This is a genomic window from Sphingopyxis sp., assembly GCF_051861155.1.
Classification (GTDB): domain Bacteria; phylum Pseudomonadota; class Alphaproteobacteria; order Sphingomonadales; family Sphingomonadaceae; genus Sphingopyxis.
Genome location: NZ_JBHYDE010000009.1, coordinates 1 through 57,113, shown reverse-complemented (window position 1 = coordinate 57,113; position 57,113 = coordinate 1). Strand labels below are relative to the sequence as shown.

The 57,113-nt window shown below is 64.0% G+C and carries 49 protein-coding genes (1 of these 49 running past the window's edge); 31 read left to right on the top strand and 18 right to left on the bottom strand.

The genetic code is table 11. The features are described from left to right. From ACTIFP_RS15525 to ACTIFP_RS15490, 8 genes are all read left to right on the top strand, one after another. A protein-coding gene (locus tag ACTIFP_RS15525) for an RNA polymerase sigma factor (RefSeq protein ID WP_439569616.1) crosses the window boundary here: on the top strand, window positions 1-496 show its 3' portion. Its footprint begins 89 nt before the window's first position; 496 of the gene's 585 nt are visible here — the last part of the coding sequence; the start codon falls outside the window, past its left edge; it ends in the stop codon at window positions 494-496. Window positions 497-605: 109 nt separating this feature from the next. After that, a complete protein-coding gene (locus tag ACTIFP_RS15520) occupies window positions 606-2,450 on the top strand; it encodes a copper resistance system multicopper oxidase (protein WP_439569615.1) in 1,845 nt (614 codons plus the stop codon). Next, on the top strand, window positions 2,447-3,724 hold the full coding sequence (locus ACTIFP_RS15515) for a copper resistance protein B (RefSeq protein ID WP_439569614.1): 1,278 nt from the start codon (window positions 2,447-2,449) through the stop codon (window positions 3,722-3,724). The genes ACTIFP_RS15520 and ACTIFP_RS15515 overlap by 4 nt, the downstream gene beginning before the upstream one ends. A 91-nt stretch (window positions 3,725-3,815) precedes the next feature. Continuing rightward, complete coding sequence (locus tag ACTIFP_RS15510) at window positions 3,816-4,205, top strand: DUF305 domain-containing protein (protein WP_439569706.1); 390 nt, start codon at window positions 3,816-3,818, stop codon at window positions 4,203-4,205. After that, on the top strand, window positions 4,136-4,729 hold the full coding sequence (locus ACTIFP_RS15505; RefSeq protein ID WP_439569613.1) for a DUF411 domain-containing protein: 594 nt from the start codon (window positions 4,136-4,138) through the stop codon (window positions 4,727-4,729). The genes ACTIFP_RS15510 and ACTIFP_RS15505 overlap by 70 nt, the downstream gene beginning before the upstream one ends. Before the next feature lie 705 nt (window positions 4,730-5,434). Further along, on the top strand, window positions 5,435-8,137 hold the full coding sequence (locus ACTIFP_RS15500; protein ID WP_439569612.1) for a TonB-dependent receptor domain-containing protein: 2,703 nt from the start codon (window positions 5,435-5,437) through the stop codon (window positions 8,135-8,137). A gap of 10 nt (window positions 8,138-8,147) precedes the next feature. Then, entirely contained in the window at window positions 8,148-8,852 is a 705-nt protein-coding gene (locus tag ACTIFP_RS15495) for a PepSY domain-containing protein (RefSeq protein ID WP_439569705.1), read from the top strand. Then, the gene (locus ACTIFP_RS15490; RefSeq protein WP_439569611.1) at window positions 8,849-9,583 is read left to right on the top strand and encodes a PepSY domain-containing protein; all 735 of its coding nucleotides are present in this window, start codon (window positions 8,849-8,851) and stop codon (window positions 9,581-9,583) included. Before ACTIFP_RS15495 ends, ACTIFP_RS15490 begins: the two co-directional genes overlap by 4 nt. Window positions 9,584-9,594: 11 nt before the next feature. On the opposite strand, the gene hutC is transcribed toward ACTIFP_RS15490, so the two are convergent. Beyond that, window positions 9,595-10,395 carry a histidine utilization repressor gene (hutC, locus tag ACTIFP_RS15485; protein WP_439569610.1) on the bottom strand — a complete coding sequence of 267 codons (801 nt, stop codon included), beginning with the start codon at window positions 10,393-10,395 and terminating at the stop codon, window positions 9,595-9,597. Between the two features lie 280 nt (window positions 10,396-10,675). Between hutC and ACTIFP_RS15480 the strand changes: the two genes are divergently transcribed. Further along, window positions 10,676-11,161 carry an arsinothricin resistance N-acetyltransferase ArsN1 family B gene (locus ACTIFP_RS15480; RefSeq protein ID WP_439569609.1) on the top strand — a complete coding sequence of 162 codons (486 nt, stop codon included), beginning with the start codon at window positions 10,676-10,678 and terminating at the stop codon, window positions 11,159-11,161. Between the two features lie 14 nt (window positions 11,162-11,175). Here the strand turns inward: ACTIFP_RS15480 and arsH are convergent, their stop codons facing one another. The 4 genes from arsH to ACTIFP_RS15460 are packed head-to-tail and all read right to left on the bottom strand — an operon-like array spanning window position 11,176 to window position 13,807. Continuing rightward, window positions 11,176-11,955 carry an arsenical resistance protein ArsH gene (gene arsH, locus ACTIFP_RS15475; RefSeq protein WP_439569608.1) on the bottom strand — a complete coding sequence of 260 codons (780 nt, stop codon included), beginning with the start codon at window positions 11,953-11,955 and terminating at the stop codon, window positions 11,176-11,178. A gap of 5 nt (window positions 11,956-11,960) precedes the next feature. Continuing rightward, the gene (gene arsB, locus ACTIFP_RS15470) at window positions 11,961-13,025 is read right to left on the bottom strand and encodes an ACR3 family arsenite efflux transporter (protein ID WP_439569607.1); all 1,065 of its coding nucleotides are present in this window, start codon (window positions 13,023-13,025) and stop codon (window positions 11,961-11,963) included. A 9-nt stretch (window positions 13,026-13,034) separates the two neighbouring features. After that, window positions 13,035-13,463, bottom strand: a complete 429-nt coding sequence (arsC, locus tag ACTIFP_RS15465) for an arsenate reductase (glutaredoxin) (RefSeq protein WP_439569606.1) — start codon at window positions 13,461-13,463, stop codon at window positions 13,035-13,037. A 14-nt stretch (window positions 13,464-13,477) separates the two neighbouring features. Next, window positions 13,478-13,807 (bottom strand): ArsR/SmtB family transcription factor, encoded by a 330-nt coding sequence (locus ACTIFP_RS15460; RefSeq protein WP_439569605.1) that lies wholly within the window; start codon window positions 13,805-13,807, stop codon window positions 13,478-13,480. Between the two features lie 102 nt (window positions 13,808-13,909). Here ACTIFP_RS15460 and ACTIFP_RS15455 point away from each other — a divergent pair, with 102 nt between their 5' ends. After that, complete coding sequence (locus ACTIFP_RS15455) at window positions 13,910-14,335, top strand: DUF5990 family protein (RefSeq protein ID WP_439569704.1); 426 nt, start codon at window positions 13,910-13,912, stop codon at window positions 14,333-14,335. Window positions 14,336-14,360: 25 nt separating this feature from the next. Here the strand turns inward: ACTIFP_RS15455 and ACTIFP_RS15450 are convergent, their stop codons facing one another. Next, window positions 14,361-15,629, bottom strand: a complete 1,269-nt coding sequence (locus ACTIFP_RS15450; RefSeq protein WP_439569604.1) for a tyrosine-type recombinase/integrase — start codon at window positions 15,627-15,629, stop codon at window positions 14,361-14,363. Window positions 15,630-16,209: 580 nt separating this feature from the next. On the opposite strand from ACTIFP_RS15450, the gene ACTIFP_RS15445 reads away from it, so the two are divergent. After that, window positions 16,210-16,497: a sialate O-acetylesterase gene (locus tag ACTIFP_RS15445; protein ID WP_439569603.1), complete on the top strand. Its 288-nt coding sequence runs from the start codon at window positions 16,210-16,212 to the stop codon at window positions 16,495-16,497. A gap of 62 nt (window positions 16,498-16,559) precedes the next feature. Then, complete coding sequence (locus tag ACTIFP_RS15440; RefSeq protein ID WP_439569602.1) at window positions 16,560-17,084, top strand: hypothetical protein; 525 nt, start codon at window positions 16,560-16,562, stop codon at window positions 17,082-17,084. 36 nt (window positions 17,085-17,120) lie between these two features. Here ACTIFP_RS15440 and ACTIFP_RS15435 read toward each other — a convergent pair whose 3' ends face one another. Then, a complete protein-coding gene (locus ACTIFP_RS15435) occupies window positions 17,121-18,230 on the bottom strand; it encodes a hypothetical protein (RefSeq protein WP_439569601.1) in 1,110 nt (369 codons plus the stop codon). A 173-nt stretch (window positions 18,231-18,403) separates the two neighbouring features. Between ACTIFP_RS15435 and ACTIFP_RS15430 the strand changes: the two genes are divergently transcribed. The 6 genes from ACTIFP_RS15430 to ACTIFP_RS15405 all read left to right on the top strand — a co-directional run bounded on the left by ACTIFP_RS15430 (window position 18,404) and on the right by ACTIFP_RS15405 (window position 29,001). Next, entirely contained in the window at window positions 18,404-19,966 is a 1,563-nt protein-coding gene (locus ACTIFP_RS15430) for a sulfatase family protein (protein ID WP_439569600.1), read from the top strand. 93 nt (window positions 19,967-20,059) lie between these two features. Then, window positions 20,060-21,658 (top strand): sulfatase, encoded by a 1,599-nt coding sequence (locus ACTIFP_RS15425; RefSeq protein WP_439569599.1) that lies wholly within the window; start codon window positions 20,060-20,062, stop codon window positions 21,656-21,658. Between the two features lie 87 nt (window positions 21,659-21,745). Beyond that, complete coding sequence (locus ACTIFP_RS15420) at window positions 21,746-22,933, top strand: 1,4-beta-xylanase (protein WP_439569598.1); 1,188 nt, start codon at window positions 21,746-21,748, stop codon at window positions 22,931-22,933. Beyond that, window positions 22,933-24,051: a hypothetical protein gene (locus ACTIFP_RS15415; protein WP_439569597.1), complete on the top strand. Its 1,119-nt coding sequence runs from the start codon at window positions 22,933-22,935 to the stop codon at window positions 24,049-24,051. Before ACTIFP_RS15420 ends, ACTIFP_RS15415 begins: the two co-directional genes overlap by 1 nt. Window positions 24,052-24,056: 5 nt before the next feature. Next, complete coding sequence (locus tag ACTIFP_RS15410; protein ID WP_439569596.1) at window positions 24,057-25,961, top strand: family 43 glycosylhydrolase; 1,905 nt, start codon at window positions 24,057-24,059, stop codon at window positions 25,959-25,961. A gap of 103 nt (window positions 25,962-26,064) precedes the next feature. Then, the gene (locus ACTIFP_RS15405; protein ID WP_439569595.1) at window positions 26,065-29,001 is read left to right on the top strand and encodes a TonB-dependent receptor; all 2,937 of its coding nucleotides are present in this window, start codon (window positions 26,065-26,067) and stop codon (window positions 28,999-29,001) included. Between the two features lie 93 nt (window positions 29,002-29,094). Here ACTIFP_RS15405 and ACTIFP_RS15400 read toward each other — a convergent pair whose 3' ends face one another. Next, on the bottom strand, window positions 29,095-30,012 hold the full coding sequence (locus tag ACTIFP_RS15400; protein WP_439569594.1) for a Gfo/Idh/MocA family protein: 918 nt from the start codon (window positions 30,010-30,012) through the stop codon (window positions 29,095-29,097). A 113-nt stretch (window positions 30,013-30,125) separates the two neighbouring features. Here ACTIFP_RS15400 and ACTIFP_RS15395 point away from each other — a divergent pair, with 113 nt between their 5' ends. Genes ACTIFP_RS15395 through ACTIFP_RS15385 form a run of 3 tightly spaced genes read left to right on the top strand, consistent with a single transcriptional unit; the run spans window position 30,126 to window position 33,953 of the window. Next, entirely contained in the window at window positions 30,126-31,937 is a 1,812-nt protein-coding gene (locus ACTIFP_RS15395; RefSeq protein WP_439569593.1) for an IlvD/Edd family dehydratase, read from the top strand. After that, a complete protein-coding gene (locus ACTIFP_RS15390) occupies window positions 31,937-32,791 on the top strand; it encodes an SMP-30/gluconolactonase/LRE family protein (RefSeq protein ID WP_439569592.1) in 855 nt (284 codons plus the stop codon). The genes ACTIFP_RS15395 and ACTIFP_RS15390 overlap by 1 nt, the downstream gene beginning before the upstream one ends. A gap of 13 nt (window positions 32,792-32,804) precedes the next feature. Beyond that, window positions 32,805-33,953, top strand: a complete 1,149-nt coding sequence (locus ACTIFP_RS15385; protein WP_439569591.1) for an aldose epimerase family protein — start codon at window positions 32,805-32,807, stop codon at window positions 33,951-33,953. A 19-nt stretch (window positions 33,954-33,972) separates the two neighbouring features. On the opposite strand, the gene ACTIFP_RS15380 is transcribed toward ACTIFP_RS15385, so the two are convergent. Next, entirely contained in the window at window positions 33,973-34,707 is a 735-nt protein-coding gene (locus ACTIFP_RS15380; protein WP_439569590.1) for a FadR/GntR family transcriptional regulator, read from the bottom strand. Between the two features lie 133 nt (window positions 34,708-34,840). Between ACTIFP_RS15380 and ACTIFP_RS15375 the strand changes: the two genes are divergently transcribed. The 5 genes from ACTIFP_RS15375 (at window position 34,841) to ACTIFP_RS15355 (ending at window position 40,888) form a co-directional block, all read left to right on the top strand. Continuing rightward, window positions 34,841-36,436 carry a sodium/sugar symporter gene (locus ACTIFP_RS15375; RefSeq protein ID WP_439569589.1) on the top strand — a complete coding sequence of 532 codons (1,596 nt, stop codon included), beginning with the start codon at window positions 34,841-34,843 and terminating at the stop codon, window positions 36,434-36,436. After that, entirely contained in the window at window positions 36,427-37,305 is an 879-nt protein-coding gene (locus ACTIFP_RS15370; protein ID WP_439569588.1) for a 2-dehydro-3-deoxygalactonokinase, read from the top strand. The genes ACTIFP_RS15375 and ACTIFP_RS15370 overlap by 10 nt, the downstream gene beginning before the upstream one ends. Continuing rightward, complete coding sequence (locus tag ACTIFP_RS15365; RefSeq protein WP_439569587.1) at window positions 37,302-37,931, top strand: 2-dehydro-3-deoxy-6-phosphogalactonate aldolase; 630 nt, start codon at window positions 37,302-37,304, stop codon at window positions 37,929-37,931. Before ACTIFP_RS15370 ends, ACTIFP_RS15365 begins: the two co-directional genes overlap by 4 nt. A 35-nt stretch (window positions 37,932-37,966) precedes the next feature. After that, on the top strand, window positions 37,967-38,881 hold the full coding sequence (locus ACTIFP_RS15360) for a formylglycine-generating enzyme family protein (RefSeq protein ID WP_439569586.1): 915 nt from the start codon (window positions 37,967-37,969) through the stop codon (window positions 38,879-38,881). A gap of 306 nt (window positions 38,882-39,187) precedes the next feature. After that, window positions 39,188-40,888, top strand: a complete 1,701-nt coding sequence (locus tag ACTIFP_RS15355; protein ID WP_439569585.1) for an arylsulfatase — start codon at window positions 39,188-39,190, stop codon at window positions 40,886-40,888. On the opposite strand, the gene ACTIFP_RS15350 is transcribed toward ACTIFP_RS15355, so the two are convergent. Continuing rightward, window positions 40,797-41,342, bottom strand: a complete 546-nt coding sequence (locus tag ACTIFP_RS15350) for an Arm DNA-binding domain-containing protein (RefSeq protein WP_439569584.1) — start codon at window positions 41,340-41,342, stop codon at window positions 40,797-40,799. The two genes, ACTIFP_RS15355 and ACTIFP_RS15350, sit on opposite strands and share 92 nt — an antisense overlap. A 144-nt stretch (window positions 41,343-41,486) precedes the next feature. On the opposite strand from ACTIFP_RS15350, the gene ACTIFP_RS15345 reads away from it, so the two are divergent. Next, on the top strand, window positions 41,487-42,128 hold the full coding sequence (locus ACTIFP_RS15345) for a glutathione S-transferase family protein (protein ID WP_439569583.1): 642 nt from the start codon (window positions 41,487-41,489) through the stop codon (window positions 42,126-42,128). 29 nt (window positions 42,129-42,157) lie between these two features. Here the strand turns inward: ACTIFP_RS15345 and ACTIFP_RS15340 are convergent, their stop codons facing one another. Next, entirely contained in the window at window positions 42,158-43,093 is a 936-nt protein-coding gene (locus ACTIFP_RS15340; RefSeq protein WP_439569582.1) for a helix-turn-helix domain-containing protein, read from the bottom strand. Window positions 43,094-43,215: 122 nt separating this feature from the next. On the opposite strand from ACTIFP_RS15340, the gene ACTIFP_RS15335 reads away from it, so the two are divergent. The 3 genes from ACTIFP_RS15335 to ACTIFP_RS15325 all read left to right on the top strand — a co-directional run bounded on the left by ACTIFP_RS15335 (window position 43,216) and on the right by ACTIFP_RS15325 (window position 45,590). After that, the gene (locus tag ACTIFP_RS15335) at window positions 43,216-44,298 is read left to right on the top strand and encodes a sensor histidine kinase (protein WP_439569581.1); all 1,083 of its coding nucleotides are present in this window, start codon (window positions 43,216-43,218) and stop codon (window positions 44,296-44,298) included. Between the two features lie 7 nt (window positions 44,299-44,305). Then, on the top strand, window positions 44,306-45,013 hold the full coding sequence (locus tag ACTIFP_RS15330; RefSeq protein WP_439569580.1) for a LytR/AlgR family response regulator transcription factor: 708 nt from the start codon (window positions 44,306-44,308) through the stop codon (window positions 45,011-45,013). A 124-nt stretch (window positions 45,014-45,137) separates the two neighbouring features. Then, window positions 45,138-45,590 (top strand): anthrone oxygenase family protein, encoded by a 453-nt coding sequence (locus ACTIFP_RS15325; protein ID WP_439569579.1) that lies wholly within the window; start codon window positions 45,138-45,140, stop codon window positions 45,588-45,590. A 34-nt stretch (window positions 45,591-45,624) separates the two neighbouring features. Here the strand turns inward: ACTIFP_RS15325 and ACTIFP_RS15320 are convergent, their stop codons facing one another. Together ACTIFP_RS15320 and ada are read right to left on the bottom strand one after the other, a co-directional pair. Beyond that, window positions 45,625-47,598 carry a TonB-dependent receptor domain-containing protein gene (locus ACTIFP_RS15320; RefSeq protein ID WP_439569578.1) on the bottom strand — a complete coding sequence of 658 codons (1,974 nt, stop codon included), beginning with the start codon at window positions 47,596-47,598 and terminating at the stop codon, window positions 45,625-45,627. 125 nt (window positions 47,599-47,723) lie between these two features. Continuing rightward, window positions 47,724-48,794, bottom strand: coding sequence for a bifunctional DNA-binding transcriptional regulator/O6-methylguanine-DNA methyltransferase Ada (gene ada / locus ACTIFP_RS15315; RefSeq protein WP_439569577.1), 1,071 nt, complete (start codon window positions 48,792-48,794; stop codon window positions 47,724-47,726). A gap of 306 nt (window positions 48,795-49,100) precedes the next feature. On the opposite strand from ada, the gene ACTIFP_RS15310 reads away from it, so the two are divergent. Beyond that, on the top strand, window positions 49,101-49,517 hold the full coding sequence (locus ACTIFP_RS15310) for a DoxX family protein (RefSeq protein ID WP_439569576.1): 417 nt from the start codon (window positions 49,101-49,103) through the stop codon (window positions 49,515-49,517). An 8-nt stretch (window positions 49,518-49,525) separates the two neighbouring features. Here ACTIFP_RS15310 and cobA read toward each other — a convergent pair whose 3' ends face one another. From cobA to ACTIFP_RS15285, 5 genes are all read right to left on the bottom strand, one after another. After that, window positions 49,526-50,311, bottom strand: a complete 786-nt coding sequence (gene cobA / locus ACTIFP_RS15305; protein WP_439569575.1) for a uroporphyrinogen-III C-methyltransferase — start codon at window positions 50,309-50,311, stop codon at window positions 49,526-49,528. Next, entirely contained in the window at window positions 50,301-52,895 is a 2,595-nt protein-coding gene (locus ACTIFP_RS15300) for a molybdopterin-dependent oxidoreductase (protein ID WP_439569574.1), read from the bottom strand. Before ACTIFP_RS15300 ends, cobA begins: the two co-directional genes overlap by 11 nt. A 148-nt stretch (window positions 52,896-53,043) precedes the next feature. Next, a complete protein-coding gene (gene nirD, locus ACTIFP_RS15295) occupies window positions 53,044-53,385 on the bottom strand; it encodes a nitrite reductase small subunit NirD (RefSeq protein ID WP_439569573.1) in 342 nt (113 codons plus the stop codon). After that, complete coding sequence (gene nirB / locus ACTIFP_RS15290; protein ID WP_439569572.1) at window positions 53,382-55,859, bottom strand: nitrite reductase large subunit NirB; 2,478 nt, start codon at window positions 55,857-55,859, stop codon at window positions 53,382-53,384. The genes nirD and nirB overlap by 4 nt, the downstream gene beginning before the upstream one ends. Continuing rightward, entirely contained in the window at window positions 55,859-57,073 is a 1,215-nt protein-coding gene (locus ACTIFP_RS15285) for an alginate export family protein (RefSeq protein ID WP_439569571.1), read from the bottom strand. Before ACTIFP_RS15285 ends, nirB begins: the two co-directional genes overlap by 1 nt. Between the last annotated feature and the right edge of the window lie 40 nt (window positions 57,074-57,113).

The window sequence follows — 57,113 nt, the reverse complement described above, 5'->3', positions numbered from 1 at the left end:
CCGTCACAAGACGGCGGTTTATCGGCTCATCGTCAAGCATATAGGCGACGCCGACGAAGCGATGGACCTGACGCAGGAAACCTTCGTTGCCGGTTTCGCTGCACTCGACCGTTACGATGGCGAGCGTCCGTTTCGCATCTGGATCGCGCGCATCGCCCTCAACAAATGTCGCGACTGGGGGCGACGGCGAAAGGTGCGCGCCTTTTTCTCGCGCGCTTTGCCGCTCGAGAGCGCGCATCATGTCGCCAGCAACACGCCTCCGCCCGACATGGAAACAAGTGATCGGCAGGAGCTGGCGAGAGTTCGTGCAGCGATAGGCGAACTTCCCGCGAATCTGCGTGAAGTGCTTCTCCTGCGCGGAATGGATGAGGTCAGCCAGTCCGAAGCGGCGGCGATGCTGGACGTCAGCGAAAAAACGATCGAAACTCGCCTCTACCGCGCGCGGACCCGTCTCAAGGCATTGCTTGCCGGAACGAGCGACAGCTCACAGGGTTGAGCGATCGTTCATCCGCCTGCCCGGCTGCTCTTTTTCCTGCCTTTCGATGAGGGGCGGACGCCGCGCCTGCGTATGGCATTAGGAACATTCAGAAACGGTCGGGAAGAACATGCAGATAGACAGGCGTCGGTTCGTGAGCGCAACTCTGGGCGGCGGGGCGGCTGCCGCGGCCGCCGCATGGTTCCCGGCGTGGGCCCAGCCGGTGTCGCAAGGCATCACCGCGCCCCTCCCTACCGTGTCGGGCAATGACATCACCCTGCGCATCGCGCGGCAGACGATGCGGATCGACGGCAAGCTCAGCCGTGCGATCGGGATCAACGGCACGGTGCCGGCGCCGCTGGTGCGCCTCAAAGAAGGCCAGACGGCGAAGCTCACGGTTGTCAACGACCTCGACGAGGACAGCTCGATTCACTGGCATGGCCTGATCCTTCCGTTCCAGATGGACGGCGTGCCGGGCGTCAGCTTTCCCGGCATCAAGCCGCGCTCGAAGTTCGTTTATGAGTTCCCCGTCGTCCAGTCGGGGACCTACTGGTATCACAGCCACTCCGGTCTCCAGGAGCAGTTCGGCCATTATGGGCCGATCGTCATCGACCCCGCGGGCGCCGACCCGATCGGTTATGACCGCGAACATGTCGTCGTGCTGTCGGATCATAGCCAGTTGTCGCCCGAGGCGATCTTCCGCAAGCTGAAGGTCAACCCGGGTCATTTCAACATGCAGCGCCAGACGCTCGGCGGCCTGCTCGCGGGCAAGGATCAGTCGCTGAAGGACCGCATCGACTGGGGCAAGATGCGCATGGATCCCTCCGATGTCGCCGACGTCAATGGGTCGACTTACACCTTCCTCGTCAACGGCCACGGCCCGCGCGACAATTGGACCGCGCTCTTCAATCCCGGCGAGCGCGTGCGGCTGCGGATCATCAACGCCTCGGCCATGACGATCTTCAATGTGCGCATTCCGGGCCTCAGGATGACCGTTGTTCAGGCCGATGGGCTCAATGTCGTGCCGACCGACATCGATGAGTTCCAGATCGCGGTCGCCGAAACCTACGATGTCATCGTGACCCCGGTCGAGGACCGTGCCTATACGCTCGTCGCCGAGGCCAATGATCGCTCGGGTCTGGGCCGCGCGACGCTCGCGCCGCGCGCCGGCATGGTCGCCGAGGTTCCGCCGCTGCGCGAACGGCCGCTCGCCACGATGAAAGATATGGGCATGGGCGATATGTCGGGCGGCTCAATGGCAGGAATGGATCATTCGGGCAGCGGCGACATGAGCGCCATGCCGATGCCTGCAAGCGATCCCGCCTGCTCCCCCGAACATGCCAAGATGGGCCATTGCACGCCGGCGGCCGAAGGCGGCGAGATGGCGGGCATGGATCATGGATCGGGCGGCGGCATGCAACACAGCATGCGCGATTTCAGCGTCGCGCCGCAGGTCAAGCGCGACCCGAGCGTCCAGACGATTTCCCCTATGCCATCGGATCGCATGGGCGAGCCGGGGCAGGGCCTCGAGAATGCCGGCCACAAGGTGCTGACCTACCATGATCTGGTGGCGCTCGATCGCAATCCCGACGTGCGCGCCGCTTCGCGCTCGCTCGACATCCACCTCACCGGCAACATGGAACGCTTCATGTGGTCGTTCGATGGCGTGAAGATGTCCGACCATCACGAGCCCATCCCTTTCATCGAGGGCGAGCGGGTGCGGATCAACCTCATCAACGATTCGATGATGAGCCACCCGATTCATTTGCATGGCCATTTCTTCGAGCTGGTCACCGGCAAGGGCGACCGTTCGCCGCGCAAGCATACCGTGCTTGTCCAGCCGGGCGGCACCGCGAGCTTCGACTTCACCGCCGACGCGCTCGGCGACTGGGCGTTTCACTGCCATATGCTCTACCACATGCACGCAGGAATGATGCGCGTCGTCAGCGTTCGCCCGAAGGGAGACGCCGCATGACGCGCACAGCGCTTTTCCTTGCCGGCACGGCCGCGCTTGCCTTCGCGTCTTCCGCTGCCGCGCAGTCGATGGATCATTCGTCGATGCCCGGCATGACGATGCCGGCCGAGCCCAAGCAGCCCGTTGCCAAGACGCCGCCGGCCCCGCAGCCTCAATCCGAACCCGCGCCCATGGCGGAAATGGATCATGGCGATATGCCCGGCATGGACATGGACCAAAAGGAAATGGACGCTCCGGCTTGCGCGCCGGAACATGCGGCGATGGGCCATTGCACGCCTGAGCCGGAGCCTTCGATGACCATGGACAAACCGGCGGCCGCGCCGGTGGACCCCGATTGTCCGCCCAAGCATGCAAAGATGGGTCACTGCACTCCGAAGGCGAAGCCGCCGATGCCCGGCATGTCGATGGACAAACCGACCGCTGCGTCGGCCGATCCCGATTGCCCTGCTGAACATGCGAAAATGGGGCATTGCACTCCGAAGGCCAGCGCGACGAACGAACCGGCCGCCGGTGCCATCGGCACCGACCTTGCGCCGGGCGACGCCCCCGCGCCGCCACCGCCGGGTGACTGGTACGCCGACCGTGTCTATCCTGCGGCCGAGATGGAGCACTCGCGCCACGAGATGATGAAGGAAAATGGCGCTCAGACCATCGCCTTCATTAGCTTCAATCTTGCCGAATATCAGGCCCGCAAAGGCCGCGATGGTTTCCGCTGGGACGGCGAGGGCTGGTACGGCGGCGACATCAACCGGCTCACGATCAAGAGCGAAGGCGAAGGCGTCTTTGGCGAAGGCATCGAGAGCGCCGAAATGCAGGCGCTGTATAGCCGGGCAATCGGCCCCTATTTCAACGCGCAAGCGGGCATAAGGCAGGATCTCGGGCCGGGCCCCGACCGCACCTATGCGACGATCGGCTTCGAGGGGCTCGCACCCTATTGGTTCGAGGTCGAAGGCGCATTGTTCCTTTCGAACAAGGGCGATCTCCTCGGCCGGCTCGAGGGCTATTATGATCAGCGCATCACGCAGAAGCTAATCCTCCAGCCGATGGCCGAACTCAACTTCGCGCTGCAGGATGTTCCCGAGACCGGCACCGGCTCGGGCCTCTCCGACCTCGAGCTTGGGCTCCGCCTCCGCTACGAGATCGTGAAGGAATTCGCGCCCTATGTCGGTGTCGAATGGGCGCGCAAGGTCGGCGATACCGCGCGCTTCGCGCGAGCCGCGGGCGAGGATGCCAACGGCGTGAGTTTCATCATGGGGGTACGGGCCTGGTTCTAGAAATTCGCGGGGTGGCGACACGTCAAGGAGAAATGCCGTGAAACCAGCTTATCGCAGCCTTGCGCTGCAGACGGTCATCGGCGGACTCATCATGTATCTGGTGATGTTCGTCATGATCGACCGGCTCTCGAGTTTCTACAACAACCTCAACATGGTCTATATGACCTTGATGATGGTTTCGCCGATGGTCGTGCTGATGATCGTCGCGATGCCCGGCATGTTCCCGTCGAAGCGTCTCAATACGCTTCTCCTGCTGGGGTCGGCCGTTGCCTTCTTCGGGAGCTTCGCGCTGATCCGGACCCAGACGACGATCGGCGACACCGCATTTCTGCGCTCGATGATCCCGCATCATTCTGGCGCGATCCTCATGTGCGAGCAGGCCAAGCTCTCAGATCCCGAGGTCCGGCAGCTTTGCAGCGGCATCATCGCAGGCCAGAAGTCCGAGATCGATCAGATGAAGCGTATATTGGAGCGAAAATGAATATGACGTCCGCTTACAGTAGGCGCAGGCTTCTCGCGCTTTTTGCGCTGGCCGGTGGCGCTGCGCTTGCGGGATGCGATCGCAAGCCTGCCGCTGTCGATGGGGCATCCGAGGCGACGACATCGCGGTCGTCAGCCAAAGCCAAGGGCGGCGAGCCGATGCTCGTCTATCGGGATCCTGAATGCGGCTGCTGCGAAGCTTGGGCCGATTTCGCGCGCGCCGAGGGCTATGCGGTGACCGTCGAGAACCGCGCGGATATGGCCGCCGTAAAGACGCGATATGGCGTGCCCGACCAGCTGGCGTCGTGCCACACGGCCATTATCGGCGGCTATGCCATCGAGGGCCATGTGCCGATGCGGCATCTGGCGAAGCTTCTTCATGACAAGCCGCGCGACATTCGCGGAATTGCGGTCCCCGGCATGCCGCGCGGATCACCGGGAATGGAAATGCCGGACGGAAGCGCCGACGCCTTCGAAGTTATGGCGTTCAGCGGCGACGGCAAGGTTTCGCAATTTCGCGCATGACCTTTCGGAACGACAATTGGAGACTGATATGACGAAATTCATTCCTCTATCCGGCGCCGCTGCCCTGATGCTAGCGCTGGCGGGATGCGGAACTGAGCCTGCGCAGGAGCGAGGCGCCACACCGGAACAGAGCGCAGTTCCTGCGGGGGAGGCGCCTGCAATGGTCGAGACCATGCCTGCCGCAGCGGCGCCGCCAATCGCCGCTGACCCGGCGCTAGCGACCAAAGAGGCCAAGCCTCCCGAGAAGTCTCGCACCCAGCAAGAACCGAAGGCGGCTGCTCCGCCCCGAGCGAAGGCCGTGCCGGAAGCGCCGCAGCCTGTCGCACCCGAGCCCGATCCGCACGCTGGGCACGACATGGACAAAATGTAAGCGATACCCTCTCGCATCAGTCCTTCGTCGGCTCGCAAGTGATCTTGTTGCTTCGGCGCGACGAGGGGCGGTCTGCTGACTGCGACGCGAAGCGCTGGAGTAATTAAATTACGCAGATTTTGGTCGCGGCGGACTGTGCCGTTCGCAGCTCGTCCACCTATGAAAAAAAATGTCTCGACGCGTGAGGGGTAACGCTTTGGGGTGCGTATTAATCATACCCGGTGCAACCTCCCAATGTCCAATTAACATATTGAAGTTACACGATAATTTCTATTGACCTGTATATACAATTGGTGCTCTCTAGGGTTCATAACGCAACCAATAGGGGGTTTCGCATGTCCATCAGAAAATCTTTGCTCGCGAGCGCCGCGGTGGTCGCAACTATCGCTACGCCGGCTTATGCACAGGACGGAGCGGCTCCCGCGTCGGCGGCAGAGACGAGCGAATCAGGGAGCGACATTGTCGTCACCGGTTCGCGAATCCGGCGTCAGGATCTCGCCGGAGTCGGTCCGGCCACGGTCGTGTCCGCCGAGCAGATCGAAAACACCGGCCTGGTCAATATCGAAACCGTGCTGCAACGTCTTCCCGCCAATGCCGGTTTCGCCGGCAACCAGACCTCTGCCTATTGGGCGAACAATGGCTATGGCACGGCGCAGGTCAATCTGCGCGGCCTTGGCATCAAGCGCACCCTGGTGCTGCTCAACGGTCGCCGCCTCGTCGCGGGCGGCACCGGCGCCAACTCCTCTCCCGATCTCAACATGATCCCGGTCGCAGCACTCGCGCGCACCGATGTCCTCAAGGACGGCGCGTCGGCGATCTACGGCGCCGATGCGATGGCGGGCGTCGTTAATCTCGTGACCCGCACAGACTATGAAGGTCTTGGGCTCAGCGTTCGCCAAGGCATCACCGAAAAGGGCGACGGATCGGATTTCACCGCCGACCTGCTGTGGGGCATCCGCAACGATCGCGGCGGCTTCATGGCCGCTGTCACCTACCAGAAGACCCGCGCGGTCAATATGGCGACGCGCGCGCCCTGTTCGCTGGCCGAAACCACGCCTGGAATGCTCGGCTGCGTCAATAGCGCCTCGACGATCGGCGGCCGCGCGGTCCTGCCCAATGGGCAGCAGATCAATTTCAACCAGGTGCTAGGCGGCAACGGCAATTTCTTCGAGCCTTACAGCGCGGCCAAACATAATTTCAACTCGAACCCGTTCCTCAACGCCGTGAGCCCGGTCGAGCGCGTCAGCACGGCCTTCTTCGCCGACTATGACCTTACCGACAATATCGAGGCATTCGGCGAATTCCTCTACACGTTCCGCAAGTCGAACCAGATTGCGACGCCGGGAACGCTGCGCAACCTGTCGATCGCGGCAAGCAACCCCACGAACCCGACGGGCCAGAACATCGTATTGATCCAACGGCGGCTCGCCGAGCCCGGGCCGCGCCAATTCTTCCAGGAAACCGACACCTGGCAGGGAACCTTCGGCCTGCGCGGCAAGCTGTCGAACGACTGGGGCTGGGAAGTTGCGGGCGCTTTCGGACGAAACACAGCAGTCGATGGTTCGACAAATATTGCCAATCTCGAGCGCGTCCGCAACACGATCAACACAGGCGTGTGCAGCCCGGCGCCTGGCGCGGCCATCCCGTGCGGCGACTATCTGGGGTTCGGCGACCTGACCCCGCAGGTTCTCGACTATATCCTCTTCACTTCGCGCGACCGCGGCGGGAACGAGCTCGCGACGGTGACCGCCGATCTCAACGGCGATCTGTTCAAGCTGCCCGCGGGGCCGGTTTCGTTCGCGGCGGGTGTCGTTTATCGCAAGGAAAAGGGCTGGCGCGATCCCGATCCGTTGACCGTCCTGGGGATCGCCAACACCAACCAGCAGAGCCCGATTTCGGGGACGAGCGTGGCCAAGGAAGCCTATCTCGAGCTGTCGGTGCCGATTCTCGCGGACAAGCCTTTCTTCGAGGCACTGACTCTCGGCGGTGCGGTGCGCTATTCCGATTACGATCTGTTCGGCAGCGACTGGAACTACAAGGCCAGCCTCGACTGGATGATCAGCGACAGCTTCCGCCTGCGTGGCACCTACGGCACCGGCTTTCGAATCCCGAACGTCCCCGAATTGTTCGGCGGGGTGTCCGAAGGGAATTTGACCACCACCGATCCGTGCTCGCGCTATGCGACGAGCGGCAATGCTGGGCTGATCGCCAACTGCCAGGCATCGGGCGTGCCGGCGAACTATGTCCAGCTCGGCACGACGATCCTGACCACGGTCGGCGGCAACCAAGATTTGAAGCCCGAGAGTTCAACAACCTGGACGGTCGGCACCGTGGTCTCGCCCAAGGGGCTGATCCCCGGCCTGTCGCTCACCGCCGACTGGTTTGACATCAAGATCAAGGATGCCATCCGCGCTATCCCGGGCTCGACCAAGCTCGCCATCTGCTATGCCAGCACCAACCTGTCGCATCCCTTCTGCGACGATTTCACGCGCAGTCCGCTGACCGGCGAAGTCACCTTCCTCTCCGCCCAGCCGATCAACACCGGTCGCGAGGAGATGAACGGGCTCGACCTCGGTCTCGTTTATAATAATGACATCGGCAGCGTGAACATCTCGCTCGATGTCAACCTGACCTATCTCAACAAATATGTCGTCCTTCCCTTCCCTGGCGGCGCGCCGATCGATTTCGATGGCTTCATTGGCGGCGGCAATGGCGGTTATCCCAAGTGGCGCGGCTATGGTGTGCTGACGGCCGAAAAGGACGGCGTCAGCGCAACCTGGTCGACCCAGTGGATCGGCAAGGCGACTGACTTCAATGCGTCGCCCGGAGAAATCGGCTACAGCACCCCCAACGTCTTTTATCACAATCTTCAGGTCGCCTTCGAGATCGACGAGAAAACGCGATTCCAGGTCGGCGTCGACAATCTGTTCAATCGCAAGGCGCCCTATATCCAGAGCTTCACCGATGCGAACACCGATACGATGACCTACGACCTGCTTGGCCGACGCTTCTACGTCGGCTTCCGCACGGCGTTCTGAGGACAGCGGCATGGCAATCCGTTGGCCGCTGCTCGTTCGGCGAACGCATAAATGGCTGGCCCTCGTCGTTGGCGTCCAGGCTCTGCTCTGGACGCTGACCGGGTTTTACATGGTGGTCGTTCATATCGACACCATTCATGGCGACCATCTGGTGCGCTCCCCGGCGTCTCAGCCCTTCGACCTCGACGGCCTCGCAGCGCCGTCGCAGGTCGTCGCGGCCGCGCCGGGCGTATCCGAACTAAAGCTCCAGCGCTTCTCGGGCCGATCCGTCTGGCGCGCCGAGACACCCGAAGGTCCAAGGCTCTTCGATGCCCGCTCGGGCGCGCCGCTGCCTGCCCTCACCGAGTCCCAGGTCCGGGCGCAAGCGCGGCGCATCTATACCGGCGACGGCAAGATCGTTTCGGTACGGCTTCTGACAAAGGCGCCGCAAGAAATGCAGTCGCGCAAGCCGCCCTATTGGCAGGTCGAATTCGAGGGCTGGAACCGCCCGACGCTCTATCTCTCGCCGCAGACCGGCGAGCTGATCTCGCGGCGGCATGCGCTCTGGCGGGTCTTCGATTTCGCCTGGATGCTCCACATCATGGACTATGACGAGCGGACCGACGTCAACAATCCGCTGCTCCGCGTCGCAACCTGGAGCGCCTTCGCAATGGCGCTGACCGGCGCATGGCTGCTGATCTGGTCCTTTAAGCGGCGCAAGAGGAACAAGGCATGAAACGGATTCGGCTGACGCCGCTGTTTTTCCGGCGCGTTCACAAATGGGTCGGCCTGATCCTCGGTCTGCAATTCCTGCTCTGGGCCCTCAGCGGCTCGGTCATGGCGCTGCTCGACAAGGACAAGGTCGGCGGCCACGGCGGCGGCATGTCGCACGCCCACCCGCTCCCCGCCGGGGAATATTTCGACGTCGCGGCGCTGCCGCGCGGCGAGGCGGTCACCGGAGTGGTGCTGCGCGATCTGGGGACGCGGCCGGTCTATGAGGTGCAATCGGCCAAGGGAGTCCGCCTGGTCGACGCAGCGACCGGCGCCGATATTCGCGTCGATGCCGCGATGGCCCGCGAGGTCGCGGCGATGATGAACGAGGCGCCGATCCGCGAGGTCAGCGTGCTTGCGAAAGCGAACCTCGAGGCCCGCGATCACGAAGGCGCGATGTGGCGCGTCGACTTCGCCGATACGGAGAATAGCAGCGCTTATGTCTCGCTCGATACCGCCCGCTTCCTTGTGATGCGCGGCGACACCTGGCGGACGTGGGACTTCTTCTGGATGCTCCACAATATGGATTATGTGAACCGGAAGAGCTTTAATCACCCGCTGATCATCTTTGTCGCCTTCGGAGCGCTGTGGCTGTCGGGCACGGGCTTCTACCTGCTCTTCAAGAGCTTCAGCCGCGCCGATTTCCGCTGGCTGCGCCGGCGGCGCAAGCCCGTCGTCAGCCGCAGCATCGCCTGACCTTCCGGCGGTCAGTCGTCGATCGAGAAGGCTGCCGACAGCTCGAAGCGCGAGCCGGGATGCGTCAGCCAAGCGTGCGAAACGAGCCGCGAATGGCTCCAGGTGCGGCGGGTCATTCGCAGCACCGGCTCGCCATCCGACAGGCCGAGCATGCTATGTGTCCGCGCGTCGGCGCTCTCGGCGCGGACACGGTGCTCGACCCGCTCTAGCGGTGCGGTGCGCGTCAGATATTCGTTCGGCGTCATCTGGGTGAAGTCCATCTTGCCATAGTCGGGGGCGGCCGATGCGAGCACGTACCGCTCCTCGAGCTGGATCGGGAACTCGGCTTCGTGATGGACGATAATCGAGTGGAACAGCTTCGTGCCGACGGGAACCTCGAGCAGGGCCGCTGTCTCGGCGCTTGCCCGTATCTCCTCATTCTCGACAACCCGCGCGCGATAGACATGACCGCGCGCACGGATTTCTTCGGCGATGTTGCGGATCTCGATCATCTGGCCGATCGGCTTCGGCTCGGCGATGAACGATCCGCTGCCCGCTCGGCGCACCAGGACGCCCGCCGCCTGAAGCTCGCGAAGCGCCCGGTTCGCGGTCATGCGCGAAACATCGAACTGCTGCACCAGTTCAGCTTCAGATGGCACGCGGTCGCCAGGCTTCAGGAGGCCGTCACGAACGGCGTCGCAAATGCTCTGCTTAATGGCGGCATAACGAGGCGCCGCGCGGCCTTCCTCGTCATCGGGTCCTCCGCGTCGGGCCAAGGCCGAACCATTTGAAATACTTGAACCACGACCGGGCGTGCGCGTGATGGAATCCATAACCCGTCTATACAGGTTGGCGCGCGAAAATTCCAAGCGCTCGAACGGAAAATCCGAACGGCTTCATTCGTCGGGCGACCCGTGCAACTTCGCGGTAGGCCAATCCAAGATTTACGCGGGAACTCGTCGGCTCATCGGCAGGTCCTTCGTCAAATTCAATTCGACTAAGATGGAAATGAAGTTGACTCGGCGTGACGCGGCCTAAAACGGACCGAGAACCTTGATTGCCCGGATACGGCAGGCCAGTCTGTCCGAATTCTGATTCTGGGGTGGTGCAGCCATGGATGTGCGTCAAATCGTCATGGGGGACGCACCAGCAATTCAGGAAATCTACGCGCCCTATGTGAATGACACCATCGTCTCGTTCGAAGACGTAGCGCCCAATATCGCGGAAGTTGAAAGGCGCATCGCCGCCATTCTGCCGTACTATCCCTATCTGGTAGCCGAAATGGATGGGCGTGTTGTCGGTTATGCCTATGCCTCGGAGCATAGGACGCGCGCGGCATATCGGACGTCTGTCGATGTCACGGTCTATGTGGCGCCCGGCGCACAACGAATTGGCGTCGCCCGTAGTTTATATTCTCGTCTACTGCCGGCCGCAGCGAGCTTGGGTTATCACGCCGCTTTTGCCGGCATCGCACTGCCAAACGACGCGAGCGTCGGGCTGCACGAAGCGATGGGTTTCGAGCCGGTCGGGATCTACCGCGAGGTCGGACGAAAATTCGGCGCATGGCACGATGTCGGCTGGTGGCAACGGCTGCTGTGACTGTTGTCGAAGAACTAACGCGACGTTGAAGCAATCGAGTCCAGGATTGCAGCCACGTTTGAAGCCCGCTCGGCTTCTGCCACCGTCTCGCCGCGCTCTTTCCGCTCCGAATAGCGGTCGACGAGCAGATCGGCATGGCCGCGCGTCAGAACGGTGAAGCGCACCAGTTCCTCTGCAACATCGACGATCCGGTCATAATAGCTCGACGGCAGCATGCGGCCAGCCTCGTCGAACTCGGCATAGGCTTTGGCGACGCTCGACTGATTGGGGATGGTGATCATCCGCATCCATCGGCCGAGGATGCGCAGCGTGTTGACGCTGTTGAACGACTGCGATCCCGCCGATACCTGCATCACCGCGAGTGCGCGCCCCTGCGTTGGGCGCAGACCTTTGTAGGCGAGCGGGAGATGGTCGACCTGCGCCTTCATGATCCCGGTGATCTGCCCGTGTCGCTCGGGGCTGCACCAGACCTGGCCTTCCGACCAGAGTGAGTGCTGGCGCAGTTCCTCGACCGCCGGATGATCGTCGTCGGCGATCAGGTCGGGTAGTGGCAGGTCCGACGGATCGAATATCCGCGTCTCGCAGCCGAACAGCTGGAGCAGGCGCGCGGTCTCCTCGACTACGAGCCGCGAGTAGGAGCGCTCGCGCAAGCTGCCGTATAGGAGGAGGATACGCGGCGCCGGATCGAGCGGGCCGAGACCGACCGCGGGCCGCGATCGGATATAGTCGGGGCATAGTGCCGGAAGATGGGCGGGATCGGCGAGCGTGCGCAGGCGGGAGAAGGTCGCGGACATCGAGTTCAATCTTTCGTGGGGGTTGAAGCCGGAAACCAGCGGCGCCCGAACCAGAAGGCGACGTTCACCAGCAGGATCAGAACGGGGACCTCGACGAGCGGGCCAATGACGGCGGCGAAGGCGACGGGCGAAGCGAGACCGAAGGCGGCGATCGCGACGGCAATCGCGAGTTCGAAATTATTGCCCGCGGCGGTGAAGGCGACGGCCGTCGTGCGCGGATAATCGGCCTCGATGAGCTTCCCCATCCAGAAGCTGATGACGAACTGAACGACGAAATAGATGGTGAGCGGGATCGCGATCCGCACGACGTCGCCAGGTATCGTGACGATCTCTCCGCCCTTCAGGCTGAACATCGCGACGATGGTGAAGAGCAGCGCGACGAGGGTGATCGGGGCGATACGGGGCAGGAAGCGCGTCTCGTACCAGTCGTTGCCCTTGGCGCCGGCGAGCAGCTTGCGCGTCAGATAGCCGGCGAGGAACGGAATGCCGAGATAGATGAGGACTGCTTCTGCGACCGTCCAGAAGCTGACGTCGATTACACTGCCTTCGAGCCCGAAAAGCGGCGGCAAGATGGTCAGGAAAAACCAAGCATAGACGCTGAAGAAGAGGATCTGGAAGATCGAGTTGAAGGCGACGAGCGCGGCGACATATTGATTGTCGCCCTTCGCGAGCTGGTTCCAGACGATCACCATCGCGATGCAGCGCGCAAGGCCGATCAGGATCAACCCGGTCATATATTCGGGCTTGTCCGAGAGGAAGACGACCGCGAGCGCGAACATCAGGACGGGGCCAATGATCCAGTTCTGGATCAGCGAGATGGCGAGGACCCGCTTGTCCTCGAACACCCGCGGCAGCTCCTCGTAGCGGACGCGTGCGAGCGGCGGATACATCATCAGGATCAGGCCGATCGCGATGGGGATATTGGTCGAACCCCAAGACAGGCTGTCGATCGCGGCCGGCAGGCCGTTGAAAACCGAACCGAGCAGCACGCCGAACGCCATGGCGAGGAAGATCCACAGGGTGAGATAGCGGTCGAGGAACGACAGGCGCTCCCGTTTGAGGTCTGTCATCGCCGTGCCTCAGGCCCCGACGCGGTTGCCGGCAGCGTCGACCACCTGTTCGCCATCTTCCTTGGCGAAGGCGCCGCGCTGCCGCTCCGGGATGAGGTCGAGCACTTCTTCGGAAGGGCGGCAAAGCTTCACGCCGAGCGGTGAGACCACCACCGGCCGGTTGATGAGGACGGGATGCGTCATCATCGCGTCGATCAGTGCTTCGTCGTCAAGAGCCGTGTCGCCGAGACCCAACTCGGAATAGGGCGTGCCCTTTTCGCGGAGCAGTTCGCGCGGGGTGATGCCGGCGCGATCGATCAATTGTTCGAGCAGGGCGCGCGACGGCGGCGTCTTCAAATATTCGACGACATGCGGCTCAATGCCGGCGTTGCGGATCAGCGCGAGCGTGTTGCGCGACGTCCCGCATTCGGGATTATGGTAGATGATGATGTCGGTCATGGCGCCAGTCTCCCTTAGCAGCAGGCGAGTTCAGCGAGCAGCGGCTCGCAGAGTTCTGCCCGGCCTTGGCAGCAGTCCTTGGCAAGAAAGAGCATCAGGTCGCGCAATGTGTCGATATGGGCGCGTTGGATGATCTGGCGCCCATCTTTCTCCGATCGCACGAGGCTCGCTTTCGCCAGCACCGCGAGATGGGTCGAGAAGGTGCTTTGAGACAGGCCGGATGCTTCGACGAGCTTACCGGTCGAAAGTCCCTCGGGCTCGTGCCGGACAAGAAGGCAAAAGGCTTCGAGGCGTGTCGGGTGCGCCAGCGCGGCAAGAGCGGGTAATGCCAAATCCATATTCATGTATCGGGATTATCCGATGAATAGGCCTTCGTCAAATTCTATCGGAAATATCCGATGGGCTAGCGCAATTGAGCGATCCCCTAATCGGACTATAGGTTGATGATGGTTCGGGAAAGTCAGAGCGAGATCCCCATGCGGATCGTCATCGAACAGCCCGTCGTGGGCGTTCTTCACAGCTTGCAGGCCAAGGACGACCATCCGCTCGATCCGAAATGCTCGAAAGCTGGCGAAGCGCTGACGTTCGATTTTCCCGTCCGCGTCGGCCCCGGCCCGAAATTCTCTGGTGATCAGGTGCGGCGTGAAGGCCCCGAACGCCGGTTTGTCTATATTCGTGTCGGGCAAGCGGCCGGCGACCCGGCGTCGCCTTGGACGCGGCGGATGAAGATCGACATCCATGATATCGATCAGCAGTTGCTCGATGCTGCGGCAAAGGGTGGGCGCCGGATCGAGATTTCGGTCAATGGCACGGGCAAAGACGGTACGCCCGCCTGCGCAACGGTGCGCTCGACAGGACGGCGTCTCGTTTAGACTCGCGCGTTCCCCCGTTTGCCGATCATGCAGCGTGGCGCATCGTCTCCAGCTTCGCAGCGCCGAGCGCGAGGAGCCGCTCGATTTCGTCCGACGTCCGCCGGACGGCTAGTTTCAGCGCTTCGTCGATATGGACATAGTCTTGCGTTACATTCTGCGAGGCATGACCGAGCATCGCCCGGATCGTGAGCTCCGAGAATCCCAGGTCTCCGGCGACGCTTCCAAATGTGTGGCGAAGCGTATGGGGTGTCACGCCTTTTATGCCGGCCAAATTGCACACGCGCCGCAAGCAGTCGCTGACCGCGGTGTACGGACCATTCCCAACAGCGGACGGAAACAGATGCGGATTACCCGCTATCTCCGTCTGGTCTTCGAGCCCACGAATGGCGGCGGGTCCGATCGCCCGGATCTGTGCGCCGCCCTTCGTATCGGGAAAAGCGACATAGCCGCGCTCGGCATGCAGCCAGCTACGGCGCATCGCTTGACCTTCTTGGCGCCGATAGCCTGTGAGCAGCAATGTGCGCAGCACGCCAAGCGCGACAGGGTTTTCCCCAATGGCCTTTGCGTAGGCGATCGCTTTGCCGAGCATCTCGATTTCGGCAATGCTCAGCCTGCGCGTCTTCTTCTTGCTGGCAAGCTTCCTCGCCCCCTCTGTCGGATGCGTTTCGAGCAGCCCCTTATGCTTCGCATGTCCGATGATGGCCTGCAGCGTGCCGACACACCGCCCTGCGACGCCGGGTCCGCCGGTAGCCATGCCGCCCCGGCCTCCCGTTCGAGGCTTGGCGGTCTTCCCATTCTTCACGTCTGTCTGCATCTGCTCGACGTCGGCGATTTTCAAATGTTTGACGATTCGATTGCCGAGCAGGGGCGCGATGTGCGTGCGAATGCGGCTCTCATCCATCCCGAGCGATGATTCCTTGATCGGAAGATTCTTGCGGCCGAGGATATTGCCCGCGCGCGCCTCCACCAGATACCAATCGCACATCTCCGCGACAGTCATGCCTTTGCGATCCTGCCGGACTTTGTCGGCAGGATCTTCTCCGACAATGACTTCGGCCAGCTTCAACTTCGCCAAATCGCGGGCTCTATCGACGGTTAGAACGCCAAAGCGGCCAAGGTTCATGCGCCGCTTGGTGCCTTCGGCGTTTCGATACTGGACGACGAAGGTCTTCAGCCCAGACGCCATGATCCTCAGGCCAAAGCCCTTCACCTCTGAATCCCATAGAATGAGATGCTTGTTTTCTGGCGGAACCAGGGCGTCTATGGCCCTCTTTGTCAGCTTTGCTGTTGGCATATAAAACTCCTGCTGGAGACACGACTTCAAAAATCGCTAGTGTCTCCAAAATGTCTCCAGTTTAGTGGAAACCGGAGGCAATTGCAGGATATAACAGGTGAAAGAGAAACTCAAGAAAACAAGCAAAAATAGAGGGATAGCGTAGTTTCGAAAACGATAGAAAAGGTAGAAATTCAAGTTGCCAAGGTTGGGGTCGAGGGTTCGAATCCCTCGCCCGCTCCAGTTTCGTTTCTACGATATCGTTGTCGAAACGTTCCCATCTCTCGATAAATGTACGGACCGATGCCGGGGTTTCCCGATTTGTCTCCAAACTAAAGGTTCGGGTCGAAGGTTCGAGCCATGCCAAAGTTGGCGACCTCACATCGTCAAACCCTGGCCGGGCGCCAGCCATAATTGAGGAACGGGGCTTGCTTCGAGCGCGCCGGGACGACCGCTTTGCGCCTGATATTGGACGTTAGGTTCATTCCCACAAAGTCGGAAAGCGGACGCTCAGCTTCCCGGCGAAAGGCAGGTATCATGTCGTCGCTTCGGAATAACTCCGCTGGACTTCCTATTTTTATCATATAAATAATTTCATTAGATGAAATTAGCCCGCGAGGTTGCGGAAATGAATTTGAGTTTGCGCCTGCCGGTTGTTCTCGTCGGTCTCCGAGACAAGGCGTGGGTGTCGGACGACGCGGCGCGGTGGCCGGCTTGGGAGTCGGGCCGGCAGACACAGGCGACCTTGGCTCTGCCTTGCGCGGCAAAGGTGTCGGCGCCGCGATTGCCACAGAATTCCGACGAGCCGCATTTGTGCACCGCCGCGCTGCGCACGCTTGGCCAGCGGCTCGCGGCCGAAACGAACGATCTTTGGTGGACGTGCTACTGATGCGGGGCGATGGGCGTCCGCTGCGGTATTGGGCCATTGGAGGGATTCTTGGGGCCTGCGCGGTGGCCGCGACGATCGGCGCGTTTTATCGTTCGGGCGACGAGGAAGAAGCGGCCCCGCTGGTCCTGCTCGCCGAAACGCCCGCCGTGCCGAAGCCCGCCAGCGCATCCAGCGGCTGGGCGCCGATCGTGCCGAACGCTGACGACGGTAGCGTCATCGTGGTGTCGGCGCAGCCGAACGATCTCCACACCGAGCTTTTGAACGAGACGCGCGACGCGGCATGGGCAGACCGCAGCGAAACGGCAATCCGCGAGGGGTTGCGCGGTTTCAGCTTTCTGAGCCAGGGTGGGCCGCTCGACGTGCGCTGTGCGATGACGATCTGCGAAATACGCGGCGTCGTATCGGCGCCATCGATCGACGCGCGCAAACTCCGCTGGCAGGAGATCGAGCAGTTCACGCAGGGCGAAACATTGTCGTCCGCCGGATTGCTGGCTGCGGCGGCCGTATTCGGGACGCGGGAAGATGCTTATGCTTTTGTGCTGCACTATCGCCGTGACGATGCACTGGCGGCAATGGCAAGGAATTGAGGCCGGCCGACGTTGCGCCGACCGGCCTTGCCCCCGTCAGTTCCGCGCGCGGAAGCTGTCGATCCACTGATAGTTGAACTGCGCTTGGCCGGTCGTTGGGTTGGGCACGCAGCTCTGGTTGCAATAGATGCCGTTCAGCATCCAGGGGTCGGTCGATGGGCCGATCGACGCCTGCGACTGGCGCAGTGCATAGGTGGCGACCGTCAGTCCCTTCTGGTCGAACAGGATATCGGCATTCTCGAGGCTGAGGCGGACGTTCATGAACCAGGGGCTGGCCTCCAGGAAATCGACCCATTCGGCGCGCGGTCGCGGCGTCTGGAGCGAGTAGTTCAGATATTGCCAGACCTTCCATGCCGGACTGACGCCATATTGGCTGGCGAAACCGGCGTTGATCGTGTCGCCCAGATGGGCGCGGAAATGATTCTTCAGGCTGAACTCGGTGCTGATGATCTGCTTTGCGGTACCGAGCTCGCCGCGCGCCCAGTCGATCGCTTGGCCCATTTCCGCCACCGAACTGGTGTGCATGTGCAGGTCGATGCCCGCGACGTTCGGCGTATTTTCAGCATAGTTTATCAGGTCGCGCGTCGCCTGTGTCTGCCACGATGCCATCTGCAGATTGTTGAACGCCCCGACATAGAGCGGGATCGCCCGGCGCGTCTTGTTATAGGTGATGACGTGGTTCGACATCTGTTTGTAGAATAGGAACAGGTCGTTGTCGCGGTCCGCGGGATCGCTTTCGATGAAAGGTTCGTTGCCGACGACGATGATGTCGGTGCTGTTATAGACTTCGTCGAGAACCTTGGTGGTGAAGGCGCGGACATCGACGAATTCCTGGCTGTTGACGTTGCTCGGAAAATCCGAGCCGCTGTACTCATATTTCAGGTTCAGGATGACATTGAATCCCGCGGCGCGAATCTGCTTGAACCCTACGACGTCGGGGTCGGTGGCGATCGCCGCTTCACCCAAGCCTTGCAGGCGGGTGACGTCGATGAAGGCCCGAACCCAGGTCGTTTCGGTGCGATCGAGTTCGCTCTGATCGAAGTTGCGCGTCAGGCCATTGTAGTTGACGCCAAGCTCGGACGCGCTGGCCGATCCGGTGCTCAGCGCGGTCGCCGCGGCGAGCGCGAGATATCGTAATATGGTCATAACCTCTCCCTTTTTTGTCGTTGTTGCCGATTGGCCGCAGCGCAATATCACAAAAATAAGATAAATAATATGATTCGTGGCCTCGACGTCGAGCAGGTGCCGTTGTCCTTGCATTATATGATAAATACTATACAAAGATCGCAAAGTCGTCGGGAGGATGGATTGTGAGTGTCGTGCTGTCGCGTCGCGCGTTGCTTCTTGCCGGGGCGAGCGCTGCTCTCTTGCCCGCGGTCGCTGCCGCATCGAGCCGAAAAAAACCCAATATCATTGTCATTTACGCGGACGATCTGGGGTTCGGCGACCTTGGTTGTTATGGCTCGCCGATCGCCACGCCGCACATCGACAAACTCGCCGCGCGCGGAACGCGCTTCATCAACGCACACTCGCCATCGGCGACCTGCACGCCGTCGCGCTATGCCCTGCTAACCGGCGACTATGCGTGGCGCGCTTCGGGAACCCAGATCTTGCCGGGCGACGCGCCCGCGCTGATCCGGCCGGGCCAGTTCACGCTGCCGCACATGCTGAAACAGGCCGGCTATGCGACCGGTGTCGTCGGCAAATGGCACCTCGGCCTCGGCGACGGCAAGGTCGACTGGAATGGCGAGATTGCACCGGGGCCGCTCGATGTCGGTTTCGATTACGGATATTTCATGCCCGCGACGCTCGACCGGGTGCCGACGGTGCTCATCGAGAACCGGCGCGTCGTGAACCTTGATCCCGCCGATCCGATCCGCGTCGATTACAAAGCCAAGGTGGGCGACGAGCCCACCGGGGCCGAGCATCCCGAGCGGTTGAAGTTCGGCGCCGATCCCGAGCATTCGAACACGATCGTCAACGGCATCAGCCGCATCGGTTACATGACCGGCGGCAGGGCTGCGCGCTGGACCGATGAGGACCTCACCGACCAGCTGTTGAGCAAGGCAGTGGACTTTGTGACCGCGCGCAAGGACGGTCCTTTCTTTCTCTATTTCGCGATGAACGAGCCGCACGTGCCGCGTGCGCCGCATCCGCGCTTCGTCGGTGCCTCGGGCATGGGGCCGCGGGGCGATACGATCGTCCAGTTCGACTGGACGGTCGGTGCGTTGATGGACAAGCTCGCCGAGCTGGGCCTTGCCGACGACACGCTGGTGATCCTCAGCAGCGACAATGGCCCGATCCTGTTCGACGGGTATCAGGATCAGGCGGTCGAACTTGCGGGCGGCCACAAGCCGTCGGGTCCGTATCGCAGCGGCAAATACAGCATCTATGAAGGCGGTACGCGGGTGCCGATGATTGCAAGCTGGCCCGGCCACGTCCGCGCGGGGCATGTGTCGGCGGCGCTGATTGGCCATGTCGACATGGTCGCGACGCTCGCGGCATTGGTGAAGCAGGAACTTCCCCCGACCGCAGCGGTCGACAGCTTCGAGATGCTCGCGCCGCTTCTGGGCCGGAGCGACAAGGGGCGCGACTATGTCATCCAGGACACCAAGCTGATGGTGACGACGGGCTCGACCGTCGCGAGCAGCGGCGCGCGCATCCTGGCGCTGCGCACCGGCGATTGGAAGTTCATCCGCGGCAGCGTCGAGCCTCATAAATTCCATGGCAATGCGATCGGCACCTTGGCGCAGCACCAGCTCTATGATCTGGCGGCCGATCCCGGCGAGCGCGAAAATCTGGCGGACCGGATGCCCGAGATGACGCGCAAGCTTGCCGCCTGGCTGGACAAGGTCGAAAGGGACGGGCGCAGTCGGCCCTGACATCGACTTAGGCGGAAATCGTGCAACGCAGACCTTGCCATTCGCAAATTTAATTATATGATTTATCCGAAAAGAAGAATTGGAGAGGGCGGGATGCGGTTTTCGAAACTGGGACAGAAGGCGATGGCGCTGTTGGTTGCGACCGCGCTTGCCGGATGCGCGCAGCCCCGCGCCATTCCCCAGTCGGCATCGGCGATCGCGCCCGCCGCTGCTCCGACGCCGGTCCCCGCGCAGAGTCCGAACATACTCGTCATCCTGATCGACGATCTGAAACCAACGCTCGGCTCGTTCGGCGATCGCACCGCAATCAGCCCCAATATCGACCGTCTCGCGGCACGCGGCACCCGCTTCGAACAGGCCTATGCCAATCAGGCGGTCTGCGCGCCGAGCCGCATCAACCTGATGACCGGCCGCCGCTCGACCTCGACCGGCATTTATAATTTCGGGATGGATCTGCGCGACTATATCCCGAACGCGGTCACGTTGCCGCAACTGTTCAAGCAGGCGGGCTATGGCGCCGAATCGATCGGCAAGGTCTTTCACGTCGGCCACGGCACGCACGACGATGTCGAAAGCTGGTCGGCGCCGCCCCAGAAGGACAAGGTGATCGAATATGTCGAGCCGGGCAGCACGGGCGGCAAGGCGACCCGCGAAGAGGCGCTGTTCAACGAAATTCCCGTGCCCGCGGAGCGCGACATATTCGAATATGCCGCGACGCTGCCGCGGGGCACGGCGTGGGAAAGCCCCGACGTGCCCGACGATGCCTATGCCGACGGCCGCACCGCGGCGCGCGCCTCGACGCGGCTGGCGGAGCTCAAGACGAGCGGTCAGCCCTTTTTCCTCGCGGTCGGTTTCGCGCGGCCGCACCTGCCCTTTTCGGTGCCGAAGCGTTATTGGGACATGTATGATCCGGCGCGGCTGCCGATGCCCGATTTCGAGCGGCTTCCCGACGGGGCGCCGCTGTTCGCAGGCAAGGTCGGCGGCGAAATCGCCGCCTATGACCCCGTTCCGCCAGGCAAGCTCGGCGCCGAATATCCCGAGGAACTGAAGCGCAAGCTCATCCATGGCTATTATGCCGGCGTGACCTATGTCGACGCGCAAATCGGCAAGGTGCTCGACACGCTCGACCGCGAAGGCCTCACGGAAAATACGATCGTGATCCTGTGGGGCGACCATGGTTGGCATCTCGGCGACCATGGGCTGTGGACGAAGCATACCAATTTCGAACAATCGGTGCGTCTGCCGCTGATCTTTGCCGGTCCGGGTACGGGCAAGGCAGGCAGCGCGCCGAAACAGATCGCCGAAACCGTCGACGTGTTCCCGACGCTGGCCGCCCTCGCGGGCCTCCAGCTTCCCGCGGATATGCAGCCGCTCGACGGCGCCAGCCTTGTCCCGGTGTTCCGAGATGCTGCGGCACATGTCCGGCCCTATGCCTATCATGCCTTCAATCGGCCCGGCCGGATCGGGCAGGCGATTCGTACCGAACGCTACCGCCTAGTGCGCTGGACGCAGGAAGCCACCGGCGCGCGCGCCTATGAACTCTATGACCTTCAGCAGGATCCCGGCGAGACGCGCAACGTCATCGATGCCGAGCCCGCCGTCCGCAAGAAACTCGAAGCCTATCTCGACGCGCAGCCGGCGCCGGCATCGGTCGAGCTGAAAGCGCGCCGCGCCGCACAGGCGCGAAACTGAAATTTACCGAACAGGGAAGGGTCTGGAATGAAGAGGCATCAGCGGATTGCGCGCCGGGGATTGTTTGTCGCGGTGCTGGCTGTCGCCATGGCAAGCGCAAGCCTTGCTGCAGCACCGGCGATGGCGCAGGACGTCGCGGCGTCGACCCCGGTTGCGCCGGGGCGCTGGACGCCAGAGCGGATCAACGCCTGGTATGCCGGGCAGCCCTGGCTTGTTGGCGCCAACTACGTGCCGCGCGACGCGATCAACCAGCTCGAAATGTGGCAGGCGGATAGTTTCAACCCGGAGCAGATCGACGAGGAACTCGGCTGGGCCGCAGGCATCGGCATGAACACGATGCGCGTGTTCCTGCACGACCTGGCGTGGAAGCAGGATCCCGAAGGCTTCCTTGGCCGCGTCGATCAGTTCCTCGCCATCGCCCAGAAGCACAAGATCCGCCCGATGATCGTGATCTTCGACGATGTCTGGGATCCCAGCCCGAGGATCGGCAAGCAGCGCGACCCGCGTCCGCATGTCCACAACAGCGGCTGGGTCCAGTCGCCCGGCAAGGCGATTCTCGGGACGCCGTCGCGGCATGACGAACTCAAGCCCTATGTTCAGGCGGTGCTGCGCCGTTTCGCCAAGGATGACCGCGTCCTCGCCTGGGATCTTTACAACGAGCCGGCGAACATGATCGGCAACAGCTATGGCAAGAACGGCACCAAGGAGGAGCTGACCGACAAGCCGAAATACACCGCGATACTGCTCGAAAAAGTGTTCAGCTGGGCGCGCGAGGTCAATCCCGACCAGCCGCTGTCGGCGGGCATCTTCTGGCACACCGGGGGCATGAACCGGCCAATCGTCGATGCGAAAACGTTAGAGGCGAAATCGGCATCGACGCTGCACCCGGTCAACCAGATCGCGCTCGCCAACAGCGATTTCATCAACTGGCACAATTACGATCATTCCGCGCGGGTAGCGGCCGAAATCCGCGTCATGAGCGCGTGGAATCGCCCGCTGATCATCACCGAATATCTGGCGCGCGACAACAAGCCGGCGCAGGGCACCAACAGTTTCGAAGGCCTGCTGCCGATGGCGAAGGGCTTCAAGGTCGGCATGATCAACTGGGGCCTCGTCGCGGGCAAGTCGCAGACGCAATATCCGTGGGACACGTGGGACAAGGTTTGGACCCGGCCGCCCGCCATCTGGCATCACGATATCTTCCATCCGGACGGCACCGCGTTCGACCTGGCCGAAACCGCCTTTATCAAGAATATGACTAAGGGAGAGCATTGATGCGGGGATTTCTGACGGCGTGCGCCGCGATCGCTTGTCTGCCTGGCGTCGTCCATGCGCAGGGCGCCCTCGGCGCCAATTATAACGAACATTATGAGGATGTGGACTATCGCGACCTTGAAAAGGCCGATGCGACCTGGGTGCGCATTTTCCTGACGATGCCGCAGCTCGACCGCGGTGCCGCCGAGCATGGCGTAGTGCGCACGACGCTCGATGCATCGGGACGCGGCTGCAAGACGATCCTGTCGCTGAAATGGCCGTTCCCGAACCGCGACTTTCCCAAGGCGGGCAGCGCCGACATGGCGAAGGAACTGGAACGTCTCGACGCGGTGCTGCCGCTTGTGATGGGCAAGGTCGATATTTTGGTCATCGGCAACGAGCCCTATATCGAAAGCCGCGAGGGCGACCGCGATCTCGACCTCAATGCCTTTTACGAAGCGATGGCGGCGCGGGTGATTGCCTATCGCGCCAAGGCGTGCGGCGAGGCGTGCAAGACGCGGCTCTACATGGGGGCGCTGAACCGGCTCGACCTCAAGAAAAACATGACAGCGTCGACCGATCGCTGGATGGCCTATGTGAAGGCGACGGCCGAGCTCGACGGGGTCGATATTCATCCGCACGTCAATTCGCTCGAAGCATCGAAGCCTTTCCTCGACTATATCCTGCCGCGGATGCGCCCCGAGCAAAAGTTTCTCGTCACCGAATTTTCGATCGTCTGGTGGTGGAAACAGAATCTGGAAAAGCCGATCCCGGCCGCCTTCGCCGAAAAATATGGCGTCACGAGAACCGCGCAGAACTGGCAGGTGATCAAGGCGGCGCTCGAGCAGCCCTTCGCCAAGCCGCATTGGGACGATTTTCTGACGATGAGCCCATGGTTCGAGACCCGCAAACATTATCTGCGCAACCAGATGAAGATGTTCCGCGACACCGGGCGGCTCGCCGTCGCGACCTATGGCTTCAAACAGGGCAGTTCGATGGCGAGCAATTTCGGTCCCGAAAAGACGCCGTGGTTGCTCAACAGCGTGTTCGCGCCGGCGACTGTGCGCAAGAATGCCGACGGTAGCACCGCGCCCAACTACGCCTGGATCGACGATTTCAAGGCGCTCCAAAAGGATTGATGAACGTGAACAAGCCGACTTGGATGCACGGCCTGATGCTGGCAGGGCTGACGCTGGCGCCTTCGGCAGCGGCGCAGCAGCAACAGCTGAAAGCGGCGGTTGCCGACGATATCTTTGCCGACCATCCGTCGATGGACAAGAATGCGACGGTGATGCCGGCCGCCGATGCCAGGCCCGTCGCGCCGGTCTTTTCCGATCGACCGATCGCCGACGCATCGGTGGCCCGATTGCCGGACGGGGGCTGGGTTCTGACCGGCACCCAGATCCGCAGCGGGACGCGCCACGGCGTCGCGCTGTGGACGTCGACCGATGGCAAGGCGTGGAAAGCTTTGGGGCCGGCGAAAATCTCCGGCGCTGGCATTACGCCGGGCGACGTGTCCGAACGTTATCTGGCGCCGTCGGTGACGGTGGCGGGCGACAAGCTCTATCTCGCGTTCAGCGACAAGGCCGGCTGCGCGCGCGTCGCGACCGGGCTTGCTGCGCAGCCCGGCGGGGCGTTCGCCGCTTCGCCCTGCCTCGTCGAGGATGCGGCGGACGTGTCGCTGTTCGTCGACCAGGACGGCACCGGCTATCTGGTCTGGGGTGGCGGCACGATCGCCAAGCTCGATCCCGGTTTCGGCAAGCTGGCCGAGGCGCCGCGTTTTCTCAAGCCCGATCAGGCGCTGTTCGCCAAGCATCCGCCGGTGGGCAAGGATTGGCCGGTGCGCACGCGCGTTGGCACGCGCGGCGCGGCGATGGTCCGCGACGGCGACCGCTATATTCTCGCCGCCAGCGAGGTGACGGGGCGGATACGGACCGCGACCGAGGATCTGTTCGTCGCCGAAGCGCCGACACCCTATGGCCCCTTCACGATGCGCGCGCTCGCGGTTCCGCACGCGGGCCGCGGGTCGATCGTGCGCACCGACGACGGCACGCTTGCCGCGGTGTACAACCCGAAATGCGATGATGGTTTCGCGATGTTTTGCGAAAAGGTCGGACTGGTGCCGCTCGACCGCGCGCCCGACGGGCGGTTACGGCAGGCGGCGTCGGTCATCACCGAGGACAGCGCGGTTGCGGCGCGAAAGGCGCTGGTCACCAGCGAGACGATGCGCGACCCGTCGGTGACGCTTGGCGGCGACGGCTTCTACTATCTCGTCGGCACGCTAGACGGCTATGGCTATCACAAGCCCGACGGCGGGGTGAAGCTGTGGCGCTCGGCCGATCTCAAGAGCTGGACCGACGTCGGTTTTATCTGGAAGTGGGAAGGGATGGGCTATGATTTCGGCCAGAATATCGCCGAACTATGGGCACCCGAAATCAAATGGGTCGAACGCGATAAAACCTTCTATCTCGCCTTTTCGGTGATGGAGCGCGGTGTGGGCGGCAAGACCTGGCTCTATCGCTCCAAGACCGGCAAGGCCGAGGGGCCGTATGAGAATGTGACGAAAAGCTATTTCGCGAAGGGCATCGACGGTTTTCCTTTCGAGGACGACGATGGTCTCTATTTCCTGTGGGGCGGCGGTAGCATCGCCAAGCTCAACGCCGCGCGTAGCGGCTTCGAAGGGCCGGTGCGCCAACTCGTCGACGTCGATGGCGACCATGTCGGTTATGAAGGCAACGGTCTGATCAAGGTCGACGGCGTCTATTTCCTGACCGGCGCCGAATGGCACGGCCCGCTTCGCACGCACGGCACTTATGACATGATGTACGGCACGTCGAAGAGCCTGTTCGGCCCCTATACGCAGCGCCGCATGGGCGCGCCACACGGCGGCCACGGCACGGCATTTCGCGACAAACAGGGTCGATATTGGTACACGATGTTCGGTAACGATCCGACGGCGCCGTGGCGCATGAAGTTCGGTCTTGTGCCGATCGACATCGGCGATCCGGCCTCGATCGGCGTGCCGCGGATCGACAGTGTCCGCGACTGAAGCGCGACGGTCATCACCTAAACCACCGTGAGATAACGTTTTTCAGCTCGGCCGAGCCTCCTCAAAAATGCTTCATCTCATATATATATGATTTATATTGCCAATGATGTTCGCGGCCGCTATTTCAGCCGTAGAACAATGCCAGATACATGGGGGAAGGATTATGAAGTACCGGATGCTTATGGCGAGCTGCGCGTCGTTGACCGCACTTTGCAGCGCATCGCTGGCCCATGCACAGGAGGCCAATGTCGCGGCCGCGTCCGACGCTGGCGTATCGGCTGAGGCCGCCGTTGGCGATGAAGACGCGATCGTGGTCTCGGGAATTCGTGCTGCGCTGCAAAGCGCCGAATCACGCAAGCGGGACGCCGAAGTCGTTATCGACGGTATTTCGGCGGACGATATCGGCCTGCTTCCCGACGTGTCGATTTCGGAATCGCTCACCCGCATTCCGGGCGTTACCGCCAATGACACGGCCCGCGGCTCGGACCAGGTTGCGATTCGCGGCCTTGGTCCCGATCTTGCGTCGACCGAATATAACGGCCGGATCCTGCCGACCGCCGATGGCGTCAACCGGCGTGTCGGTCTGGGTGGTCTGCCATCTGAAGGCCTGAGCGGCGCTTTCGTCCAGAAAACGCCGGATGGTGGCACGATCGAGGGCGGGGTCTCCGGCATTCTTGCGCTCGAGTCGATCCGGCCTCTCGAAAGCAAGCGCAAGGGTCTCACCGTCGTGGTTCGAGGGCTGTTCGAGGAGCAGGCCAATGATTTCAGGTCGGCCAGTGCCACGAAGCCGTTCGGACTGCGGGGCGAGGTGACCTACGTCGGCAAGCTTGCCGACAACCTGGGCATCTCGTTGACCTATGCCGGCATCAAGGACCAGAATGTGCAGACGGGGGTTCAGCTCGAAAGCTGGCGCCTCGACTCCTCGACGCGTGTCGTCTCGCCTGCGGCGCCTCCCGGGCGGCCGCTCGCGATCACGCAGCCCGGTGCGCGCTACGACATCAACGGCGACGGCGTGGCGGACTCGCTGCCCTCGAACGCCGGCTCGATCATTCAGATGCTCAACACCGAACGCCACAGCGCGCTCGGCATGATCCAGTGGGAACCCACCGACTGGCTTACCGTCAGTCTCGACGGACTCTTTTCGGAAGAAACAAGGTCGGGCGAAACCCGTCGCTTCTTCGCGATCGACCTCTTCAATGGCGCGCTGGGTGCCCCGACATCTGCCACGGTCGAAAACGATACGGTCACGCAGTTTGCGGGCACGTCGGCGCTTTATCGCGGTGTGATCAACGCGGAAAAAGTGAAGGATCATACTTATGGCGGAGGGGTGAATTTTGCCGTCGACGACGGCGGCGCGCTGAAAGCGCGCTTCGACTTTTCTTGGGCGGAGGCGGGCCGCGACCGTTTTACGCCGGTCGTCAATTTCGACAATGACGCCAATACCGCTTTGCCTGTCGCGCAGCAGGCGCCATCGCAACGTCAGGCCTTCGGCTATGATGTACGGGACCGCGGCAATGTGGTGCTCGACTTCGGTGCGCTCTCCGCAGATGATTTCGCGATCCAGCAGATCAACACGACCAAGCAGGACTCACTCGATCGAATCAAGGCCGCGCGCGCTGACTTCGTCTATGAAATCGACGGTGGCTTTCTCCGTTCGATCGAGTGGGGGCTACGGTACGACAATCGGTTCCACAGCCAGCGTGTCGATCAGACCCAGTATCAATTCTTGGCAACCGGTGCGCTGCCCGGACAAACTGCGCTGGCCAATCGGCCTGACCTGACGGCCGCGATGCTCGAGCTCCAGCAGAATCCCTTTGCTGGCAGTGCGGGAGTTGGCGGGGCATCGGCCGTTGCCTATCCCTATTATGATTTCGACACCCTCTACGCACTAGGCACAACAGCGTCGAATGTGACGATACTCGATCTTTTTGCGCAGGATGCGGGGGCCGCGAACGAGATCGAAGAAGATAGTTTTGCGCTCTATGGGCAGTCGAAGTTCGGGACCGGACGGCTCACCGGAAACATCGGCGTGCGTTGGGTGCTTACCGACAGCGTTTCGCGAGGACGCATTGCCACCAGTGCGACAGCAGCGCGAGATGTCAGCGTCTCCAATTCCTACAATTATTTCCTGCCGAGCCTGAACCTGCGTTGGGAAGCGGCGCCCGACTTCCAGGTCCGGCTGGGTGCCGCTCGCACGATGTCGCGGCCGCTATTCGAGCAGCTTCGTTCGGGCAGCGGCGTAGATCTCAGCGGGATCGGGGAGGGAGTGATCAACGTCACCACCGGCAATCCCAACCTGCGCCCATTCACTGCAGATGGCGTCGATCTTGGTGTCGAATGGTTCCCCGACAAGGGAACGTCGATTGCGATCGCCGGCTATTATAAATGGGTCAAGAATTTCACCACCTCGGCGACCGAGACGGGCACGATCACGCTGCCCGACGGCACGGTACGCGATGCGAACTACACGCGCTTCTTCAACGATCCCGAAACGCGCTATTTCCGGGGCGTCGAGGTCCAGTTTCGCAAGGATTTCGACTTCCTGCCGGGTTTCCTTGCGAACTTCGGGGTGCAGGCAAATTATAACTACAACGAAACCAACGCGCGCGAGAGTTTCATCTCGCTCGCCGGTCCCGCGAGTTTCGCGATCAACACCACCGGTACGGCTGCCGGCGTGACCAGCATCCCGGTCGCGACCACGACCGATGTGCTGCCGATCAACCTCTCGCAACATGTCGTCAACGCCATCGCCTATTACGACACGCCGACTTTCAACTTCCGTCTCGCCTACCGCTATTACAGCGGCTACTCGCGCCGGTTCGCCAACGGCTATCAATATCAGCCCGACGGCCAGCTCGATTTCAACTTCGGGGTCAAGCTGCTGGACAATGTCCGCGTGATCGGCACGGTGACCAACATCCTCGGTTCGAGCTTGTACCGCGCAACCGCCGACAGCCGCGATGCGTCGAACCGCAACATGCTACAATATTATGGCTCGCGCGGTCGCGACTATGCTCTGGGTGTCCGCGTCCAGTTCTGATCCATAGGGCGCGCGGAACGCCGCGCACCCCACCCGGCTCATCCTATGCCCGCCATCGATCATCGATGGCGGGGCCTCCTTTTGGGTGGATCGTCAGTAGGAGAAGGGGGCGACCGTCCGGCGTTCGGCAACCAGAAAGGCGTCGGCGACCAGCTGGAGCGGCCGGATATCGACGTCGCTCTTGCCAGCCGCGATCAACTCGGCAAAGCGGGTGTATAGGCGCGGATATTCGCGATCGGCGCCCGTCTGCGGTTTGGCGCCGGGGACCTCAAGTACGCTGCCGCCCATCGACAGACGCAGCGTTCCGGCGTCGGTGTCGACTTCGATGTCCCAGCTTTGCGCCCCGGTTTGCAAAAAATCGAGTTCGGCGATCACCGGCGCCGCGCCGCTGCGCATTTTCAGAGTCGCTGCGATCGGTGCCTCGCGGCCTTCGGGTATATCGATCTGCGCGGCGTCGAGCAGCAGCGTTTCGGGGAGGATCGCGGTGGCGATCGACAGCGCGTTGATGCCGGGGTCGAAAACCCCGAAACCGCCAGCGGCGAGGATCCACTCCTGTCCGGGATGCCAACGGCGGATATCCTCTTTCCACAGGATGCGCGCGGCGTGGATCGTCCGCCCGACAAGCCATTCGCGCGCCGCGGCGACGCCCGCCGCCTCGCGTGAGTGCCAAGTCGCGAACAGTGTGACGCCGCGCGCGCGGGCGAGATTTTCCAGATCGGTGATCTCGGTGGCGGTGGCCGCCGGCGGCTTTTCGAGCATGATATGCAGCCCGGCCTCGATCGCGGCGCGGGCGATCGCGTGGCGGCCGCTCGGCGGCGTGCAAAGCGACACCGCGGTCAAATCGTGGCCGCCCGCGATCATCGCGGTTATATCGGCATGGCCCGGCACATCGTCGAGCTGCGCGTGGCGGCTCGCCGTCGCGACGAGTGTGAAGCGGCGGTCGGCGGCGATCGCCGGTATATGCTGATCGCGCGCAATCTTGCCGATCCCGACCAATCCCAAGCGAATCATAGCTGTGTGTCCTTCACCAATTTATCTTATTTATATGCTTCCTATCCGTTTCGTTCCGCTGTATCAACCATGACAGGGCTGCGGCCGGACAAGACGTATCGAGAAGGATGAATATGGGAGAAGGGGCGAAAACGCAGCCGGAAGGCAAGCCGGGGCTGCGGTCGCGTGCCTGGTTCGACAATCCGGACAATCCGGATATGACGGCGCTCTATCTCGAACGCTATCTGAACTACGGCTTCAGCATCGATGAATTGCAGTCGGGGCGACCGATCATCGGTATCGCCCAGACCGGCAGCGACCTGACCCCCTGCAATCGCCATCACCTCGAACTCGCGAAGCGCGTCCGCGACGGTATCCGCGACGCGGGCGGTATCGCGATCGAATTTCCGACGCATCCGATTCAGGAAACGGGCAAACGCCCCACGGCGGGGCTCGACCGCAATCTGCAATATCTCAGTCTGGTCGAGACGATCTATGGCTATCCGCTCGACGGCGTGGTGCTGACGATCGGCTGCGACAAGACGACGCCCGCGTGCCTTATGGCCGCGGCGACGGTGAACATCCCGTCGATCGCGCTGTCGGTCGGTCCGATGCTCAACGGCTGGTTCAAGGGCGAGCGCACCGGGTCGGGAACGATCGTGTGGAAAGCCCGTGAAATGCTTGCGGCGGGCGAGATCGACTATAAGGGCTTCCTCGAACTCGTCGCCTCGTCGGCGCCCTCGACCGGCTGGTGCAACACGATGGGCACTGCGACGACGATGAACTCGCTGACCGAGGCGCTCGGCATGTCGCTGCCGGGATCGGCGGCGATCCCTGCACCGTATCGCGACCGACAGGAATGCGCCTATCGCACCGGCGTGCAGATCGTCGAGATGGTCCACGCCGACCGCAAGCCGAGCGACATATTGACGCGCACGGCCTTTCTCAACGCCATCCGCGTCAATTCCGCGATTGGCGGATCGACCAATGCGCCAATCCACCTCAATGCAATCGCGCGGCATATCGGTGTCGAACTGACGCTGGAGGATTGGGAGGCGCAGGGGGCCGATGTGCCGCTGATCGTCAATCTGCAGCCGGCTGGCAGCTATCTGTCGGAGGATTTCTACCGCGCGGGCGGCGTTCCCGCGGTGATGGGACAATTGCTGCGCGCGGGGATGATCGACGGCGACGCGCTGACCGCCAATGGCCAGACGGTGGCAGCAAACATCGGCGAGGCCGATACGCAGGACGCCGATGTGATCCGCACGCTCGCCGCGCCGCTGAAGCCGGCGGCGGGACTGACCGTGCTCCACGGCAATCTGTTCGACAATGCGGTGATGAAGCTGAGCGTCATATCACCCGAATTTCGCGCGCGCTATCTCAGCAATTCGGCTGACCCAGAGGCGTTCGAGGGCGTCGCGATCGTGTTCGATGGGCCTGAGGATTATCACAGCCGTATCGACGATCCGGCGCTGGGCGCCGACGCCAATTCGATCATGATTATGCGCGGTGCGGGGCCGATCGGCTACCCCGGCGGCGCCGAGGTGGTGAACATGCGCCCGCCAGCGGCGCTGATCCAGGCGGGCGTCCATGCGCTGCCGTGCATCGGCGATGGACGCCAGTCGGGGACGAGCGGCAGTCCGTCGATCTTGAACGCCGCGCCCGAAGCCGTCGTCGGCGGCGGCCTCGCGCTGGTGCGGACGGGCGATCGCATCCGTATCGACCTTGCAAAACGCACCGCCGACATGCTCGTTGACGAGACAGAGCTCAATCGCCGCCGCGCCGAACTCAAGGACGATCCCGACTATATGCCGCCGGCCCAGACGCCGTGGCAGGAAATCCACCGCGCGCTCACAGGACAGTTCGACGGCGGCGCGGTGCTCGAAATGGCGGTCAAATATCAGCGCGTCGCCCAGGCGCACGGCTTGCCGCGCGATAGCCATTGATGGCGGACGTCCGGGTCATCGAACGCGAACGGCGCGACCGGCTGGGTGAGGGGCCGATGTGGTCGGCGCGTTATGAGGCGCTGTTCTGGGTGGATATATTGGGCCGCCGTATCAATCGCATGGCGCTGACCGACGGTTGTGTCGACAGCTTCGAACAGCCGCATTATGCCGCGTGGATAATCGAGCGCGAGACAGGGGGCTTTGTGGCCGGGATCGGCCGAAACATCGTGCGCCTCGATCTTGAGACGGGTGCACGAGAACCCCTCGCGTCAGTCGACCCGCACAACGCAGGAAATCGTCTCAACGACGCGAAGGCGGACGCGATGGGCCGGATCTGGGCGGGGACGATGCCGGTCACTTGCGACCGGCCTTCGGGTGCCTTTTACCGGCTCGATCCCGATGCTACGCTTGTCCAGGTCGATGGTCCCTATACCATTGCCAACGGGCCCGCGATCGACCCGGATGGAAATTTCCTGCTGCATACCGATACCGCTCGAGGAACGATTTTCCGGTTCGACATCCACGGCGACGGCACGCTAGGCAAAGCGACCCCATTCATTGTCTTCGAAGAAGCTTGGGGCAGTCCCGATGGCATGACCTTTGACGCCGAGGGTGGTCTCTGGGTCGCCTGTTGGGGGGCGTCGCGTGTGATGCGTTTTGCGCCCGACGGAACGCGCGACCGCCATATCATGCTTCCGGCATCGCAGATTACCAGCTGCGCCTTTGCGGGCCCCGAACTCGATCGGCTGTTCGTCACCTCGGCCTCCAGCGGCGTGACCGAGGAACATGCCGGTGCTTTGTTCGAGGTCGATCCGGGTTGTCGCGGGCTGCCGACGCAGAAGTATATGGGATAGAGGAGCAAAAAAGATGACGAAATTGGCTTGGGGCGCCGCGGCGGCGGCGTTGGTCGCGGCGACGCCGGCGCTTGGTGCCGAGGCGACGCAATCGAACTTCGGCACGATGCCCGACGGGCGCGCGGTGCCCGCGGTGAAGCTCAGCAACGGCAATGGCGTCGAGGCGACCGTGATTGCGCTCGGCGCGACGCTGCAATCGATGGTTCTCCCGGACCGCGCGGGCAAGAAGGCCGATGTCACGCTCGGCTATGACAACCTCGATGCCTATCTGAAAAAGCCGCAATATTTTGGTTCGACCGCCGGCCGCTTCGCCAACCGCCTCGCCGGCGGGCGTTTCAAGCTCGACGGTGCCACCTGGCAGACGCCGATCAACAATGGCGCCAACGCGCTGCACGGCGGCACGCTCGGCTTCGACAAGGTGCTGTGGCAGGTGACCTCGGTGAAGAGCGGCCCCATCGCCTCGGTGACGCTGCGTTATGTCAGTCCCGACGGCGACCAGGGCTATCCAGGAACGATGACGGTCGATGCGACCTATTCGCTCGACGAGAAGAACCAGCTGACGATCGAATATGTCGCGACGACCGACCGGCCGACGATCGCGAATATCACCAACCATGCCTATTGGAATCTGTCGGGCGAAGGCTCTGCGAACGGCGCGATGGGGCATGTCGTCACGATTCCGGCCGAGCATTATCTGCCGACCGATTCGGGCGCGATCCCGACCGGCGAATATCGTCCGGTTGCGGGCACGGTCTTCGATTTCCGCAAGCCGGCCGCGGTCGGCGACCGCGTCCGCGACGCGGCGGACGAACAGATTGTTTTCGGCCGCGGCTATGACCATAATTGGGTGGTTGGGCGCAGCGTCACTGTCGACCAGCATCTGATGGCACGCGTCGAGGATCCGGCATCTGGCCGCAGCTTCGAACTCTGGTCGAACCAGCCGGGCTTGCAGATGTATTCGGGCAATTTCTTCGATGCGACCAGCTACGGCAAGGGCAAGAAGATTTACCGCATGGGCGATGCGATCGTCATGGAGCCGCAAATTTTCCCTGATGCGCCGAACCAGAAAGATTTTCCGAACGCGCGCCTCGCGCCCGGTGAAACCTATCGCAATGTCATGACCTATCGCTTCACCACCGGTGCCAAGGCATCGAAACGCTAATCCATGGCGGCGTCGCCGGTCAGTCGGCGGCGCTCTCGGGTCTGGCGGTGTCGATCAGGTCGAGCACATCGCTGATCAGCGAGCGCATCGCCTTGCGCGCCTTGTCCGGATTGCCATCGGCGATCGCGTCGCGCACCGCGGCATGATCGCCGACATTGGCGGTGCGGCCCTTGACCCGGTTGGTAAAGCGGATCGAAGTGCGCAGCGCGGTGCTGACCACTTCGCGAAACTGGGCGTAAAAGGGGTTTCGCGACGCGCGCAGGACCGCGATGTGAAAGGCGATGTCGCTTTCGAGCGGGTCGTCGTCGCCGCGTTCGGCCTTTTCCATGCGGGCAAGGCCGGCGCTGATCCGTTCGATGTCGTCGGCGGTTGCGACCCGCGCGGCAAGCGCCGCCGCTTCGGGTTCGATCGCGACGCGCAGTTCGTTGAACTGGCGCAGCAGATCGATCGAAAATTGCCGTTCGAGCAGCCAGCGCAGCACATCGGTGTCGAACAGGTTCCACGACGTCGTCGGTTGGACAATCGTTCCCTGCCGCGGGCGGGCGCTGAGCAATCCCTTCGCGGTCAGCATCTTTACGGCTTCGCGCGTGACCGACCGGCTGACGCCATGCTGCTTTGCAAGCTCGGCTTCGGTCGGGAACACCGATCCGTCATAGTCGCCGATCACGATCGCCCGCCCGATCGCGTCGAGCATCCCATAGGTCAGGTTTCGTCCCAGTTGCGGTCCGCCGTCCTCAATTCCCAAACCCGACATGTTCCCCACGCTCTTCTCCATCGCCCGATCTACCGAGCCCCATATCATCTAAATCGCATCACATGCTAGACAAGCCATTTAAATAAGATAAATGTGATTTCAAATTTAGCAATAGCAACGGGGGAGAGTCCGTATGTCGGGCCTGGCGCAAATCGATATCATCGTCATCGTCGTATATGCCATTGGCATTTTCGGCCTCGCGCAATGGGTGAGCCGCGAAAAAGCCGGGCATGCCAAGGACACGTCGGACTATTTCCTCGCGTCGAAATCGCTGCCCTGGTGGGCGATCGGCGCGTCGCTGATCGCGGCGAACATTTCGGCCGAGCAGATCGTCGGCATGTCGGGCTCGGGCTATGCGCTCGGCCTCGCGATTGCGTCCTATGAATGGATGGCGGCGCTGACGCTGTTGATCGTCGGCAAATATTTCCTGCCGATCTTCCTCAAGAACGAAATCTACACCATGCCGCAGTTCCTCGAACAGCGGTATGGCAAGGTGCTGCCGGTGATCATGGCGGTGTTCTGGCTCGCTCTCTATGTCTTCGTGAACCTGACGTCGATTATCTGGCTCGGCTCGATCGCGGTGAACAAGGTGGCGGGTGTCGATCAGAATGTCGCGCTGATCGTGCTCGGCGCCTTCGCGCTGCTCTATCAGCTCTACGGCGGGCTCAAGGCCGTGGCGTTGACGGACATCGTCCAGGTGACGTTGCTGGTTATGGGTGGGCTGATCATCTCCTATCTCACCCTGAACGAGATCGGTGGAGGGCAGGGCGTCCTCGCGGGCTTCTCGATCCTCACCGAGCGCGTTCCGGGCCATTTCGACATGATCCTCGCGCCCGACCACCCCTTCTTCAAGGATTTGCCCGGTATCGCGGTGCTCGTCGGGGGCATGTGGATCGCGAACCTCAGCTACTGGGGGTTCAACCAATATATCATCCAGCGCGCGCTGGCCGCGAAGAACCTCGGCGAAGCGCAGAAGGGCGTGATGTTCGCGGCCTTTCTGAAGCTGTTGATGCCCGTCATCATCGTGCTGCCCGGCATCGCCGCGGTCGTGCTCGCGCCCGATCTCGCCAAGCCCGACGAAGCCTATCCGACGATGATGCGCCTGCTGCCGCCGGGCCTGCTCGGCCTTGTCTTCGCCGCGCTCATCGCCGCGATCATCGCCTCCACCGCCAGCAAGATCAATTCGATCGCGACGATCTTCACGCTCGACCTCTATGCGAAGGGCCGCGGCCTTTCGAGCGACGCGGAAGATGGACAGAAGGGTGCGCGCGAAAAGCATCTGGTGTTCGTCGGTCGCATCGCCGCCGCGCTGTCGGTGGTGATCGCGCTCGTCGCGGCGCGCCCGCTGCTCGGCAATTCGGACCAGGCGTTCCAGTTCATCCAGGAATTCTCGGGCTTCTTTACCCCGGGGATCACGGTGATCTTCCTGCTCGGCCTGTTCTGGAAGCGCGCCAACGAGGCGGGCGCCATTGCAGCGGCGGTCGCATCGGTACTGCTCTCCTATGCGTTCAAGATCGGTATGCCCGACTTCCCTTTCATGAACCGCATGGGCCTGGTGTTCCTCATCAGCCTCGCGCTCGCGGTAGTCATCAGCCTGACCTTCAAGGCGAAGGGCGACGCCAACCGCATCACGATGGAGGGCGTCACCTTCCGGACGCCGACGACCTTCAACGTCGCGGGCGTTGCCGTCATCCTGATCCTGATCGCGCTGTACGCGACATGGTGGTGAGCCCGCTAACCTCCTTTCTCGCGGTCGACTGGGGCACCACCAACCGCCGCGTCTTCCGCATCGACGCGGGGGCAGTGGCGGAAACCGAACGCGACGATCGCGGCGCCGCATCGGTCGAAGATTTTCCGGGCGAGGTCGCGGCGATCCGTGGGCGGTTCGGTGATCTGCCGATGTTGCTCGCCGGGATGGTCGGATCGACGGTGGGCTGGCGAACTGTGCCTTATGCGCTGGCGCCCGCCGGTATCGAGGATCTCGCCGAAAAGCTGTTGTGGATCGACGATCGAACCGCGATCGTCCCCGGGGTTGCGTGCCGCGGTGACGGCCGCGCCGACGTGATGCGCGGCGAGGAAGTACAATTGCTGGGCGCCGTCGCGGCGGGCATGGTCCCCGCCGACGCGATGCTCGCGCAGCCGGGGACGCACTGCAAATGGGCGACGATGACGGGCGGCCGCATTGCCGGCTTCACGACCGCGATGACTGGCGAACTGTTCGCGCTGCTGCGCCGTCACAGCCTGCTGGCGGCAACGCTGACCACCGAGGTCGAACTCGGCGATGCGTTCCGCGGCGGTCTGGCAGAGGGCGCGCGGCGCGACCTCAGCGCCTCGCTGTTTGCAATTCGCGCCGCATCGGTGCTGGGCCTTCGCGGCGACGCGGACGCCGCCTCTTTCGCCAGCGGCGTGCTGATCGGCGCCGATGTCGCGGCGCGCTTGGCGGATAGCCCGTTCGACCAGGTTCATATCCTCGCCGACCCCACGCTCGGCGGTCTATACGCCGCTGCGGTTGCCGCGCATGGCCGCGAGCCGGTGGTCGTTGACAGCCACACCGCCTTCGCCGAGGGCGCCATCGCCATCGGAGTCCGAGTAAAATGAGCCATATTGCCGCCTTCGACGCCGCTTTTGCGCGCTGTCCGCTGATCGCCATCCTGCGCGGCGTCAAACCCGACGAGGTCGAGGGTATCGGCGAAGAACTGGTCGCGGCGGGCTTCACGCTGATCGAGGTGCCGCTCAATTCGCCCGATCCGCTAGAGAGCATCGCGCGCTTGGCCGAGCGGTTGCAGGGTAGGGCGGTCGTGGGCGCGGGTACCGTGCTGTCGGTGCAGGATGTCGCGGCGGTTGCGGCGGTTGGCGGCACGATGATTATCTCGCCCAACACCAATGTGGATGTGATCGCTGCGAGCGCCGAGGCGGGTCTTGTCTCGCTGCCGGGATTTGCCACGCCCAGCGAGGGCTTTGCGGCGCTCGTCGCGGGCGCCACCGCGCTCAAGCTGTTCCCCGCCGAAGCGGCAAGCCCGGCGGTGCTGAAAGCGATGCGCGCGGTCTTGCCCGCATCCACGCGCGTGCTGCCCGTGGGCGGCATCGCGCCCGAAACGATGGCGGTCTGGCGTGATGCGGGCGCGGCGGGTTTCGGTCTCGGTTCGGCGCTCTACCACGCCGGGCTTTCCGCCGAGGCGGTCGGCACGCGCGCACGGTCGTTCATCGCGGCTCTTGAGGACTAGGCCCGCCGATGGCGCCGGATTGCGATCGGACGGGCATGCGATTTGTGGAGGGCGGTACCTTTCTGATGGGATCGGATCGCTTCTATCCCGAAGAGGCGCCGGCGCGCCCGGTTCGCGTCGACGGTTTCTGGATCGACGAGACGCCGGTCACCAACGACCAGTTCGCCGCCTTCGTCGCTGACACGGGCCATCGCACCCTTGCCGAGATGGCGCCCGATCCCGCTGACTATCCCGGGCTCCTTCCCGAAATAGTGCAGCCTGGATCGTCGGTGTTCCAGAAGACCCGATTGCCCGTCGACCTGTCGGATTACAGCCAATGGTGGGCGTTCATCTTCGGCGCCGACTGGCGCCGCCCGCTCGGGCCCGACAGCTCGCTCGACGCGATCGGCGATCATCCCGTCGTCCACATCGCCTATGCCGATGCTGCCGCTTATGCCCAATGGGCGGGAAAGGCGCTGCCGACCGAGGCCGAATGGGAATATGCTGCGCGCGGCGGGCTCGACGGCGCCGACTATGCGTGGGGCGACGAACTCGCGCCCGGCGGGGCGATGATGGCCAATTACTGGCAGGGGCTGTTCCCATGTTCGAACCTGCTCACCGACGGGTGGGAGCGGACGTCGCCGGTGCGGACCTATCCCGCCGACGGCCATGGTCTTTTCGACATGATCGGTAATGTTTGGGAATGGACGAGCGACTGGTATGCCGAACCCAAGGCCGCTGCGGTGCGGACCAAAAGCTGCTGCGCTCCGCACAATCCGCGCGGCGGGACCGAACGGCAGAGCCGCGATCCCGCGACCCCAGATCTCAAAATCGGGCGCAAGGTGCTAAAGGGCGGCTCGCATCTTTGCGCGCCCAGCTATTGCCAGCGCTATCGCCCCGCGGCGCGCCACGCGCAGCCCATCGACAGCCCAACGAGCCACATTGGCTTCCGCTGCATCCGGTGCAGTTGAGGCACCTCCGCCGATCCGCGCTTTGCCCACGAGCTTTCGACTCGGCGACGTTAACTCGACGGCTGGACAAGGCGTACGGCGACGACGGCAAAGTCCTGATGCTGCCGCGGCTTGAGCCCGGACCGATCGAAGGTGAACGCTGCCGAGGCGGAGAGGTGCAGGCCTCGCCTTCGCAGCCGATCGGCAAATAACTCGCCCGCCGGGACATTTCTGCGACAAATGATTCTGATAGGATAAATAAGATTCAAAGATCGAGGAGTGAGCATGATGTTGGGGTCGATGCGCCGCGTGCTGCGGAATGGTGTGATGAGGGGCGTGGCTCTGGCGATGCTTGCCGCTCCCGCGATGTCCTTGGCGCAGCCCGTGGCGGTGCCGCCCGCGCCAAGCCAGACGGTTCAGGCGAAGCGCCCGAATGTCATCGTGATCTTGGTCGACGACATGGGTTTTTCGGACGTCGGTGCCTATGGCGGCGAGATACCGACCCCCAATATCGACGCGCTTGCCGCGAGCGGCATCCGTTTCACCCAATTCTACAACAGCGCGCGGTGCAGCCCGTCGCGTGCGGCGCTGCTCACCGGCCTTTATCCGCATGAAGCGGGGATGGGCAATCTGGAGGGCGTGATCAGGCCCGGCGCTGGCGGCTTGCAGGGCCGGATCGCCGACCGCGCCGTCACGATTGCCGAGGTGCTGAAGCCCGCCGGCTATTTCACCGGCGTCGCAGGCAAATGGCATCTGGGAACGGCGCAAGGGACGCCGCCCGAGGCGGTCGGTTTCGAACGGTCTTTCTATCCCAGGGGTGGGACCTATTTTCCCGATCAGGCAGGCCGCGAATTCGTCACGATCGACGGCGTGCGCAAGCGGCTCGATTCGCCCGAAGTGGGCGAGGGTGAGTGGTATGCGTCGGACCTGCTCGTGGACTGGACAATCAAATATGTCGATGAGGCAAAAGCACAGAAAAAGCCGTTCTTCCTCTATCTGCCGCTGACCGCGGTCCATTTCCCCGTGATGGCGCCCGCCGACGAGATCGCGAAGTTCAAAGGCAAGTATATGGCGGGATGGGAACAGCTTCGCCGCGGTCGGTTCGAGCGACAAAAGGTGTCGGGCCTTATCGACGCGGCGGCGCAATTGCCCGACATGCTGCCCGAGAATTACGACTGGGACGACCTGTCCGCCGCAGACAAGGAGCGTTTCGACACGTTGATGGCGGTCTATGCGGCCGCCATCTCGCGCATGGACAAGGCGATCGGCGATCTGGTCGCCGACCTGGAGGCGCGCGGCGAACGGGACAACACGCTGATCCTCTTCATGTCGGACAATGGCGGCAACGCGGAAAGCGGGCCCGATGGCCGGACCGGGAAGGCGCCTTGGGGCGGGCCGCAATCGAACGTCTGGGTCGGACTCAATTGGGCGACCTTGCAGAATACGCCTTTCAGCTATTTCAAGCATTATGCCGAAGAGGGTGGCATCGCGACGCCGATGATCGCGTCCTGGCCTGCGGGCATCGACGCCCGGGTGCGGGGTACGATGGTGCGCGAACCCGGCCATCTGATCGACATCATGCCGACGATCGCAGCGCTCGCGGGCGCGGTCTATCCCGCACGCCATAACGGCCATAACATCCGGCAGATGTCGGGCCGGAGCTTTGCACCGGCCTTCGCGGGCGAGCCACTGACCCGCAGCACGCCAATATTCTGGGAGCATGAGGGCAACAAGGCCGTGCGCGACGGTAAGTGGAAGCTGGTCGCTCGGTTCGGCGAACCTTGGCGGCTCTATGACATGGAAGTCGACCGCACTGAACTTCGTGACGTCGCTGCCGCGCATCCGGATATCGCAGCCGGGCTCGCGAACCAGTGGGACGCATGGGCCGCGTCCAGCTTCGTCGCTCCCTGGCCGAACAAGGTCGAGGGCGGCGTGATCAACGGGGCGCTGGAAGGCGGCAAGCCACAGGGTTCCAGGCCGCAGGGTCGGCGTGGGAAGCGCGGGGTGCCGACAGAAGAAGCGGAGTGACAAATTGGGGAGGCGCTGCGCGGATGATCACGCCTGATGCGACTTCACCCAGTCGGACTTTCGCGAGATCGCGTGCCTGGTCAACGGTCATGACGCCGAAGCGACCGAGGTTGATCCGGCGCTTGGTGCCATCTTTGTTACGGTACTGAACAACGAAGGTCTTCAATCCGGAGGGCATCGCCCGCACGCCAAAGCCCCTGATCTCGCTGTCCCATAGGATGATCTGCTTTTCCGCCGGAGATTCCAGCGTCTCGACGGATTTCTTCGTCAGCTTGGCGGTTGGCATATTATCGCTTCCTGTCGGTTGGAGACAATGACACAAAAACTCCATGTCTCCCAAGCGTCTCCAGCGACGGTCTTGCGTCATCGTCGCCGAACGATCCTGTTGCCGATGGAAATAGGGACCGAAGATCGGGAAGCCTTGCTTTGCGTTCAAGTTGAAGGCCTGGTCCATAGCGAGCTGACGGCCTTGCTTCGCCAGATTTCGGCGCCGCTTCTGACAAATCAAATTGCCGCGCAAGAATCGGGGTTTCCGCCGAACGGAGGTCGAGCATGACGGTGTCCAGCAAATGCACCCTAACGCGCTGGAGTCCCTGCCATGTTGACTCTCTATGATTATCTTCCGTCCCAGAATGCTTGGAAAATAAGGCAGATATTGCGCCACACCGGCATCGCGTATCGCACCGAACTGGTCAGCATCTTTGCGGGTGAGGGGCAATCGGCGGCGTATCTGGAAATCAACCCCTGGGGCGCGGTGCCGGCGGTTCGTTTCGCGGGTGGCCGCGTGTTGTCGGAGAGCAACGCGATCTTGTGGCATCTCGCGCGCGGCACGGCCTATCTGCCCGACGATCCGTTCGATCAATCGAAAGTGATGCAGTGGCTGTCGTTCGAGGCGGACTATGTGCAGACCAGCATCGGCAGCCTGCGATACTGGAATTTGACCGGCAAGCTCGCCCGGCGCGACGCGAGTTTGATCGCGTCGAAACGCTCGGTGGCGGCGCGCGCGCTCGACATTCTCGATCGGGCCTTTGCGGCGCGGCCCTTCATCGCCGGTCATCGCTATACGATCGCCGACATCGCGCTTTTCGCCTATGCGCATAAAGCCGAAGAAGCCGGCCTGACGCTGGACGGGCTGGCGAATTTCCGGGCATGGGTCGAACGGGTGCGCGGCCAGGACGGTTTCCTGAGCGAGATGCACCCCTATGCGATCGATCCCCTGGCGTCGGCTGAGCTGCCGTGACGGCGGCGGCCAACCCCCGTCAACGCTTGCTAGATTGGGTGATTGGGACCGGAATTCTTCGCCCATTTCTCCAGCACAGACCGCGTATGGTCGTCGTCGGGGTACCAGAGTTCGATCCGGTGCGACGTCGTGCTGACGTCCTGGGGCAGGCCAGGGATCGACTGAAAACAGCTGAAACTTAATGGACCCAGCGCGGTGTCGAAGCAGAGTTGGAGATAGGGCGCCCCCGCCTCGCGCGGACTGGCGTCGAGCGGGCCGTAGCGGGCCTCAAGTTCGCTGCCGCACGCCCGCACCCGATCGAGCAGCGCCGGCCGCGCCCAGGCTTCGGTCCAGAATTGTGCAAGCAAGGTCGCCGCGGCCCGCTCCGCATCGCGCGCCGTCGACAGGAGCCCATCCGGGTCGGCGACGGCGTCGATCATGTCGAGCTTGCCGTCAGCGCCCGCCCAGCCGCGCGCCCGCGGCATCAGCAGCTCGCAAAGATGGCGCCCGCCGGCACTCAGGCTGCGCGCGTACCAGTCGGAATCGAACACGACGGCGGGAAAGGGGTCATGCGCATCGAGCATCGTCTGCATCAATCGCGACATGGCGATCCCGGCACGCTCGGTCAGCGGCTCGGGTCCGAATCCGGCGGCGATCAATGTCGCATTGCGGATCGACCGCGGCGGGTTCAGCGCATCGAGGATGGTCAGCAGCATCCCGCGGCTGGGCCGCGACCGGTTGACCTCCAGAAAGCCCAGGTGACGCTGCGACACCCCGATTCGCAGTGACAATTCCATCTGGGACAGGCCGCGTGCCGCGCGCGCGGCGCGTAGCAGCGTGCCGAGCGCCGCCTTGCCGGGCTGCGGACTGCGCGAGCGTGCGGGTACGGCGGCGACCGAGGCTTCGGCGAAGGTGTCGGTTCCCTCGGTTTCGGTCGTCCGCCGCGATCGCGCCGCGGTCCCTGATGCGATGCGTCCCGTCGACATGGGACTCCTCCTGCGGTAGTTGCGAGGATGCGGTAAGAGGCTAGAAATCAGTCTTTCGCCACAATGCCCGCGACGAACGCCGCTGGGCTGCGACGAACTCCAACACCGGATGGGGTCTGTGCATGGACGCGATCGCTGAAGTCTCGCGGCGGACATTGGCCAAGGTTCTGGTCGGTTTTTGGACGGCCTACACGATATTGTTCCTCGTCCGCGCCTATATGGAACCGTGGGCCAGCCGGTTCGCTTCGCTTGCCCGCCGCGTGCCGATGGCGATTTTCGGCGCACTGCTGTGCCTTGCGATGGCCGAAATATTGCGGCGCGCCGATCCGCGGGGGATCCGCGACCGGATCCTCTGGGTCGTCGGTCTCAGCGTCCCGGCAGGGGTCGGTTTTGCCATCGTCAACTCGGCCGCGCTCTATTTCATCGCTCCGATTTCGGGCGAGGATTGCCGCGACGGGTTCAAATGTTCGGTGGAGGGGGTATTTGTCCTCGCGGTCGAATATTCGGTCAACTTCATCTTCGTCTTCGCCGCCTGGGCGCTGCTCTATCTTGGCATGCGCGACAGCCAGAAGGCGGTGGCCGCCGAACGCGCCGCCGGCCGCGAGCGCGAGGCAGCTCGGCTGGCCGAACTGCGCGCGCTGCGGTATCAGGTGAATCCACATTTCCTGTTCAACTCGTTGAATTCGCTGGGAACGCTCGTCGATCGCGGCGAAAGCGAAACGGCGCGCGACATGATCGGCGAGATGAGCGCCTTCCTCCGCTATGGCTTCGCCGCCGATCCGGTCGCCGACGTCGAGCTTGAGGAAGAGGTCGAGATGGAACGGCAATATCTGGCGATCGAATGCCGGCGGTTCGGCCATCGCCTTCAGGCCGTGTTCGACATTCCCGACGAGGTGCGGCGCGCGCGCGTGCCGGCCCTCATTCTCCAGCCGCTGGTCGAAAATGCGATCAAGCACGGCCTGGCGCGGACCTCCGCTCCCGTCGTCATCACGATCACCGCGACGCGTGTCGGCGCGGGTCTGCTCAGGCTCAAGGTCGAAGATGACGCGCCGCAAAAGCCGAAGGATGTCACGGCCTGCGGCATCGGGCTACGCAACGTCGAGGAGCGGCTGTCGGCGCGGTTCGGCAGCGCGGGACGGATCGAGGCAGGGTCGACCGGCAGCAGCTTTGCGGTGACGCTGACGATGCCGCTGGAGCTTGCCTGAATTGCCGATGACCGCGATCATTGCCGACGACGAGCCACTCGCCGCCGACGGCGTGCGCAGGCTTTGCGAGGCCAGCGGCAAGGTCACGATCGTCGGGATCGCGGCGGATGGCGCGACCGCGCTCCGCCTGATCCACGCGGTCAGGCCGCAAGCGGTCTTTCTGGATATTGCAATGCCCGAACTGACCGGGCTCGAGGTCGCCGCCAGCCTGGCCCGGATGATGGATCCGCCGCGCGTCGTGCTGGTGACCGCGCAGGAGCATTTCGCGACCGAGGCCTTTGATCTTTCGGTTGTCGACTATGTCTTGAAACCGGTCGATCCCAAGCGGCTCGACCGGGCGATCGACCGGTTGCAAGGCCAGTTGTCGGCCGAACAACGCTTGGCCGGCGAGCAGGAATTATGGGTTCCCTATCTGGGGTCCGTCGTCCGTCTACCGATCGAGGCGATTGTCAGGATCGAGACCGAGCGCGACTATGTTCGCATCCACGAACTTGGCAAATCCTATCTGTTGCGTTCGACGCTCACCGATCTGATCGACCGGCTCGGCGACGGGTTTGTGCGGGTCCACCGCTCGGTCGCTGTCCCGGCGCACCGGATTGCCGAAATCCGCCATATCGGCGGCGGCGCCTGGGTGGCGATCGATATCGCTGGCGCGGTGGCGCCGGTGGGGCGCCGCTTTCTGGAGGCGGTTCGGCAGCGGCTGGGGCTGAGCTGAACAATCCGTCCGCAAATTCCCGGACCCGGTCGCCGCGCTGGTCCCGTATCGCACTACCCCAAAGATATTTGGCCAACCGCGATGCCGGGCCTAATCACGCGGGCGATCGCCTTAGGAGCTGACCATGACCCGAACCGCAATAATCGCCGCCTGCGTGCTCGCCGCGCTCAACGGCGGGGTGTTTTTCGCTTTCTCCAACTTCATCATGCGCGCCCTCGATCGCCTGGGCCCGCAGGCCGGTGGTGACGCCATGCGGTCGATCAACGTCACCGTGATCACGCCCGCTTTCATGACCCTGTTGTTCGGAACCGGTCTTGTCGCGCTGCTGGCCGCTACCCTCGCTTTTGGTGAGGATCAGGAGCCATGGCTCGTCCTTGTCGGCGCGCTCCTCTACTTGCTCGGCTGCATCGCGGTGACCCTGTTTGGCAACGTGCCGCTGAACGACGCGCTCGGCGCCACGCCGCCGATGGCGTGGCAGAAATTTTATCCGGCGTGGGACAGGTTCAATATTTTCCGGACCATCGCCTGCATCCTGTCGTCGATCACATTCGCTATCGCTGCGCTGCGACTGAGTTAGGGCACGCCGGTTCACGGCGAGCGGGCCGCCCCGCTCAAAAGAGCGTCGTCAGCACCAGCCGGGCGCGGCGCGGTGCGGTGTAGGACAGGGTTTCGGACCCGTTCACATCCCAACTCCACTGGTCGAACAGGTTGAGCAGCTGCGCCCGCGCCACCAGATCGCGGCCGCCGATACGGAAACCGTACCGCACGCCCAGATTGACGGTGGCGATCGCCTCGACCCGCGGCTGCGATGCGCCGGGCGCCGCGATTCTGGACCGCGCCGCGCGCCCGCCGATATAGCTCACTCCGCCGTCAACCGACAGGCCAGGGATATGCGCTATGCGGTAATCCAGATTGGCAATCGCCCGAAGGCGCGGAACGCCGACCGGCGTCCCGCCGACCCGTCCCGAAGCGATTTCGTCGCCCGTTAGCGCCGGATCGATCAGTACGCCGCCGAGCACCAGCGACATATCGCGCGACAGCGCGCCGGACAGCGAGGCTTCGATGCCGCGGTGGCGAACCCGGCCAAGAAAGCGATAGGCACCGGCGGCGTCGATCCCGGCGTAGGGCTTGCGCGTGTCGAAACCCGCGATCACGAAGCCGAGGCCCTTGGCGGGGGCGATACGCAGTCCGATCTCGCGCTGGGTCACCGCGATCGCGCTTAGCACCTCGTTGCGATTGGTGGCGACCGCCGGCGCGACGCCCGCTTCCTCGAGCCCGCGGCTGTAACTGCCATAGATTTCGACGTCGCGGCCGACGCGCCAGGCGAGCCCCGCATTGTACAGCAGCGGCGCCGACCGGCCGGTTTCGACGCGGCCGTCGGCGGCGGTGAAGCTTTTCCGATAGTCGGTCTGGAGCGCGCCGACATTCACGCGGACGCGGCCGTCGAACGCTGCGCGATAGGTCAGGCCGACGCCGAATTGTTCGACGCGGTCGCGCAGATTGGCCGCGTCGGGGTCGAGGACGGGTCTGGCCGTTTCCGCCGGTGCTTCTCCGAACGCGGCACGGCCAAGATCGACAACCTGCGCGCCGCCGATCCGGGCTCGCTGCACCCGGCCACGGAACGTCACATCGACCCGCTGCGCCAGCCGCCCGGTCGTTCGCGCTACATGCGCGCGCAGTTCGCCCGACCAGGCGGTCGATCGCTGTTGCGGTACGGCGACCACCCGCGCGGCGATCGTTCGGTCGGGGCGCATGGCGGCGAAGATTTGCGTATATCCGCGGGTCGGATCCTCCTGCGACACGACGGCGGTCGCGCCGATGCCCGACGAAGCCGAGGTCGAAACATCGGCCAGAACACCGGCAATTCGGCGCTGCCCGCTTTCGCGCGCCCACGGCTGGCCAAGATAGCGGCCACGCTCGATGCGCGGCGGCAGCGCATCGCCGTCCGCGGCGATCCGGAAACCACCGGCCCGCTCATATTGATATTCGCCGAAAAACACCCGCCCCGTTACCGGCCCGGCGCTGAGCCGCGCCGTCCCGGCAACGAGCAGCGATTCGCCGCCGCGGCCGCCCTGTGCGTCGCGGACGTTGAAAACGCGCCCGACCCCGATCGAATAGCTGGCCCGGTCGTCGCGCGAGCGATGCTTGAGATGGAGTTCGGTGTAGGGCTGCGCATATTGGTCGAGCCCGACGGTCAGCGAATCGCGCTCGCCTCGTGCCGGATCGCGCAGGCGGTAGTCGACGACGCCGGACGGCCCGGGCAGGATGGCGCCGAGCGTATTATATCCGATCCGCACCGTGGTATTTTCGAGGAAGAAATGGCTCACCCCGGAATTGCGTACGAAATAGCTGCCCTCGATGCGGTAATTGCCCGCGGCCTCGAGGTTGAAGCCGCGCACCGACGTCTCGTCATATATGCCGACGGCCTCGTCGCCGTTGCGGAATCCGAAGGCGTCGCCGGCCCCGGTGACGGCGTTCGCCGTTGCCTGGCCCGCGGCCGGTGTTGCCATGAGCAGTGCCGATCCGGCCGCACCCAGAATGATGTAATCGCGTAGCATGACGCTCCCCTTTCGATGGCGGGCCATGCCCGATGCCGGGGCAATAGAGGGGCTCGGAGGGACGCGCTTCCCGCCGCTTGCCTTGCAATTCGGCGTCCACGATCCGGCCGCCTCTGAGGGCTCTGGCTGCGCCACTGCGCTAGGGTCGGGGTCTATGCCGCGATGGTCTCGCGATGCAGCAGCGCGTGTTTGCGCTCGACCCCCCAGCGATAGCCGGAAATCGACCCGTCGGTTCGCACGACGCGGTGACACGGTATCGCGACAGCGATGGCGTTGGCGCCGCACGCCTGGGCGACGGCGCGCGCGGCGGACGGATCGCCGACCCGGCGCGCCAGTTCGGCGTAGCTGATGGTCTCGCCGGCGGGCACCTGCCGCAACACCCGCCAGACCCGTTCCTGAAACGCGGTTCCGCGCACGTCGAGCGGCAGGTCGGTCGTCGCCCCCGGCCGCTCGATCATCCCGATCACGGTGGCGACGGTGGTTTCGAAGGATGCGTCGTCGCCCACCAGTTCGGCGCGGGGAAAGCGGTCCTGCAAATCGCGGACCAGCGCGTCGGCGTCGTTGCCCATCAAAATTGCGCAAACGCCCTTTTCCGTCGCTGCGACGAGGACCGCGCCCAGCGAACATTGGCCGACGGCAAAGCGAATGCGCTCCCCCGCGCCGCCTGCGCGGTAGGCCGCGGGTTTCATGCCGAGCATGTGCGGCGCCGATGCGTAGAAGCGGCTCGATGCGTTGAAACCGGCGCCATAGATCGCTTCGGTAACCGAACCCGCTTCCTGTAGCTCGCGCCGCGCCGCCTCGGCGCGCCGCGCGGCGGCGTAATCGCGCGGGGTCAGCCCCGTTACCTCGCGAAAGACGCGGTGGAAATAATGCGGGCTGAACCCGGCGACGCAGGCGAGTTCGGTCAGCGACGGCGGGGTTTCCGCCTGATCGATCAGGCGGCACGCCGCCTCGATGGCGGCCGCCTGCGTCGCCGATCGGGATGGCCCGTCAGGCCGACATCGCAGGCAGGCGCGAAAACCCGCCGCGCGCGCCGCGGCGCCGTCCGTATGAAAGTCCACATTCTCGCGCCGCGGCGTCCGCGCGGAACAATTCGGGCGGCAATAGATGCCCGTCGTGCGAACCGAAAAAAGGAATTTCCCGTCGGCACCCGCGTCGCGCTGCCGGACGGCGCACCAGCGCTCTTCGTCGGTCGCAAAGGCAAATATGTTTCGATCGGTCACCTGGGCCTCCTGTTCGCGCCGAAATGCCATGATCCGGCGCGTGCGGCGCCCCGATGCTTGCGGCCGAATTCGCCGATCGGCCGCCGCCGATCCGGGTCGGCGATGGTGGCGCGTTTGCCGACATAGCGGCGAGCGGACGGCCTGAATGCTACCTTATATGTAGTTGCCCCATGCGGCCGCGGCGGCGACTGATCTCCGATCGATCGGCCCGCCGCGCATGGAGGCTCCCTTGCCCAACTTTATCGTCGCTGCCTTCCCCAGCCTGGATGGGGTCATGCGGGGCAGCACCGAAAGCGCGGGCCGCTGATGATGCCGCTGGCGGGACTGGCGCGCTTTGGCGACCTGTCGCTGCTCGGGCTGCGGCTGATGACCGGCGCCTTTCTGGTGAACGGCGTCTGGGATAATATCGTGTCGGGCGAACGGATGGACGAATTTGCCGTCTTTCTGGCCCGCCACGGCTTCCCGCTCGCGGAACTGGCAGCGCCGCTCTCGGTGGGCGTGCAATTCGTCTGCGGTGTCTGTCTGTTGCTGGGGCTGGCGACGCGCGCGGCGGGGCTGCTGTGCAGCCTGAATTTCGTCATCGCGCTTGTCATGGTCCATTGGAACGAAGATTTTCGCGGCTGGTGGCCCGCCCTGACGCTGGTCGGGATCGGCGCCATCTTCGCCACCCATGGCTCGGGGCGTATCGGCATAGACCGATTTTTCGAACGTTCGCGCGAATAGGTCCGGTTTCAGTCGCGCGGCCCGATCGCGGCGGCGAGCTTGCGGGTTTTGGTACGCGTCGGCTGGCGGAGGGCCTCGCCGACCAGGATCAGCGTCGGCGCCTTGTCGGCAAGCGCGCGCGTCGCGAGCCCGAGCAGGTCGAGCCGGGTCGCCAGCTGTTTTTCGCTGGGCAGGCTGACGTCGCAGACGATCAGCACCGGGGTCGCCGCCGCCATGCCCGCGGCGATCAGCTCGCGCGAAATGGCGTCCGCGGCGCTGCGCCCCATGTAGAAGGCCAGGGTGGTGCCGAATTTCGCCAGCGCATCCCAGTCGAGGTCGAGCGCTTCGCCGCGCTGGCTGTGCGCGGTGATGAAGCGGACGTCGCGCGCGACCCCGCGCAGCGACAGCGAGATGCCTGCCGAGGCCGCCGCGGCGCTGGCGGCGGTGATGCCGGGGCAGATCTGCACCGGGTGCCCCGTCGCGCGGAGCGCCGCGATTTCTTCGGCGGCGCGGCCGAACAGCGCCGGGTCGCCGCCCTTCAGCCGCACGACGCGCTTGCCCGCGGCGGCGGCGGCGACGAGCAGCGTATCGATCGTCCCCTGGTCCTTCGAATGAAGGCCCGATCGCTTGCCGACGCTCACGCGCTCGACGTGCGACGGGATCAGCGCGAGGATGCCGGGTCCGACCAGCGCGTCGGTAAAGACGATGTCAGCGGCCGCGATCAGCCGCACCGCCTTCATCGTCAGCAGCTCGGGGTCGCCCGGCCCGGCGCCGACCAGCCACACGCTGCCCGGCGCAAAATCGTCATGCGGCATGGGTCTTCTCCTCGGCAATGAGTTTGGCGAGCGCGGGACGGCACGACCCGCAGTTGGTTCCGGCGCCGATCGCGGCGCCGATGGCCGCCACATCGGCCAGGCTCTGGTCGCGGATCGCGGCGGCGATGGTCTTGAGCCCGATGTCGAAACAGACGCAGATAATGGGTCCGCGGTCGGCCTGCACCCCCGGCGCGCGCCCGGCAAGCAGGGTGGGGGCGACGTTGGGCGCCGACAGCTGGGCGATCAGCCAGTCGCGCGGCGGCAGCTCGCCGGTTTCGGTGACGAACAGCGCCGCGGCGAGCCGCCCGCCCGCGACCACTGCGATCCGGCGGGTGCCGCGCGCCACATCCTGCGCCTCGATGCGCTCGCCCTTGGGTAGCAGCGCCTCGATGGCGCGCAGGTCGTTGTTACCGGCAAGCTCCCACAGCGCCCCCGACGGCACCGCGATCCGCGTCGCCCACAGGCAGGCGGGGCGATCGGCGATGTCGCGGGCCAGCAGCAGGAAGCCGCGCCATTTCGCCGCGACCGGCGCGATCGCCGCCGGGGTGCGCTTGAAACCCGGCTGCCCCGACACCGGATCGACGAGTGGGCGCGAGAGCAGCCCGGTGCGGCCGCCGCTGCTGGTGCGGTCGGTCCAGTGGATCGGTACGAACATTTCGCCGCGGCGCTGGCCGGGGTGGAACGCGACGCGATAGAGGCTGTCGCCCTGCGGCGTATCGATGCGCGCCAGACCGCCGTCGGTGAGATTGCGCGCCGCGCCGTCGTCGGGGTGGACCTCGACCAGCGGCTCCTCGCGATGCCGCGCCAGCTTGGGCGCGAGGCCGGTGCGCGTCATCGTGTGCCACTGATCACGGTAACGCCCGGTGTTCAGCATCAGCGGCCATTTGGCGAGTGGTTCGGGCAGCGCCTTCTGGACGACCGTGACCAGCCGCGCGCGGCCGTCTTCGGTCGAAAAGCGCCCGTCGGCAAAGGGCTGGGCGCCGCCCCAGCGGAACGGCGCCATGTCGTCATACGCCGCGTTGCCGCCCTGCGCCGCGCCGGGCAGCGCGAACAGGCGGCTACCGTCATTGTCATAGGTCGACAGGCGGCAATGCTCGCGCCAGATGTCGGCGGGGCGGTCATAGGTGAAGGCGTTTTTCCACCCCATCCGCCGCGCCACTTCCTTGATGATCCACCAATCGGGCATCGCCTCGCCGGGCAGCGGGAACAGCGCGCGCTGACGGCTGATCGTCCGGTCGCTGTTGGTGACGGTGCCGTCCTTTTCGCCCCAGGCGGCGGCGGGCAGGCGGACATGGGCAAAGGCGCCGGTGTCGGTCTTTTCGATCACGTCGCTGACGACGACAAAGGGGCAGTCGGCCAGCGCCGCGCGCACCCGGTTGGCGTCGGGCATCGACACCGCGGGGTTGGTCGCCATCACCCACAAGGCCTTGATCCGCCCCTCGCCGATGCTGCGGAACAGATCGACCGCCTTCAGCCCCGGTTTTTCGGCGATCGTCGGCGCGGCCCAGAAACGCTGGACGCGGGCGCGATTCTCGGGCGCGAAATCCATATGCGCGGCAAGCGTGGTCGCCAGCCCGCCGACCTCGCGCCCGCCCATCGCATTGGGCTGGCCGGTGATCGAAAAGGGCGCGGCGCCGGGCTTACCGATGCGGGCCGTGGCGAGATGGAGGTTGAGGATCGCGTTGACCTGGTCGGTGCCCGCGTTCGACTGGTTGATCCCCTGGCTGAACATCGTGACCGTGCGCGGATGGGCGGCGAACAGCTCGTAGAAACGCCTGAGGTCGGCGGCCGGCACTTCGCATGTCCGTGCCACCGACCACAGGTCGCTCCCCTCTCCAAGCTGGATCCAGAAATCGTCCGGCACCGCGACATGCGCGGCGAGATAAACGTCGTCGACGATCCCGGCCTCGCGGCAATAGTGCAGCAACCCGTTCATCAGCGCGACGTCGCTGCCGGGGCGGATCGCGAGGTGCAGGTCGGCCTCTTCGGCGGTTTCGGTGCGGCGCGGGTCGATGACGACCAGCTTCGCGCCCGCATCACAGCGCGCGCGGATGCGCTGATAGACGATCGGGTGGCACCAGGCGGTGTTCGACCCGACCAGGACGATCAGGTCGGCGGCGCCCAGGTCGTCATAGGTCGCGGGAACGATGTCTTCGCCGAACGCGCGCATATGCCCCGCGACCGCGCTCGACATGCACAGGCGCGAATTGGTGTCGATATTGGCGGTGCCGATGAAGCCCTTCATCAGCTTGTTGGCGACATAATAATCCTCGGTCAGCAGCTGGCCCGAGACGTAGAAGGCGACGCTGCTGGGGCCGTGGCGGGCGATGGTCTCGCGGAATCTCTTCGCGACAAGGTCAAGCGCCTTGTCCCAGCTGGCGCGCTTCTGGCCGATCATGGGCGCCAGCAGGCGGCCTTCGAGCCCAACGGTTTCGCCCAGATGTGTACCCTTCGAGCAGAGCTTGCCAAGGTTGGCGGGATGATCGGGATCGCCCGCAATCTCGACCGTGCGGTCGCCGGTCACCGTCGCGCGGATGCCGCAGCCGACGCCGCAATAAGCGCAGGTGGTGCGGATGGCGTTCACTTGGCTCGCCCATTTCCACGTCTGTTCCCCCGCGAAGGCGGGGGTCCATCACCTGCCGCTTCGGCATGAAACAGAGGATCGTTGAATAGCGACAATTTGGGTGATGGGCCCCCGCCTTCGCGGGGGGACATAAAGGGTGGGGTAAATGTCACGCCGCCGCCTTCAACGTACCCGCGCGGCAGATCAGCACGCGGCCGCCATCGATCTTGACCGGCACCGTCGGGGTGCAGCCTTTGTCCTCGCCCAGCGCCTCGCCGGTCGATAGCGAAATCCGCCAATTATGGAGCGGGCAGGCGACCGCGCCGCCGTGGACGATGCCCTGGCTCAGCCGACCATGCTTGTGCGGGCAGCGGTCGAGCAGCGCGAAGACCTTGCCCTCATTGGTGCGGAACACCGCGATGTCGTCGCCGCCTGCGACCTGGACGGTGCGGCTGCCGCGCACCGGGATTTCATCGACCCAGCCGATGTCGAGCCATTCAATTGTGGTCATGCCATTTCTTCCTGCGGGGTAAAGCGCGCCATCGGCGCATGATGTTCGGCCTCGGCGCCCTCGGCGCGCTGCGCCCAGGGGTCGTCCTGCGAGAAGCTTTGGGCGTAGAGGAAACGCGCGCGCAGCGCCTCGCGCCCCGCGGCGTCATCAACGATCCGCGCCTTGATCTGCTCGACCCCGACGCGCTCGATCCATGGCGCAGTGCGCTCCAGATAACGCGCTTCCTCGCGGTAGAGCTGGATGAAGGCGGCGCAATAATCCATCGCCTCCTGCTCGGTCGCGACCTTGCAGAGCAGGTCGGTGGCGCGGACGTGGATGCCGCCATTGCCGCCGACGTGGAGCTCGTAACCGCTGTCGACGCAGACGATGCCGAAATCCTTGATCGTTGCCTCGGCGCAGTTGCGCGGGCAGCCCGATACGGCGATCTTGAATTTGTGCGGCATCCAGCTGCCCCAGCTCATCCGTTCGATCTTGACCCCCAGCCCGGTCGAATCCTGCGTCCCGAAGCGGCACCATTCGGACCCGACGCACGTCTTTACGGTGCGCAGCGCCTTGCCATAGGCGTGCCCCGACACCATCCCCGCGGCATTGAGATCGGCCCACACCGCGGGCAGATCCTCCTTTTTGATCCCGAAGATGTCGAGCCGCTGGCCGCCGGTGACCTTGACCATCGGCGCGTCATATTTCTCGACGACGTCGGCGATCGCGCGCAGCTCGGTCGGGTTGGTGAGCCCGCCCCACATGCGCGGGACGACCGAGTAGGTGCCGTCCTTCTGGATATTGGCGTGGAGGCGCTCGTTGACGAAGCGGCTCTGCTGGTCGTCGACATAGTCGCCGGGGAGCGCGCAGAGCAGGTAATAATTGAGCGCCGGACGGCACGACGAGCAGCCGTCGGGGGTCGTCCAGTGCATCTGCTGCATCACCTCGGGGATCGACCGCATCCCCTGTGCGACGATCTCGCGGCGCACATCGTCGTGACCGAAGCTGGTGCATTTGCACATCGTCTTTGGCCCGGCCTGTACCTCGTCGCCCAATGTCAGCGCGAGCAGCGTTTCGACGAGGCCGGTGCATGACCCGCAGCTGGCTGACGCCTTGCAGGTGCTGCGCACCGCGTCGAGGCTGTGCGCGCCCTTGGCGATGCACGAGACGACCTGGCCCTTGGTGACGCCGTTGCAGCCGCAAATCTCGGCATCGTCCGAGAGCGCCGCAACGGCCGCCTTAGGGTCCGCGGCGCCGCCTCCCGCGGCGAAGGCCTGGCCGAAGATCAGCAGGTCACGAAGGTCGGAGACATCCTCCTGCTTTTTCAGCAGGTCGAAATACCAGCTGCCGTCGGCGGTGTCGCCATAGAGCACCGCGCCGACGATGCGGTCGTCCTTGACGATGACGCGCTTGTAAATGCCGCGGCTGGCGTCGCGCAGCACAATGTCCTCGCACCCGTCGCCGCCCGAAAAATCGCCCGCCGAAAAGACGTCGATGCCGGAGACCTTGAGCTTGGTCGAGGTCACCGAACCGCGATAGCCCGTGGGCTGTTCGACCAGCCCGTCGGCGAGGCTGCGGCACATGTCCCACAGCGGCGCGACGAGACCGTAAACCTGCCCATCATGCTCGACGCATTCACCGACCGCGAGGACGGCGGCGTCGCTGGTCACCATATGGTCGTCGACCTGGATGCCGCGCCCGACGGCCAGACCCGCATCGCGCGCCAAAGCCACCGACGGGCGGATGCCGACCGCCATGACGACGAGGCTGGCAGGGATCAGCGTCCCGTCCTTCAGCTTCACCCCCTCAACCTTGGCGTCGCCGACGATAGCGGCGGTGTCGGCGCCGGTCAGGATCGTCTGCCCGCGCGCTTCGAGCGCGTTTTTGAGCAGCCAGCCCGCGGCTTCGTCGAGCTGGCGTTCCATCAGCGTCGGCATGAGGTGGATGACGGTGACCTTCATGCCGCGCAGGCTCAGCCCATGCGCGGCCTCGAGCCCGAGCAGCCCGCCGCCGATCACCACGGCGTCGCCGCCGGCATCGGCCGCCGCGAGCATTGTGTCGACATCGTCCATGTCGCGAAACGCGATCACGCCGGGCAGATCCTTGCCCGGCACCGGGATGATGAACGGATCGGACCCCGTCGCGATCAGCAGCCTGTCATAGGCTTCGGTGGTGCCGCCGCGCGTCGTCACCGTCTTTGCCGCCCGGTCGATCGCAGCAACCGGATCGCCCGCGACTAGTGCGATGCCATTCGCTGCGTACCAGTCGGCATCGTTGATCACGATGTCGTCAAAGCTCTTTTCGCCGGCAAGGACGGGGGAGAGCATGATGCGGTTATAATTGACCCGCGGCTCGGCGCCGAAAATCGTTACCCGATAGCGGTCGGCGTCGCGCGCGAGCAGTTCCTCGACCGCGCGGCAGCCGGCCATGCCGTTGCCGATCACGATCAGATGCTCGCGCGTATCGGCGCCGGGGTTGAGGGGGCGATATTCCATCACAGCATCCAGTCCAGTTGCAGCCAAAATTTGTCGGTGTCGGTGGCGAAGCGGTCGGCGTTGTAGTGCGCGTAGCGCACCGACCCGGTGACCTTGCCGAGCTTGGCGCTGGCGAGCAGGTCGATCTCGTCGCCATAGGAACGGCTCGCGCGGTCGCTGCGATAATCGTGATACGCCGCCTGCAACGTGACCGCCTTCAGCGCGCCGACCGCCTTCCAGCTCCACCCCGCGCTCGCATACAGGTCGCGGATCCCGTCGGGCGGGGTGAGCAGAAATTTGTCGGCCCAGCCCTGAAATTTGAACCCGGTGGCGAGCGGGGTCTGGAAGCTGGTGAGCGCGGTGCCCCCAATTGCTCCTGAACCCGCGCCCAGCACCTCGTAACCGACGCCCAAGCGCGGTCCGCCGAAATCGACCGCGACATCGGCGAGATAATAGTCGGCGCTGTAGTCGTTGGGGTTGCGGTGCCAGTCGGACTGGCGCGCATAGCTCAGCTGATACGCAATCTTCGTCTTGCCGATCGGCCGGTTGCCGTCGAGCCGGACGCCATAGCTTTGGCTCGACATGCGAAAACCCTGCATCGCCGACTCGTCCTGATCGACTAGATAAGCAAAGGCCGCGACCTTGCCGACCGGGGTCTGGGCGCCAACATTGGCAAAGACATTGTCGCCCGACACCGCCTGCTGCCGCGCGCCCCTGCCGTCGATGCCCCAGATCGTGCGTACGCTCCATGCATAGGCGACGTCCGCCTTCACCCCCGTCATCGGGGTGATTTCGGCGCGCACCGCGTCATAGCTCTGGCCGTTCTGGCGAAACCCGACGCTGCCGACGAAACGCTCGTCGTCGAAACCGATCCGCTGCCGCCCGGCGGTGACCGCGAAGGCAGGCGAGGCGTAGCGAATTTGCGCGCGGGCGAGGGCGATATTTTCGGGATCGGCGACCAAGGGGCGGGTGGTGGGGCCGTGCAAACCGTCGAAATAATCGTCGATGAGGGCCAGATTTCCTTGCCCTTCGACCAGCGCCGACCAGCGGCCTGCCTTGGCCTCGACCCCGGCGCGGACGCGGAGGGTTAGCGCGTCGGCGTCGAGGCCGAGACCGTTTTGATCGACCGTTTCGTAGCGGAGGCGCGCTTCGCCAAGCGGCTTGAGCTGCACGGCCTGGGCATGCGCCGCCCCGGCCGACGCGAGCGCCAGCAAGAAAATGAGGGTGCGGGTCATGGCTAGATCCGCACGCCTTCGGCGGCGCCCCAGGCCCTGC

Excerpts from the sequence above, each read along its gene's own strand:
- ACTIFP_RS15345 (WP_439569583.1), top strand. The coding sequence starts at position 41,487 with ATGTTGACTCTCTATGATTATCTTCCGTCCCAGAATGCTTGGAAAATA.
- ACTIFP_RS15310 (WP_439569576.1), top strand. The coding sequence starts at position 49,101 with ATGATGCCGCTGGCGGGACTGGCGCGCTTTGGCGACCTGTCGCTGCTC.
- ACTIFP_RS15340 (WP_439569582.1), bottom strand. The coding sequence starts at position 43,093 with ATGTCGACGGGACGCATCGCATCAGGGACCGCGGCGCGATCGCGGCGG.
- ACTIFP_RS15510 (WP_439569706.1), top strand. The coding sequence starts at position 3,816 with ATGTATCTGGTGATGTTCGTCATGATCGACCGGCTCTCGAGTTTCTAC.
- cobA (WP_439569575.1), bottom strand. The coding sequence starts at position 50,311 with ATGCCGCATGACGATTTTGCGCCGGGCAGCGTGTGGCTGGTCGGCGCC.
- ACTIFP_RS15335 (WP_439569581.1), top strand. The coding sequence starts at position 43,216 with ATGGACGCGATCGCTGAAGTCTCGCGGCGGACATTGGCCAAGGTTCTG.
- hutC (WP_439569610.1), bottom strand. The coding sequence starts at position 10,395 with ATGGATTCCATCACGCGCACGCCCGGTCGTGGTTCAAGTATTTCAAAT.
- ACTIFP_RS15500 (WP_439569612.1), top strand. The coding sequence starts at position 5,435 with ATGTCCATCAGAAAATCTTTGCTCGCGAGCGCCGCGGTGGTCGCAACT.
- ACTIFP_RS15435 (WP_439569601.1), bottom strand. The coding sequence starts at position 18,230 with ATGACCATATTACGATATCTCGCGCTCGCCGCGGCGACCGCGCTGAGC.
- ACTIFP_RS15445 (WP_439569603.1), top strand. The coding sequence starts at position 16,210 with ATGAAATTAGCCCGCGAGGTTGCGGAAATGAATTTGAGTTTGCGCCTG.
- nirB (WP_439569572.1), bottom strand. The coding sequence starts at position 55,859 with ATGGAATATCGCCCCCTCAACCCCGGCGCCGATACGCGCGAGCATCTG.
- ACTIFP_RS15390 (WP_439569592.1), top strand. The coding sequence starts at position 31,937 with ATGGCGGACGTCCGGGTCATCGAACGCGAACGGCGCGACCGGCTGGGT.
- ACTIFP_RS15425 (WP_439569599.1), top strand. The coding sequence starts at position 20,060 with ATGCGGTTTTCGAAACTGGGACAGAAGGCGATGGCGCTGTTGGTTGCG.
- ACTIFP_RS15450 (WP_439569604.1), bottom strand. The coding sequence starts at position 15,629 with ATGCCAACAGCAAAGCTGACAAAGAGGGCCATAGACGCCCTGGTTCCG.
- ACTIFP_RS15375 (WP_439569589.1), top strand. The coding sequence starts at position 34,841 with ATGTCGGGCCTGGCGCAAATCGATATCATCGTCATCGTCGTATATGCC.
- nirD (WP_439569573.1), bottom strand. The coding sequence starts at position 53,385 with ATGACCACAATTGAATGGCTCGACATCGGCTGGGTCGATGAAATCCCG.
- arsC (WP_439569606.1), bottom strand. The coding sequence starts at position 13,463 with ATGACCGACATCATCATCTACCATAATCCCGAATGCGGGACGTCGCGC.
- ACTIFP_RS15415 (WP_439569597.1), top strand. The coding sequence starts at position 22,933 with ATGCGGGGATTTCTGACGGCGTGCGCCGCGATCGCTTGTCTGCCTGGC.
- ACTIFP_RS15350 (WP_439569584.1), bottom strand. The coding sequence starts at position 41,342 with ATGGACCAGGCCTTCAACTTGAACGCAAAGCAAGGCTTCCCGATCTTC.
- ACTIFP_RS15460 (WP_439569605.1), bottom strand. The coding sequence starts at position 13,807 with ATGAATATGGATTTGGCATTACCCGCTCTTGCCGCGCTGGCGCACCCG.
- ACTIFP_RS15330 (WP_439569580.1), top strand. The coding sequence starts at position 44,306 with ATGACCGCGATCATTGCCGACGACGAGCCACTCGCCGCCGACGGCGTG.
- ACTIFP_RS15355 (WP_439569585.1), top strand. The coding sequence starts at position 39,188 with ATGAGGGGCGTGGCTCTGGCGATGCTTGCCGCTCCCGCGATGTCCTTG.
- ACTIFP_RS15285 (WP_439569571.1), bottom strand. The coding sequence starts at position 57,073 with ATGACCCGCACCCTCATTTTCTTGCTGGCGCTCGCGTCGGCCGGGGCG.
- ACTIFP_RS15370 (WP_439569588.1), top strand. The coding sequence starts at position 36,427 with ATGGTGGTGAGCCCGCTAACCTCCTTTCTCGCGGTCGACTGGGGCACC.
- ACTIFP_RS15495 (WP_439569705.1), top strand. The coding sequence starts at position 8,148 with ATGGCAATCCGTTGGCCGCTGCTCGTTCGGCGAACGCATAAATGGCTG.
- ACTIFP_RS15320 (WP_439569578.1), bottom strand. The coding sequence starts at position 47,598 with ATGGCCCGCCATCGAAAGGGGAGCGTCATGCTACGCGATTACATCATT.
- ACTIFP_RS15405 (WP_439569595.1), top strand. The coding sequence starts at position 26,065 with ATGATGTTCGCGGCCGCTATTTCAGCCGTAGAACAATGCCAGATACAT.
- ACTIFP_RS15380 (WP_439569590.1), bottom strand. The coding sequence starts at position 34,707 with ATGTCGGGTTTGGGAATTGAGGACGGCGGACCGCAACTGGGACGAAAC.
- ACTIFP_RS15360 (WP_439569586.1), top strand. The coding sequence starts at position 37,967 with ATGCGATTTGTGGAGGGCGGTACCTTTCTGATGGGATCGGATCGCTTC.
- ACTIFP_RS15515 (WP_439569614.1), top strand. The coding sequence starts at position 2,447 with ATGACGCGCACAGCGCTTTTCCTTGCCGGCACGGCCGCGCTTGCCTTC.
- ACTIFP_RS15400 (WP_439569594.1), bottom strand. The coding sequence starts at position 30,012 with ATGATTCGCTTGGGATTGGTCGGGATCGGCAAGATTGCGCGCGATCAG.
- ACTIFP_RS15520 (WP_439569615.1), top strand. The coding sequence starts at position 606 with ATGCAGATAGACAGGCGTCGGTTCGTGAGCGCAACTCTGGGCGGCGGG.
- ACTIFP_RS15395 (WP_439569593.1), top strand. The coding sequence starts at position 30,126 with ATGGGAGAAGGGGCGAAAACGCAGCCGGAAGGCAAGCCGGGGCTGCGG.
- ACTIFP_RS15490 (WP_439569611.1), top strand. The coding sequence starts at position 8,849 with ATGAAACGGATTCGGCTGACGCCGCTGTTTTTCCGGCGCGTTCACAAA.
- ACTIFP_RS15385 (WP_439569591.1), top strand. The coding sequence starts at position 32,805 with ATGACGAAATTGGCTTGGGGCGCCGCGGCGGCGGCGTTGGTCGCGGCG.
- arsB (WP_439569607.1), bottom strand. The coding sequence starts at position 13,025 with ATGACAGACCTCAAACGGGAGCGCCTGTCGTTCCTCGACCGCTATCTC.
- ACTIFP_RS15420 (WP_439569598.1), top strand. The coding sequence starts at position 21,746 with ATGGCAAGCGCAAGCCTTGCTGCAGCACCGGCGATGGCGCAGGACGTC.
- ACTIFP_RS15480 (WP_439569609.1), top strand. The coding sequence starts at position 10,676 with ATGGATGTGCGTCAAATCGTCATGGGGGACGCACCAGCAATTCAGGAA.
- arsH (WP_439569608.1), bottom strand. The coding sequence starts at position 11,955 with ATGTCCGCGACCTTCTCCCGCCTGCGCACGCTCGCCGATCCCGCCCAT.
- ACTIFP_RS15455 (WP_439569704.1), top strand. The coding sequence starts at position 13,910 with ATGGTTCGGGAAAGTCAGAGCGAGATCCCCATGCGGATCGTCATCGAA.
- ACTIFP_RS15325 (WP_439569579.1), top strand. The coding sequence starts at position 45,138 with ATGACCCGAACCGCAATAATCGCCGCCTGCGTGCTCGCCGCGCTCAAC.
- ACTIFP_RS15365 (WP_439569587.1), top strand. The coding sequence starts at position 37,302 with ATGAGCCATATTGCCGCCTTCGACGCCGCTTTTGCGCGCTGTCCGCTG.